Raw genomic sequence first — 54,404 nt, 5'->3', positions numbered from 1 at the left:
ATGTTGCACGCGGGCTACAAGGACCAGGCGATCGCCCGGCAACTGGGCACGAGCGCGCGCACCGTGACCCGCCGGATCGCCACGATCGCGTCCCGCCTCGGCCTCGAGACCCGCTTCCAGGTGGGCGCCGAGGCCGCCAGGCAAGGCTGGATCTGAACCCGGCGACCGACCGCGAGTCCAGTGCCCGTCGTGCCTCATCGACTCGCTTTGTCAGTTCCTCGCGCTCGTGCCGATACGCGAAAGGAGGCCTCCTTCAACACCGACAACCGCAGACGCCAGGACGCCGGACCGGATGATCGCGGCGCCCCGGGCGGCTGTGGACAAGAGGCTCGGTTCTCGAGTCGAGCTACCCAACAAGGACTCCGAACGCCCTGTCTTCCCAGTCTGATCCAAGCCCGTCCGGCCGTGGCGCGATTCGCCAGGTGGCGATATCAGACACGAGTCTGATCTATACATCTCCCGGCCACAAGCCTTAACTCTGATCGTCCACGCCGACCTGCCGCGATCCCACAACCCCCACGATCGGTCCGCGGCGTCGGCCATCCGATCACGGCGCCGATCCGTCACTTCAGCCATGAATCGCTTGCGGGCCTGCCCGGCCCTACGGAAGAGTCAGGGAATTCCTTGAGATCATCACCGAGACGCTGGAGCGTGTTCGCCGTCGCCGGCGCCGCCCTCCTGTCGTTGGCACAGCCCGCCGCCTCGTCCGCCGCCCACGCCGCCGCCACCGACTCCGTCGCTCCCGCCGCGCAGCGCAATGTGCCTCCGGGCGTCCACTCGGTCACCCTGATCACGGGAGACGTGGTGGTCACACGGCGGTCCGGCGCTGCCGGCGGCACCGTCGATGTGCGTGGTGCCGCCGGGACACAAGCCCAGGCACGCATCATGGAGTCGAACGGCGACCTGTACGTGTATCCCGAATCCGTTCTCCCCTACGTGGCGGCGGGCGTGCTGGACAAGCGCCTGTTCGACATCAGCCGACTCGTCGCGGACGGCTACGACGACGCACATCGCGACCAGTTGCCACTGATCGTCTCGTACGACAGCAAGGCCGCCTCAGGGCTGCGCTCGACAACCCCCAAGGGCGCCACCCGTGTCAGGGCCCTCGGCAGCGTCCAAGGTGCCGCTATGTCCGAGGACCGGGATCGGTCGGCCGACTTCTGGCGGGCTGTCACCTCCGCTCCGCCGTCCGGTTCGAGGTCCACGGCAGCGGCGTCCGCGTCCGGCAAACCGGCCTTCGGCAGTGGTATCGCCCGCATCTGGCTCGACGGGGTCGTGAAGGCGGATCTCGCCGAGTCCACCTCCCAGATCGGCGCGCCGCAGGCGTGGGAGGCCGGTGACACCGGCAAGGGCGTGGACGTCGCCGTCCTGGACACCGGCGTCGACGCCGAACACCCTGACCTGGCCGGCCGTATAGCGGCCGCGCAGAGCTTCGTCCCGGACGAGGACGTGACGGACCGCCATGGGCACGGCACCCACGTCGCGTCCACCATCGCCGGCACAGGGGCCGCATCGGACGGCAAGGAGAAGGGCGTCGCGCCCGGTGCGGATCTGCACATCGGCAAAGTGCTCTCCGACGAGGGCTCCGGCCAGGAATCCTGGGTGCTGGCCGGCATGGAGTGGGCCGCGGTGGACCAGCACGCGGACATCGTCAACATGAGCCTGGGCTCCTCTGCCCCGTCCGACGGCACCGATCCTCTCAGCGCGGCGGTCGACCGCCTGAGCGCCGAGACCGGGGCCCTGTTCGTGGTCGCCGCGGGCAACACGGGCTCGGACTACAGCATCGGCGGCCCGGGCGCGGCTGACGCCGCCTTGACCGTGGGGGCCGTCGACTCCTCGGACGACGTCGCCTGGTTCTCCAGCCAGGGCCCGCGCGTCGGCGACGGTGGGCTCAAGCCGGAGATCACCGCCCCCGGCGTCGACGTGCTGGCGGCACGCTCTCAGTACTCGCCGTCCGGCGAGGGCAGCTACCTGACGTTCAGTGGGACTTCCCAGGCCACCCCGCATGTCGCGGGTGCAGCGGCCCTGCTGGCGGCGGCGCACCCCGGGCTGACCGGCTCCCAGTTGAAGGACCTCCTGGTGAGCAGTTCGAAGCGGACGCCCAAGTACAACGCCTTCCAGGCGGGCAGCGGCCGGGTGGACGTCCCGTCGGCGCTGAGCGCCGACGTCTTCGCCTCCGCGACCGCGTTCGCCGGCCAGGTGACGACGGGCCCGTCGGACGCGGTGAGGCGTCCGGTCACGTACACCAACATGGGTGGCTCGCCGGTCACCCTCGACCTGTCCGTGCAGGCCCCGAACGCCCCTGCGGGTATGTTCCAGTTGTCCGCCCCCCAGGTCGTCGTGCCGGCCCACGGTACCGCCGAGGTCACGATCATCATCGACGGCTCCGAAGCGACGGGGAACGGCCGCTGGTCCGGACAGGTCGTCGCGGCCGACACGGCGGGGAAGGCCGTCACCCACACGGCCGTGTCGCTGGGCGACATCGCCCACAAGCTGACCCTGGTCCTCAAGGACGCACACGGCAAGCCGATGTCGGGAGTCGTCGAGTTGCTGCGGTCCGGTGAGTTCGGGCCCGAGTTCTGGCTCGTCGACGAGACCGGCACGGCGCAGATGTTCCTCCCCAACGACGTCTACTCGGTGCTGGAGTTCAAGGACGTACAGGGTGTCCACGGCCCTCACTCGATGGGGATGGCGTTGCTCGGTGACCCCGAGGTCGTGATGGACCGCGACACCACGGTCACCTTGGACGCCTCGAAGATCGAGCGGGTGGACATGACCACGCCGCAGCGGACCGAGGCGACCTACCAGCGCCTTGAGTACAACCGCTCGATGGGCGGCGGCACCTGGCGCGACTACATGGAGACCCAGACCAGCTACGACAGCCTGTGGGCCCAGCCCACCACGCACAAGGTGACCCACGGCGACTTCTACCTCGGCGCCCGCTGGCGCAAGGAGCAGCCGGCACTCGCCATCGCCACCAGGACCACCGAATTCACCGACGCCCTCCGGCAACAGGACGTCACCCCGCTGGCCCAGGGTCACTACAAGCTCCCGCTCGTGGCCGCCGGCGACGGCACGAGCGCGGACTACGCCGGCGTGGACGCGCGGGGCAAGGCGGTGGTCGTCCGCCGCAACGACACGATCAGCGACGCCGACCAGGCCGCCGCGGCGATCGAGGCGGGCGCCAGACTCCTCTTGGTCGTGAACAACGAACCCGGGCGCCGGTTCCGGAGCTACAGCCCGGAACCGTGGAAGGAGACCCCCGCCCGGATCGACGTCGCGTTGTTGAGCACGGACGAGGGGGAGAAGCTCTTCGGCCAGGCCTCCGAGCGCGGGGCAGCGCTCTTGGCGGACTCGCAGCCGGTCAGCCCTTACGTCTACGACCTGATGTGGACGTGGCACAACCAGATCCCGGACCACATGGTCGTCCAGGGCGGCCCGGAGAACCTCGCGCGGGTGAACGTCGACTTCGACAGCCCCGATACGACCCGGCGCGGCGGTGAGTTCCGCTTCGACTGGCCGGTCTACTCCAACTGGGGCATCGGCATGACGATGAGTGAGCCGGTGAACTCGCAGCGGGTCGACTGGGTCTCCACCGGGCCCGGATACTCCTGGGGCCAGGAGGCATACGTCGAAGGTCTCCTCTACGAGATCGAGCCCCGCACCACCTACCGGGCGGGCACCACGCAGACACAGCAATGGTTCACGCCCATCGAGCGCCCGTACCTGAACAACAACTACAAGCCGCCCACCCGCACGGGGAGTCGGCTGACCTTGGACGTCCCCGGCTGGGGCGGCTCGGACCACGTCGGCATGTCCATGGACTACCAGCGCATGCCGCACACCCTCACGCTCTACCAGGGTGACACCCAGCTCGCCCAGAACTCGGGAAACACCATGGTGCAGGCTGACGCACCCGGCGCCGGCAAGCTGCCCTACCGTCTCGTCCTGGACGCCAGCCGGGACAGCACGGTGAGCCCGTACTCCTCCACCACGCACACCGAGTGGGACTTCACCTCCCAGGCTCCGGTGGGGGACGAGCAGTCGGTCCTGCCACTCATGCAGATCGACTACGGAGTCGACACCGACGCGGCGGGCAAGGCCGCGAGGAACACGACATTGGCGGCGTCCGTCGCCCACCTCGCCCACGCCACGGGCGCCGGCACCCTGTCGGCGGTCACCTTGGAGGTGTCCTACGACGACGGACGCACATGGCGGAAGATCACCAGCGGAAAGGACGGCCGGTTCGGGCTGTCCGCCCCGAAGCAGGCACAGTTCGTCTCGCTGCGGGCCCGCGCCCACGACAGTGCCGGCAACGCGGTCACCCAGACCGTGATCCGGGCCTTCGGTCTCCGCTGACCTTGTGGGCGCACCGCCGGAGCGCGGTGTGCCCACACGTCGCCCGCCGGCACCAGAAGCCGCCCCGGCAGGCGACGATCCGGAACGCCGGGCCCACGGGCCCGGCGTTCCGGCGATATCCGCCGCTCGTCACCGCTCTGGTCCGGAACCTGATCGCGCGATCCCCGGTGCCGCCGCGTCGAGCTCGGCCAGGAGGACAAAGCGTGCGGTGGGATACGCCCCGAGCCGATCGCCTGCCGGCGTGCTGGGGCCTTCAGTGCCTCGGCTCACCCGATTCCGCTGAATGGCCGGGTTAACGTATGGGCCTGAGCGAGGGGAATACGGGGATGGACACGGAGCGGATGGGTCAAGAACTTACGGACAAGTCGGGTGCTGAGCGGGCGGAGTCGGAGTTCGTCACCGACCCGGCGGAGCCACGGTTGCCGCAGGAGCCAGGGCTGCCGGAGGCCGGCGGTGAGGCCGCCCCGGGGATGGGCCCCGGCGGGCGGGTCCGCGGCAACGCTACGCCTCGTCGTGCCTGGCTTCGCCGGGTCCGTCGGATCGCCCTCGGTCTGCTCCTCGTCCTCCTCCTGCCCACCCTCGCCGCCGCCGTTGCCCTGCGGGTGAACTACGCCGGCGACCCCGCGCAGGGGACGTACACCCGGAATCGGGACGCCCTGTGGCTCGGGCACGCCTGGGTGGACGGTCGCAAGCGCGGCACGGACCTCGATGCGCTCGTGCGCCGTGTGCGTGGCACCGGCATCCACGACTTGTACGTGCACGCGGGCCCGCTGGAACACAACGGGACGCTGCCCACGTCGGCTTATCCGAAGGCGACTTGGCTGATCGATGCCCTGCACCGGGCGCTGCCCGGCGTACGCGTCCAGGCCTGGCTCGGCGACAAGCTCGCGAGCGAGGGGCCGGTCGGCCTCCGGCTGGAGAGGCCGGCGACACGGGCCGCCGTGGTGCGTTCCGCCCGTCAGGTCCTGGCGGCCGGCTTCGACGGCGCCCACTTCGACCTGGAGCCCCTTCACTCGGGCGACCGCCACTACCTTGCCCTCCTCGACGCCCTGCACCACGTCACGCAGGCCCACCACGCCCCGCTCTCGGTGGCCGCCCACCAGATCGACCCCCTGCCCGCGCTCCACTCCGTGGCGGGCGGCCTCACCGGACACCCCAAGTGGTGGTCTCAGAGCTACTTCGGACAGGTCGCGCGCCGGGTCGACCAGATCGCGGTGATGTCGTACGACACGGCGCTGCCACTGCAGAGCCTGTACGGCGGCTATGTCGCCCAGCAGACCTCCCTCGCCCTGGAGGTCACCCCGCCCTCGACGGACCTGCTGATGGGCCTGCCCTTCTACCACGAGGACGACATGGGACATCACGCGTCCGCCGAGACGGTCACCGCCGCCGTGCGCGGCGCCCGCCTCGGTCTGTCCCGCACGGACTCGGGCCGCACCCGCTTCGGCGTCGCCCTGTACGTGGACTTCGCCGCGACGGAGGCGGACTGGGCGGCGTACCGCAAGGGCTGGGTCCGCCGCACCCATGAGAGCCGAAGGGGCGCCGGGTCCCTGACTGAGAGCCAACCCGACTCGGCGGGCCTCGCGTCCCTCGTTGTTCTGTGTAGCCCGGTTGTCAGTGCCCGGTGGAAGACTGCTCGACATGATCGAACCGAACCCGAAAGCTGACCTTCTCCGATACCTGCAAGAAGGGCGTGATGCCCTCTTGTGGAAGCTCGATGGGCTCTCGGAATATGACATCCGTCGCCCTCTGACCCCCACGGGCACGAACCTGTTGGGGCTGGTGAAACATGTCGCCGGCGTGGAGCTGGGTTACTTCGGCGACACGTTTGGGCGGCCGTTCTTCGACGAGGAGCCGCCGCCCTGGTGGTACACGGAGGACGCAGAACCCAACGCGGACATGTGGGCCACGGCGGACGAGTCACGCGAAGACATCGTTGAGCTGTATCGCCAGGCGTGGGATCACTCCGACAGCACGATCGCGACGCTCACGCTTGACGCGATCGGCCACGTCCCGTGGTGGCCGGAGGAACGTCGAGAGGTGACCCTGCACCACATTCTGGTGCGCGTGATCACCGATACCCAGCGGCACGCCGGCCACGCCGACATCGTGCGAGAGCTCATCGACGGAACCGTCGGGTATCTGCAGGGCAAGGAGAACTTGGCACCAGGTGATCAGGCATGGTGGGAGGGCCAACGGAGCCGACTGGAACGCGTGGCGCGGGAAGCCGACGGCTGATCCCGTGCTGCCGGCCGGCCCCGCCGGCTCCGGGGCGGCCACGCGGTGCCCTTCAGCCCCCAGCGAGCTGATGAAGGGCGCGGTGTCGGGCGTCACCATGCGCCTCAGCACGAACCCCACAGCCCGGTGGCGTCTGACTGACGCCCTGTCGCTCCAGCCTCGTCCCGGTCGGCTTCCGCAACTCACTGCCGGATACCGACGACCTGAGCATCCCGCCACGCGCCGGCACGGGCGCGGGGATCAGAGCAGGCCGCGCTTGACCGCGCGGACACCGGCCTGGAACCGGCCGGTGGCGCCGAGTTCGTCGAGCAGCGCGCCGATCCGACGGCGGACCGTTCGTGCGCTGACACCGAAGTGGCGCGCGATCGACTCGTCCTTCATCCCCGCGGTGAGCAAGTCGAGAAGCTCGGTCGTGCCGACGTCGCGCCCCCGCGTGGCGCCGTGGCCGCCCGGCCCGAACCGGATCGGGCTGGCGTGCGACCACAGTTGCTCGAACATCGCCTGCAGGCCGTCGGTCAGCGCTGAACGCGCCGCCACGATCGAGAGGGTCTCCGGCGCGGTCTCCTCGCCGGTGAGGAGTACCACGGCGGTCTCCCGGTCGACCACCAGCAGCTTCATGGGGACCTTCGGCAGTACCCGGGCGTCCTCGCCGGATTCGACCATCCACTGGATGCGGGCGACGAGCGCCGGTTCGTCGAGGACCTGACTGGCGTACAGCGAGCGGAACCGGACGCCTCGGCGCAGCAGACCGAGTTCGGCGTCGCCGACGTGTGCGCTGCTCGGTGCGACATACGGCGGGCTGTCGATGCCGACCACCTCCTTCCTCGCCGAGCCGAGCAGGTCGTGGATGCGCCTCGCGGTCGCCGTGGGTCCCTCGACCACCTCGAACAGCCGTCGCGGTTCGGCGCGCATCAGCCCTGCGGCGAACACCCGTGACAGCGCGTACGACGCCGCCTCCAGCCGGTCCAGGGCATGTCGCCGTTCCCGCACCAATGCGGCGACGCCGACGAGTGGGTCCACTGCCTGGTAACGGTCGCCGGTCCCGGTGTCGCGGCGTACCAGGCCCAAGGAGACCAGACGTTCCAGCGCGGCACGTACCTGCGCGGCCGAACACCCCAGCGCGTCGCCGTGTGACTCGGCGTCGGCCCTGGGGTCGAACAGGAGTCGCCGGTAGACCTGTTGGTCCAGATCGGACAGACCGACCAGGTCCCACGCTCCCCGCTCATCGGTATCCGTCACGGCCGTGATCATAGGCCCTTGCGTCCGGAACAGGCACCTGGCCGAATCGGGCACCATGGCGCGCCATCTCGCTGCTACCGTTTCGCCGCCGGTGGGCCAGGTGCACGGAAACCACGGGAACCATGTGAAATCCCCTCACGAGGCGTGACTACCGCGACGCTCGGTGCCGGCCCGATTGGGGAGGAGCAATCATGTCGCGTCGCCTGCTACGCCTGCTCACGCCAGCTGTCATAGTTGTCAGCACACTGGTTGCCCAGTGTCTTCCCGGTGCCGTGGACGTGGCCCACGCGGCGGCCCCGGTGACCACGGCATCCACAGGTTCCGCCACCACCGCAACCGGCTCCCGTGCGTCCGCCGGTCAGTGGAAGACGGAGCGAATATGCACCGAACCGGTACGGGTGGGGTACGCCCAGTGCCAGTCGATCCGCCGCACCCCGCCGACGGCGTCCAGGCAGGCCGACCCCGCCGAGACGGTCTACGGGTACGGGCCGGCCGACATCTCCTCGGCGTACAACCTGCCTTCAGGGGGAGGTGACGGCGCCACCGTCGCGATCGTGGACGCCTTCGACGACCCGACGGCCGAGTCCGACCTGGCAACCTACCGGGAACACTGGGGACTGCCCCCGTGCACCACTGACAACGGCTGCTTCACCAAGATCGACCAGCGTGGCGGCCACGACTACCCCGTACCGGACGAGTCATGGGCCGGGGAGATCTCGCTCGACCTCGACGCCGTCTCGGCGGCGTGCCCACGCTGCCACATCCTGCTGGTCGAGGCCGACAGCAACTCCGCGGAAGACCTGGGCCAGGCTGTCGACCAAGCCGTCGCCAGTGGCGCGCAGGTGGTGTCGAACTCCTACGGCGGGCCCGAGGACCCCGGCGTGATCTCCGCCGGCGAGAAGCACTACCAGCACCCGGGGGTGGCGATCGTCGCGTCCTCGGGTGACAACGGGTACGGGGTGTCGTATCCCGCATCGTCGCCCTACGTGACATCCGTCGGCGGCACCTCGCTCACCCGCGACGCCTCCACCAGTCGCGGCTGGACCGAGACGGTATGGAACAACTACTCCGGCGCACCCGGCAGCGGATGTTCCGCGGTGGAACCGAAGCCGTACTTCCAGAACGACCCCGGATGCCACGGTCGCACCGTCGCCGATGTGTCCGCCCTGGCCGACCCGTTCACCGGTCTGGCCGTCTACCAGACCTTCGGCGGCTTCGGCTGGTCGCAGTACGGCGGCACGAGCCTGGCCGCCCCGATCATCGCCGGCGTCTACGCCCTCGCCGGCCGGCCGGCGGCCGGCGACTCACCGAACTGGTATCCCTACGCCGCGCCGACCGGCAGCCTCAACGACGTCACAGCGGGCGACAACGGCTCCTGCGACCAGGCCGCGAAGTACCTGTGCACCGCCGGTGAGGGCTACGACGGGCCGACGGGACTCGGCACACCCAACGGTGTCTCCGCGTTCGGCCAACCCGGTCCCCACGGCCATCTCGCCGGCACGGTGACCGACAAGACCAGCCACGCGCCACTCAAGAACGCCAGCGTCACGGTGAGCGGCGGGGGTCACGACGTCACCGCCACCACCGACGCCGACGGCAGGTTCGACATCACCCGGCCCGTCGGCACGTACACCGTAGCGGTCACCGCGTTCGGCTACGTCGCCGCCAAGCGCACCGTCGAGGTCACCGACGGGCAGACGTCCACGGAGAGTTTCCCCCTCGACGCGCGGCCACTCGTCACGGTGTCCGGCACGGTGAACGACGGGTCCGGGCACGGCTGGCCGCTCTACGCGACGGTGACCGTACCCGGCACGCCACTGCCGGCCGTCCACACCGATCCGTTCACCGGGCGCTACCGCATGCGGGTGCCCGTGCAATCGGACCTGACCCTGCACGTGCAAGCCGAGTCACCGGGGTACCGCACCGCCGACGCGGCGGTCAGCGTCGACGCCACCGCCGTCGATCAGGACATCGCCGTGCCCGTCGATGAGGAGATCTGTACCGCCGCCGGCTATCGGCACCACTACACCGGCATGCCGGCCCAAGGGTTCGAGTCCACGGAAACTCCGGCCGGCTGGCGGGTCGACAACGCCACCGAGAACGGCGGGTGGGAGTTCGACCGGGGCACCGTGATTCCGCGCGACAACGAGACGACCGGCAGCGGCAACTTCGCCCTCATCGACACCTTCTTGCAGGACCACAAGGACTCCTCCCTCACCACACCGCCGATCGACCTCACCGGCGTCGACCATCCCGTCGTCGGGTTCCACACCCGATTCGTCGGCTACGTGCCGACCCAGGCGGCCGACGTGGACGTGTCCGTCGACGGCGGCGCCACCTGGTCGACGATCTGGGAGGAGCACGGACTGGCCATCATCAACGGGCCCCTTGTCCTGCCGATTCCGCAGGCAGCCGGCCGCAGCGGGGTACTGGTGCGGTTCCACTACGACGGGCAGTACGGCCGCTACTGGGAACTCGACGACGTGTACGTCGGCACCCGCACCTGTGACCCGGTGGCGGGCGGGATCGTCGCCGGGCGGGTCCTCGACGCGAACACCGGCGACGGTGTCGACGGTGCCACCGTGACGGCGGTGGCCCACCCGGACCCGCGGGCCACGTCGGTGGCCACGCCCGAGGACGACGCCCTCGGTGACGGCTACTTCGCGCTGTTCGCGCAGGGCGACGGCCGCCAGCAGTTCACCGCGTCCGCGCGCAACCGGGTCAGCCTGACCCGTCCGGTGACCGTCTCGGCCGACGCGGTCACCCGGGCGGACTTCCGGTTGGCCACCGCGGCGCTGACCGTCAAACCGGCGACCGTGACGCGTAGCGTGCAGCTCGGCAAGAGTGGGAAGGCGGCGTTCACCGTCACCAACTCGGGCTCGGCGCCGGCGCATGTCTCACTCGTCGAGCAGCCCGGCGGCTTCACCCAGCCCCGCGGACAGGCCGCATCCGCGCCGATTCCGGTGCGGCGTGTCCCCGGCGTCGCCTCGGACGGCGCCCGCGGCTCCGGTCACCGGCAGGCCGGCGCGTCGCCGATGGTCACCACCCGGACGGCCATGACCGCCTCGACGGCTTCCGACGGGCCGGTGTGGACACCGCTGGCCGACTACCCGGGCGGCCCGCTCATGGACAATGCGGTGGCCCGAAGCGATGACGGGAAGATCTACGTCGTCGGTGGCACACCCGACGGGCACGGGCCCACCGCGAGGGGGTACGTCTACGACCCGGTCAGGCTGCTGTGGTCGGCCTTGCCGGACCTGCCGGTGCCGGTGCAGCAACCGTCTGCGGCGTTCGTCTCCGGCCGGCTCGTCGTCGCCGGCGGCTGGGGACCTCAGGACGCGGTCACCGACGTACAGATCTACGACCCGGCGACCCATGAGTGGTCGCGCGGCGCGCCGCTGCCCGAGCCGCGTGGCGCCGCAGGCAGCGCCGTACTCGGCGGACGGCTGTACGTGGTGGGTGGCTGCGACATCGGCGACTGTGCACCCGCCGCCAACACCGTCTTCGCATACGACCCGGTGCGCGACCAGTGGAGCCGCGCGGCGGACTACCCGGCAGGCCGGGCGTTCATGTCCTGCGGCGGACTGGCCGGGCGGGTCGTCTGCGCCGGAGGACTGGACACCGCCAGTGGCGACGGATCGGCGGCCACCTACTCCTACGACCCGCGCACGGACGCGTGGACCCACGTCGCCGACCTGCCGACCGGCTGGTGGGGCGCGGCGACGACGGTCGCCAACGGGCAACTGCTGATGAGCGGAGGTGTCGCGGGCGGCACGGGCCCGACCTCGTCCGTCACCAACGAGGGGCACGCCTACGATCCGGTGGCCGGCGAATGGCGTGCTCTGCCCAATGCACCCGCGCCGTTCTACCGTGGCGCCGCCGCGTGCGGCGTGTACCGGATCGGCGGCGCGGCCGATTACTTCAACGGCACGCCGACCGCTCAGGAACTGCCGGGGTACGACATCTGCGGGCCGGTCGGCGACGTGCCGTGGCTGTCCGAAAGCGACAGTTCCTTCACGCTGCAGCCGGGGAAGAGCAAAACCGTGACGCTCACCCTGAACGCCGGCGACGCGTCGGCCGTGGACCAGCCGGGGAACTACACTGCCGCGCTGGCAGTCCGGCTCGACGGCCCCGTCCAGCCGGCACCGGTGCAGATCACGATGCGTGTCGAGCCATCGGGGAAGTGGAGCCGACTGAGCGGCACGGTGAGGGGGGCCGGATGCACCGGCACTGTCACTTCGCCAACGCGCGCCACTGTCACGGTTCGGACCCAACACTCCACCGTCACTCTGTGGACCGACGACGCCGGTAACTGGTCGTTGTGGGCCCCGCGGGACGACCGCGCCACGCTGGTCTACTCGAAGGACGGATACACCGGTCTGACGAGGACGGTCACGGTACGGCCGGGAAGCACGGACGCCACCGACGTCACCCTCAGACCAACTCGCTGCTGAACTCGAGGGGATCGGGCCGGCCAACGCTCCTGCGCTGGCCGGCCCGCGCTCGTGAGGCTCGTGAAGTCGATTCCGCCGACGCTGTCCGCGAGACACTGCGGGTGCCGAGTACTACGTCCGTGCAGATGAGCAACTCGGCCCCGCGAACGCCCACTGGTCCGGCGTGATCGCTGTTCATGCTCGTTCGCTCCGCCTACCTCTCGGTCTCCCACGCCTGCGCAGTCCTGCGCCTGCTGCCGAAGAGTGATCGTGAAGAAGGACGCCGAGATCCTCGCCCTGACCACCAACTGGCCGTCATGCAACGACAGCTCGGAAACCAGCGCCTGAAATCCCGGACCGATGACCGGGGATCGACTCCGCTGCGCTGTCGGGACTGCACCATGCAACCCCGGTCACACTTCGACTGCTCGTCGGTCCATCGACCGCACTGAGCCCGGAACCAAGCCGCTCCCTTACATCCACTCCCCCAGCCGATCAACGAATCGCAACAGATCAGACACCTTGACATCCACCGACAAGACCTACGCTGCCAAACCCCCCACAAGCAGCACCAACATGCAACCGGAGCTGCACGGATGACGTATCGGCACCCGTAGTGGTCACCTTGCACGTCGGTTCCCTCAAGTTGCCTGGCATTGCTGAGGCTTGGCGCACCCTGCACCAGCGACTTCAGGTCGACCCGCCACTTTTTCCATTGACGTTGCGCGATCACTTTCTCGCGTCAACCACCTGAGAGGCCGTCTTGCCACAAAGACCCACCAAAAGAAGGTTGTTCATCGCGTCGGGCATGGTGTCGGCGGTGCTCCTGGCGATACCGGGAACGCTCGCCGGTGCCGCGACGCAGACCGGCGGCGTCGGTGCCGCCGGCCACTCCACCGCCGCCCGGCCGACATCCCGGACCGTCACGTTGATCACCGGTGACAAGGTCACCGTGACCACCGCCGCCGACGGCAAGGTCACCCGCTCCCTGGAGAACCCCCAGGGCCGGCCCACCGGATACGTGACCAGCACGGTCGGCAGCGACACGTACGTCTACCCCACCTCCGTCCTGCCGTACGTGGCCTCAGGACGACTGGACCAGGGCATGTTCGACATCACCCGACTGCTGGCCGACGACTACGACGACGCACACACCGACAAGTTGCCGCTGATCGTCACCTACACCGACGCGGCGGCCCGCTCCCGTACCTCCATGGCGCTGCCGAAGGGGGCGACCAAGACCCTCACCCTGAGCAGCATCCAAGGTGCGGCCGTGTCGGAGAAGCGCTCGGACGCCGCCGCCTTCTGGTCCTCCCTCACTACGGACAGCGCACCCTCCGCCGGGCGGGCTGCCGCCGTGGCCGAGCCACGGCTGGGCGCCGGAATCGCCAAGATCTGGCTGGACGGCAAGGCGAAGGCCGACCTGGCCGACAGCACCGCACAGATCGGCGCTCCCGAGGTGTGGGGCGGTGGTGACACCGGTCAGGGCGTGGACGTGGCCGTGCTGGACACCGGGATCGACACCCAGCACCCCGATCTCGCCGGCCAGGTCAGCGCCACCTCGAGCTTCGTGCCCGGTGAGGACATCGAGGACCACCACGGACACGGCACTCATGTCGCCTCCACCATCGCGGGAACGGGCGCCGCCTCGGACGGCAAGGAGAAGGGCGTCGCTCCCGGCGCGCGCCTGCACGTGGGCAAGGTCCTCGACAACCAGGGGGAGGGCCAGGAGTCCTGGATCCTGGCCGGCATGGAGTGGGCCGCCCGCGACCAGCACGCCAAGATCATCAGTATGAGCCTCGGCTCCGGTCCCAGCGACGGCAGCGACCCGCTGAGCCAGGCGGTCGAATCGCTCAGCCGCGAGACCGGCGCACTGTTCACCATCGCCGCGGGCAACAGCGGACCTGACACAGTGTCAGCGTCGCCGACGCCGCGCTGTCCGTGGGCGCGGTGGACGGCTCCGATGATCTCGCCTGGTTCTCCAGCACCGGACCGCGCATGGGTGACGGCGGCCTCAAACCGGAACTGACCGCTCCCGGTGTCGACGTACTGGCGGCCCGCTCGCAGTACGCATCCGAAGGCAGCGGCTACTACCAGACGATGAGCGGGACCTCGATGGCCACCCCGCATGTCGCAGGGGCGGCCGCGCTGCTCGCCGGGACACACCCCGACTGGACCGGGCAGCAGCTCAAGGACGCTCTGATCAGCACCACGGCCCGGACCCCGCGGTACACCCCCTATGCGGCCGGCAGCGGTCGTCTGGACATCGCGGCCGCGGTGCGGAACACCGTGTTCGCCACCGGCAGCGTCTACGGGGGCTACCGGAGCTTTTCGGCACCGGCCGGTGAGAAGTCCCAGAAGACGGTGACCTACACCAACACCGGCAGCAGCCCGGTCACCCTCCACCTGTCCGTCCAGCCCAGCGCGGGTACGTCCCCCGACGTGTTCTCGCTGTCCGCGCCGAGCGTCACCGTCCCCGCCAACGGCACCGCAGACGTGACCCTGACCACCAGTTTCGACGCCGTGCAGACCGGCACATCGGTGTCGGGACAGATCCTCGCCACGGACGACGCCGGGACCACGGTGGCCCACACCATCATCGGCGCCTACAAGGACTATGAGCACTACGACCTGAAGGTCACGGCCAGGGACCGCAGCGGCAGGCCGCTGGCCGGCAGCGAGGTTCAGGTGACGGACGGCAAGTCCTGGAACACGATGGTCATCGGCGCCGACGGCACCGGCACGCTCACCCTGACGCCCGGCAACTACACGGTATAGCTGGGCGCCACTGTGGAGGGCACCCACGGGGCGCACTCCAAGGGCTTCGCCCTGCTCACCGCACCCGAGGTCGTCGTCAACAAGGACGTCACCGTGGACCTGGACGCCGCCAAGGTCAAGCAGGTCAAGGTCATCACCCCGCAGGAGACCACACCGCTGCTCAGCCGCGTCGACGTCGCCCGTACCTGGGACGCCGCGCACTTCGTCAACGGGTCCTGGATGCCGCCGGACTCGTACGACAGCATCTGGGCCCTCCCCGCCGACAAGCCGGTCACGACCGGAAGCTTCGAGTTCGGGACCAGCTGGCGCCTGGCGCAACCCGTTCTCACCGTCGCCTCCAACACCCGCACCTTCGACGACCTCCTGGTCCAGCGCGGACGCACCCCCATCAGCGAGGGCAGTCACGGCTACCAGGCCGTCTACGCCGGCAAGGGCGGCACCGACGCCTACACCGGGCTCGACGCGAAGGGCAAAGCCGTCGTCGTGCGCCGCAGCGACACCGTCGGCATCCAGCAGCAGGCTGACGCGGCAGCCGCCGCAGGTGCGACCCTGCTGCTCGTCGTCAACGACGGCACGGGACGTCTGCAGCCCTGGGAACAGGACATCTTCAGCCCGGTCGCTCCGCCCCCGCCGGGGGTGACCGTGGCCACGATCACCTCGGACGAGGGCGAGGAACTCATCGGCCAGATCCAGCAGCGCGAGACCTGGCTGCACGTGAAGTCCCACCCCACCACCGCCTACCTGTACGACATCGTCCACCACAGCCCGACGATCCCGCAGGACCTCACCTACCGGCCGCAGCCCGATGACCTGGCCCGCGTCGATGTCTCCTTCCGCAACAACGCGCCCGGAAACGGCCGTGAGAACCGCAGCGACGTGTGGCAGGGCCGAGCGGTCGCCATCCCGCTGAGCACTCCCGTCCAAGGCGACCGCACCGACTGGGTGTCCGCCGACACCGACTGGTCCGAAGGAGCCGGCATCGCCGGCCAGCTGCAAATCGTCAACGACCATCGCAAGCACTACGCGGCAGGCACCAGGTCCACCTTGGAGTACTACGGACCCATCCAGCGCCCGCGCATGGGTGACACCTACCGGACGACGCGCTTCGCGGACATGCTGCAGGTGAAGGTACCCGGCTGGACCGACTCCGGCGCCGGGCACATCGGAGTCGCCTCCGGCGACAACGCGGCCGAGCTCTGGCTCTACCAGGGGGACACCCTGCTCGCGCACGACGCCTACCACAGCCTGTTCGTGTCAGACCTGTCACCCGAGAACCTGCCGTACCGACTGGTGTCGGAGAACTCCCGGGGCACCCAGTACTCGACCTCCACCCGCACCGAGTGGACCTTCACCTCCGGCCAACCCGCTGCCGGCACCTGGGGTCTTCCGCCGCTGGTGCAGCTCGACTACGCGGTGGGCGGCATGGACGACACGGGCAAGGCCCGGCGCAGGACCGATCTCCTCGTCACCCCCACCCACCTCTCCGGAGGGCCGGGTTCCGAGACGATCACGGAGGTAAGCGTGGACGTGTCGTACGACGACGGTGCCACCTGGCACCACGCTGCCCTGCAGCACACCGCGGAGGGCTGGCGCGCCCGACTGGACGCCCCGGCCGACGCCCGGTTCGTCACCCTGCGCACCAGCGCCCGGGACACCCAGGGCAACAGCATCACGCAGGACATCACCCGGGCCTTCGGCCTGAAGTGACCACCCACCAGCCCGCCTCACGCTGAACAGCACCGGGGGCAGGGTCGCCGTATGCGGCCCTGCCCCCGTGCCCGAAGGCGGCGCCCGATCCCCCCGACCGCCGCCCACGCAAAACGCTCGGCTGGGAAACCCCAGCCGAGCGCCTGCATAAACGGCTCTCGGCCTGATCAACACCACCACGTGGTGCAACAACCGCCGGAAACTGCCCATGCGCCTTCCGGCCCCTTTTGACCCGCACGGCTCATCTGCACGGGCTCAGCCACGCGCCGCCTCCCACAGCGTGATGGCCAGTGCCGCACAGGACGTCACGGCGGCCAGCGACGGGAGCGGCCAGCGGGTGCGTTCCAGAGCGTCGAGTCGGTCCTCGTGGTCGCCGAGGGTCTTGTCGGTCTGGTCGGCACGCTGCAGGAGCAGTGCCAGGTCGCCGCGGGTGGTGGCGAACCCGACGTCGACGGAGCGGCGGAGGCGCTCCAGTTCCAGGGCGACGCCCTCGGCTTCCGGCGCGGTCACGGTCCGCCCTCCTTCCGTAGCCAGTGCGGCAGCAGCCGCTCCACCGCAGGTACGGCCATCAGCCGGCTGAGCACGGTGGCCGCCGCTACGACCCCGGCGAGGGCGGGGACGTCGCTCAGCGAAGGATCTTCGGCCAGCAGCGGGATGATGGCGACCAGGGTCTGCAGTGCGGTCCGCAGGGCCCTGCGTGTGGCGTCGTACACGGCGGCCCCCTCAGGTGCGCGGGACGCGCAGCTTGTCCCAGCTGACGCGTCCCGGGATGCCGTCAGCCGCCGCACCCGCGTAACCGAGCTTGCGCTGCCAGGCAGCGTATGAGCGGACGTCGGCCTCGCCCCACACCGGTCCCGGCCCGACCACGTACCGTCCGCAGCCTTCGGCGACCAGCCGCTCGCCGATGGCTGTGATCAGCGGGCTGCGCCGGCCCGGTGCGAAGTAGGCGGCGCCCGGGAAGGGTTCGTACGCCACCGGGGTGGGGGCGGGCACCGGCTTCAGGCCCAGCCGGGCGGCGATCCGGGTGCGCATCCCCGGCATGGAGAACGACGGGTCGATCTTGCGGCGGGTCCACTCCTTGTGGCCGATCACGCTTGCCGCCGACCAGCCGTGGGCACGGCAGATCGCGGCCGACACCCGCTCCGCGGCGTCGAGTTGGGCCGCCGGGTAGGGGTCACGGCCATTGCCGAGGTTCTCGATCTCGAAGCCGTAGAAGCGGGCGTTGCCGTCCACGGCGTCGGGCCCCGGCGGCGGCAGGGCCCGCTCGGCCGTCACCGCGTCGAGCACGGCGACGGAGCCGGACCCCGCGTGGTTCGTACGGCCGTATCCGACCAGGTGGACCGTGCCGTCCTTCGCGATGAGGCCGATGCACAGCGGGCCCGGCAGCGACGCCATGCCGTCGCGGCAGACGCGGAGGCTGTCCGAGCCGGCGGTGTGATGGAGTATCACACCGTGCACGGATCCCCAGGGGCCCTTGTGATTGCGGTTGTGTGTACGCCAATTGGGGTGTTCCTGGATGTGGACGCCCTCGCCGCGGAGAGCGGCGGCGAAGGCGTCGGCGGTCAGGGGTGCGGCCATGGGGCCTCCTCGGGTGCGGGGCTTCGTCACGGAATCGGGTCGATACGGATGAACCGGCTGTCGAAGTTCGCGGTGTTGGTGGTGACCCCCGACCGGTAGGCGGGCGTAGCAGTGTGGGTCGTGCCCGCCGCAAGACCCGTGACCAGGAACTGCGTCGACACGGAAGCCTTGGAGGTGCTGTTGACCAGCGCGGACCGGTTGTCGTCGGCGGCGAGGACGATCGTGCCCGCCGAGTTGCGCACGTTCGCCGACATGAACGACGAGTAGTTCGCCGTCGACGACCAGAGATAGCCTCCGACGGTGATGAGGACCTGGCCCGAGGCCGGGGCGGTGAACGACGCGTTCATGGGGTCGCCGACCGCGTTGTTCAGGGTCTCCACGTAGGTCGCGGATGTCGTGTCCCCGGCGTCGACGTTGATCTTGTAGACCGGGCTCGGCGCGGCCGGTACCCAGGCCGTGCCCGTGTAGTACATGAGCCGGCCGGGCGTGCCGATCCAGGCGAGCATCCCGGCGACCGGCGCGGTCACCTTGGCGTCGCGGGCCGCCGCGTCCGCGAACCGCAGGACGGCACGCGCGTCCATGGCGTCGGCGAGCGCCTTCAGGTGGGCGGGGAGGTCGGCCGGATCGGACGCCTGCGGGTAGGGCAGATTGCTGATCGGCGTGTACTGGATGGCCATGCGGACTCCTCCTGACGAGGACGGGTTGAGCGGGATACCGGGGAAGGGGCGTGCGGCCCGGTCCGGGGTGGGCTGCGTGGCAGGGCTACGAGACCGGCTGCGTGGCGGGTTACGACGCCCGCTACGCGGCGGGGTCGACCGTGACGGTCAGCAGGATCTCGCCCGGCGGCGGACCGGTGTCGGACGGGCCGGGTTCGAGCGCGATGGCCTCGGCGAACTCACGGAGCTGCTCCTCGGTCGGCAGCACGGGTTGCGGTGCGGACTCGGTCATGGGGGGCCTTTCTCCTGGGCGGGGGGTGCGGTCCCGGGGCGCGAGCCGGGCCACGCGGACCAGGGCTCGCACGCCGGGGTCGGCCGCGCGAACCGGGGCCCGCGCGCGGCGGCTCGCGGCGCGGGCAAGGGCAAGGGCAAGGGCAACCGCTACACGTCGCCCCACGTCGGCTTCGCCGCGAGCAGGTCGGCGAGCGTCGGATAGGCGGCGGCCACCGCGGCGTACGTCGCCGAGGTGTCGGGCACGGGCGGCAGCGCCGGGACGTCCGGGGTGAGGTCCGCGTCGGCGGGCACCCCGTTCGCCGAGACACCGCGCAGGCTCAGGCTCTGCTGGACCCCGCCGTCGGCGGCCCGGGTGGTGGTAATGCCGACCACCCAGGCGAGGGTGTCGAGCACGGCGCCGGTGGTGTCCTGGACGCGCACCACGTCGCCGAGCTGGATCCGCGGGTCGTACAGCACCTGCACATCGCCGAGCACCGGCACCGGGAGCTCACCGGCGGCGCGCATCGCGTCCGCCAACTGCCGTGCCGCGCCCAGGTCCTGGACCCAGTCGGAGGAGTCGCCGTAGAACTCCTGGCGGCCGTAGAACCGTTCGCTGTCGCTGCCGGAGACGTACGACACCGCCTGCCGCTCCACGGGATCGCGGTCCGGTTTGATCGGGACGATCCGGACGGACGGCTCACCGGTCTTGGTGACCGTGTAGAGGTCCTGCGACGTGCGGTTGGTGAGCCGCAGCACGATGGTGCCGTCCTCACGCCGTATCTGCGCCTCGACCGCGCCCTTGACGGCCGGCGCGCCCGCCGCGTGCTGGGCGGCGACCCGGAAGGACGAGCCGGGGGTCTCCACCGAGTCGTCGTCGGTGTCCGGCGGACCGATGTCGAGTTCGTCCTCGCCGAAGGTGTACGAGATGGTCAGCGAACCTGTGCGGGGGATCATTCGTACCGCCGTGTCCACCACGACGTCGCCGCTCACCGTCCGTACCGCGCTCCAATCCTTGGCGGGCTGGACGCAGAAGTTGCGGCAGGCGTCGATCTCCTCGGTGACGGTGAGCGCGGCGATGTCGCGGATCGATGTCAGGGTGAGATCGGCGGTGGTGGGCACGGTCGCGAACCGCGTGAAGTTGCGCCATTTGAACCGGCCGCGCTCGTCGATCTCCGCGGTGGACAGGCTGGCCTTCGCGATCTGGCCGATCGCGTCCCACTGCGATCCCGACACCTTGGGGATCGTGCGCAGCGGCATGATCGCCTCGTCGAGTTCCGCGGTCTTGGTCCAGGTGCCGGCCTGGCTGAACTCCGCTGCGGTCGGCGCCGCGGTGAGCCCGCTGGTGACCTGAACTCCCTCGGTCGCCATGGTGGTGACCAGGCGGATCTTGCGCAGTTCGGAGACAGGCTGAGGCCCATTGGTCGCGGTGAAGGTGCCGCCGACGCCCGTCCAGGTGGCCCCGTCGGGCCCGGTGAGCATGGGAACGAAGGCCGGCAGCGCCTGTCCGTTCGTGGCCGTGAAGACATCCACGTACGCGCCGATGTGCCAGACTCCGCGCTGGGTCTTCATGGCCGTGGCGTTCCCCGACCAGGTCAGGCCGCTGCCCGGCACCGCGGGGTCGGTGCTGAGCGACCACACGGTGACGGTCCCCTTGGAGAAGTTGATGTCCAGGGAGAGCGTGCCGGTGTAGTTGCCAGTGCGGTTCAGCTCCAGTTCGAGCCGTACGCTGTCGCCGATGCCGATGGCCGTGTTGACCCATGCCTCAATGAGCATCCGGCTGCCGGGCACGGTGACCCGGCTGCGCGGGAACCAGGAGACGGTCACCCCGCTGTCGCCGGGCGGCAGACCGCGGGGCACCAGCGCCATCTCGTGCGGGGCACCGGTACGCGACCAGGTGTAGTGCCTCGGGTCGGGCAGATCCTCCGGCGTGCCGTACGAGGTGGCGAAGCCGCCGTGCAAGGTGGCGTGGATGAGGCTCAGCGGCTGGCCCGCGACGAACTTCGGGGCGCGGGCGGGCGGGCTGGTCAGCAGGCCTGCCTGGCGCAGCAGTTCGTCCACGCACCAGGTCGCCGTGGCGACGGGGCGTCCCCAGTACAGCCCGGTGTAGGGGCGCGGCAGTTCGGCGGGGGCCCTCAGCCGTTCGGCCCCGTCGAGGGCGGTGAGCTGTACTGCGTCGGTGCCGGACGCGGCGCTGCGGTTGCGGAGGGTGCCGCGGAAGGCGGGGAGCGTGGCGGTCCCGACGCCCGCCTCGTGGACCACGGACTGGCCGGGGCGCGCGATGTCGCCGGTGGCGCGGTCGGCCCACGGTGAGTACGACTCGGGCGCGGTCTTGTACAACGTGGAGTCGGTCCTGTCGACCGTCCCACCCACCTGGAGTTGCAATTGGGCGGCGGAGCTGCCGGAGAACGCCCGCATGGCGGCGGGCAGATCGGTGGCGTAGCTGCGCTCCAGCGTCCAGGACTGCACCTGCGCGGAGACGTCCTGCCCGCCGAGCCGGGTGGTGTGCGTGACGGTCCGCTCGCCTGCCGCGAGCGCCGCCTCGGTGGTGTCGTCAGCCTGTTGCACCGGCCACCTCCACCAGATCGATCCCGACGTTGCGGTACGGGAGGGGGCGGCCCGGGGTGTCGGTGTAGCCGGTGATCGACATGAGCGGCAGCCCGTCGCCGGGGACGTTGTCGGCCGCGGTGTCACCACCGAAGGTGAGGCAGGCGCCGGCGAGGGAGTACGTGCCGGCCACGCCCGGCTTGGCGGTCGGAGTGAGGTACGCGGCGCCGGCCGGGACGGTGCCGGCCACGAAGGGGCCCGTAGTGGAGACGCCGGACAGGTAGGTGCCGTCCGCCCTCTTGAAGTCGATGCCCAAAGAACAGGTGCCGAGGGCGGCGAAGGCGGTGGGGAGGCGGAAGGAGACCCGCAGGCCGGGCGCGGCCGGGAAGTTGCCGTTCCACGGCAGACAGCGCCAGGCGACCTGACCGGTGGCGTCGACGGCGGTGAAGCCGAAGACGCCGGGCGAGGTCTCCACGACCGAGCCGCCGGCCCCCACCTTGAACCAGCCCGGAAGCCCGGCGGCGCCAGCCGGGCCCTTGCCCGTGGCCTGGGCGGGCCCGAGCACATTGACGGCCGCTGGGTCGATCAGCACGATCGGCCCGGATCCGTCGATACGCCGGGCGAGCCGGTCAAGGACCTGGGCGTCCTCGGGCGGCAGCATGTCCCAGCTCAGCTTGATCCGTCGTACCGGGGTGGGATAGCGGGTGAGCGTGACCTGACCCGAGAGCGCCTTGAACTCCGTGACGCCGAGGTCGGCTGCACGCTCGAACGACTTGGCGGCCTGGTCGATCTCGTACAGGCTGCCCGGGGGGCCGATCCACAGATTGCCCATGGGTGGACTCACCTCTCTCTGCCCGATTCGGGCCTTGAACACGCTTGAACGCGGGCATGAAAAGGGCCGCCGACCGGATCGGCCGTCGGCCTGCTGTCGGGGGTGTGACGTGGGCGCCACCGCTGCCGCGGCGCGGCTTGGGGGTGCCGCGGCGTCCGGCGGACGCGGGGTGCCGCTCGTGGCGCCACGTGAGCCGCCGCCACGCGCGCGGGGTGCCGCCGGTGCCGCGAGTGGAGCGCGAGGGTGCGCGCCCCGGCGGTGGTACGGAGGTGTGCCGTACTACCGCCGGGCGAGCTGCCTCTGCCCGAGGAAGACGGCGCGGGCGATGGTCTGTGAGTCGACCTGGACGACCACGGGCCGGTCGGCGAGCCGTTCCACGGCCGCGGCGAGCCGGCGCAGTCCCCCGCCGGAGCCGATCATGCTGTCGAGCCGCGACAGCGGGATGACCGCCTCGGGCTCCCCGCCTTCACCCACGATGGCGAGGCTGCCACCGGCGCGGGCGGGGACGATGCCGCCCTGGGCGAGGGTGGGGATGTTGGGGATCTGGGGGATGTGGATCGAGAACGACTTGCCGCCGATGACCGGCACCCAGCTCGGGATCGAGACATGGATCCGGTTCAGCGCCGAGATCATGAAGTTGATGCCGCTGATGTAGGCGCGCGGCAGTGCGGTGAAGGCGTTGATGATCCCCTTCAGCACGGACTTGATGGGCCCGGCGTGGTTCCTGACGACGCCGAGGATGGCGTTGAAGGCCCATTTCACGCCCTTGGCGACGAGGGCCGTGACCTTGTCCATGTTGATGAACTGGGAGATGAGCGGCGCGAGGATGGCCATGACGAGCCCGAACGGGTTCGCCGCCATGGCGAGGTTGAGCCCCTTCTGTGCCAGCGAAGCCCCCTTGAGCCCCTTGCCGAGGCTCCCCATGGACCTCCCGCCCGTGCTGGCCTGCTTGCCGGCCTTTCCGACGGACTTCTCGACGGCGTCGGACTGCCGCTTGACGTCGCGCAGGGCACCCTGGGCCTTGTTGGACGAACCCTTGAGCTTGTCGAGGGAGGTCTTGAACTTGTCAGTACTGCCTCGGGACTTGCCAAGAGCGGTGTCGGCCGTGCCGAGGCCGGTACGCAACTTGCCGACCGCGGTGTCGGCCTGACCGGTCCGGCTTCTGATGGTGTTCAGTGCGCTCCCGGTGGAACCGGCGGCCGAACGAAGGCGACCGAGCGCGGTGGTGGCACGAGAGAGGGAGACGACCAGTGACACAGTGTCCTCCGATCAGATCTGTGGCTGCCGTTGATCAGGAACCGCCTGACGCGCCGGCAACGGCCTGGGACAGCGCGGTAAAACGCTGGGTGAGCGTGTGGGTGGACTGGGCGAGTTGATCGATGTTCCGGTGACTTCGTGCAACCCGGTCCAGGCGCTCGCCGGCCGAGGCCAACTGCCTCATTTCACGGGAGGACGGAAGCTCACGAGCCCTCGTACTGTAGGTGTGCACCTCTTCGTTCAGCTTGCGTATCGCCTCCTTGACCTCGTTGACCTGCGTGACCGAGGGGAGGGGGTGGGGCTGTTGGGGCTGTTCGGGAGCAGCTAGGGTGATTCGGCCGTTTTCAGTTGTCGTCAATTCCCGGCCACTGAAAGCGGCCCGGGAGAGCGCCTGGACGGCCTTCTGGAGGTCGAAGATCTTCACGCCGATGCTTGAAAGCGTGGCCTTCACGGCTACAAGGATCAGGACTGTTGTGGCGATCCCGCCGCCGGCCTTCAACACTCCAAGGATTTCTTTCAGGACCGGGAGTTCGGCGAGTGCACCCTTCAAATCTGTGGGCTTGTCCTTGGGGCCTTCCTCGATCGCCTTCTTCAGGGAGGCTACTTTCTTGTCGAGTTCGGTGGCCGTGACCGCCTGTGAACTGCCGCTCTTGGGGAGCGCGTCGACCGCGTACTCTACGGATGCCAATTTACCATAAACATCATCTATTGTATACTTTGTCACTAGTTAATTCATCTCCTCGGGCAGGCGTCTTGACCATGCGGAGTTCGTGGCGCCATCATTGACGGAGCATTTTCCATATGACGTTACGGTTCGTCGGGTGGGGGATTTGTGATCGATGCGAGGGAAGTAAGCGACGCGCTAGTGCTGGCCAGAGCCGCGGGAACAATTCTGGCGGGAATTGGAGGAGTCAGTTTTATTTTCTTCATCCTCGGTCTGGGTCTGGCACGACGCGACGAAGCGGAAGGAAAAGCTGAAACCGCCAAAACGGTGAGGAGAAATGCCTTCATCGCTGGGGCTCTGGCGGTCCTGCTCATCGGCGGCGACTTCGCCATCTGGGCCTTGTAGAGGGGTACGTGGCTGGTGAGGGCCTGAGGTTAGGCATCGGACCTCGGGGGCCGACGCGGTCTCAGGCGAAGAAGCGCTGGAGTTCCTCCGGAGACGGCAACGAGTCCCCCGGTGTGTTCTCGGAGTGTCCCTTCGGGGGATGTGGTTGCCCCGGGCGATGGACGGGCTCCGGGTAGTCGAGAGGTTCGCTGTCCTCGTCACGGTTGACTGTCGCGAACATCCAGTTGGCTTCCTGGAGTTGGTCCACCACGTGGGCCAGCAGATAGTCCGTCACCGACCAGTCGGCGGCCTCACCGTGCAACTCCCGACCCAGGGCGCTGTCCCGGGGAAGATGCTTGACGAGCACCGCGAGCCGGCGGGAGGACAGCCGGCCGCGGTACCAGTCGAGCAGGTCGGTGCCGTAGTGACGGAGCAGATCCGCCTCGATGGCCTCGGCGTGCTCATCGACGAGCGCGTCGAGGCTCAGCCTTCCCCCAGGCCCAGCCCCGTCTCCTTGCCGTAGGCCTCCAGGATCGCGGCAATGTCCTGCATCGTGACCTCGTGCTGCTCGAACCGCGCGAACTGCCGCTCGCCGAGCAGGAGCCGGAGGAGCCCGTCCACATCGTTGTCGTCGAGGTCGCGCAGCTTGCGCGCGGTGGCGCGGCTCAGCTCGGTGGGCAGTTCGAACGAGTCGTCGTCGAGGTCGAAGGTCCAGGCACGGCCGAGCGCTTCGAGGCGCTGGGCGCGGGCGGCATTGACGTTGAATCCGGCCATGCGGGGCTCCAGGTGAGTCGTCTCTGTGACAGAAGGAGGGGGTGCCCGGCGTGCGGGGAGGGCACGCCGGGCACGCCAACGGGGCCGGCAGGACACCAAAAGCGCCTGCCGGCGCCCGGGAAGGCCTGGCAGGACCGCGATGAGCGCCTGCCGGGCCCGGCAGTGGTGACTAGGCCAGAGCCGCCGGGTCGTTCACCAGCCACGTGGCGAGCGGGTTGGTCGGGGTGTCACCGGACAGCGCAGTGAAGGTGATGCCGAGCTTGACGGCGCCGGTGCGGGTCAGCGACAGCTCCTCCACCTCGGACACGGCGCCGTTCGGGATGACGAGGCGGTACCGCAGGTCCTTGGTGCCGTTGTTGTCCGCGAAGTCGATGGCCAGGGCGCGCTGGTCCTGTCCGCCGGGGGCACCGGTGATGTCGATCTTCTGGGCCGTCGTCTCCGCGGTGGAGCCGGCGGTCACGATCGAGGTCGACGCCAGGCCCAGGTAGAACGGGAACGTGTCCTTGTTCATCTGGAGCAGCTGGAACTTCACGGTCAGATCGCGGTCGGAGAGCATGAAGCGCGCCGGCGCCATGGACTGCCAGGTGTCGACCGGGTCGTTCTTGTCCTTCTTGTTGAACTTGACGCCGTCGGAAGACGTGAAGCCGAGGTTCACCCAGGGGGTGGCCAGCGCGGTGGTCTCCTTCGGCGCCGCCGTTCCGGCCGGGGCCACCCAGACGTTGCCGGTGCCGGCGATGCGGACCTCGCTGTTCTTGAAGCCTGCCATGTGTACTCCTCAGTGAGAATCGTGTGAGAGGGGATAGGTACGGCTGGTGGTGCGGAGCCGGGCCCCGGTGACCGACGAGAGCCCCTGCGGGCTCGGCGCCCGGTGTTCACGCAGGCCGGATCGACACCCGGATCGTGGCCAGGTAGCGGTTGCCGGCCGGCCGGTTGTAGTCCGGCAGCCAGCGCGGGCCGTCGGCCTCGTCGATGTCCGTGACGATGGCGGTGCCGTATGTCGTGCCGACCAGCTCCAGGACGCAGGCGCGGGCCGCGAGCGCGATGCCGTGCGCGGTCGTCTTGTCCGGCCCGTACACCTCAAGGTCGATCAGCGGCTTGTCGAGGTGGAGGTCGTCGATCCATACCCCGCCGGAGCGGGAGACGAGGACAACCTGCTGGGTGCCGTCGAATCCGACGGGCGTTCGGTTGTCGACGGTCACCCCGGTCATTTCGGGCCGGTTCTTGAGGAAATCGACGACAAGCCGCTCGGCGTCGGGAAAGGTCAGGATGGCCACATGGACGCTCCCTTCGGAGGGGTGGACTGAGAGCCGGAACTGAGAGGCGCACGCGGCGCGCGAACGCCCGGAACAGGCGTGTCGGTGTCCGCGCATACGCGCGCAGAGGCGTGGACACGGGCATGCCCGGCCGCGACTGCGACGCGGAAGTCCGGGCAACACAAAGCGGCAGGTCCGCCGCCCTGGAGGTGGGCGCAGCTCTGCCGCTGCATCAAGTGTGATCGGTGTCCCCGGTTCCCGCAACCGAGCTCCGCGAGGGGAAGTCGAGTAGCGGGCACAGCAATGCCTCAGGCCCCGTCGGGTACGACGGGGCCTGAGGCATCGGTGCGTATTCGGGCAGCCGGCTCAGCGGCCGGTGCCGCGCCCATGAGCCAGCCGCTCGGCGGCGAACACGTCCTCCAGCCGGTAGAGCAGCCGTCTGCCCTGCCGGGACGCGGCACTCAGATGTCCGAGCTGGACCCACTTGCGGATGGTGGCCGGGGCGACGCCGGCCTCGGCGGCAGCAAGTTCGCCGGTGATGAGCGGGGCGCCGGAGTTCGTGGCTCCGTTCATGACGCGTCCTCCAGGATGTGCCGGCAGACGGGATTGACGCACATCACGACCGCCCGCTCCGGCAGCGCCCGCAGCGACACGGAATCACACACGGGGCAGCGCCCCGCGATCCGCACGAGTTGCTCGGGCTCTCCGAGGGCCCGCGCGCACCGGTCGGCCATCCTGCGGGCCTCGTCGCTCACGTGGACGGCCAGATCGGGGAGTGCGGCGATCCGGTCGAGCAACTCCGCGATACGACGCAGCCGTACGGGAACAGAAGCAGGCCGTACCCGCCGCAGCCCGAGCCGTTCGCGTACGGCCTCCTCCAGTTCGACGACCCCGTCCGTGATGTCGCGCAGGGTGTCGGAGACAAAGAGGCGCACCGGCGCGGCCGGGGCGGTGGGTGCGCCGCCGCGGCCACCCCGCGGCGCATGTGCGTGCGAGGGCGCCAACTCCGCCAGCAGCTCGGGAAACCGGAGAGCGAGAGCCTGGAGCCAGACGCCCGCGTCTGCGCCGGCAAGGATGACGGCGGTGTCTGTGCTCATCGTTCCGTCCTCTTGACCTCACGCCCGTTTCGCCACAAACGCCCGCCACTCACCCCATCGAACCAAGTGTGCGCGGGATCTACCACGGCCTCGCACTCCTCCCGTACCGGACAACGATTGCAGGCGCGCAACACAATCTCAGCTTCGGAGAGGTCCCTGGTGAACACATAGCGTTGCGGAAGGTCCGCACAGGCGGCGGCCCTGCGCCAGTCGAGCTGATCGCCGGATCGGACAAAAGCCCAGTTCAAACGAATAGTGACAGCAGTGGCAAGGCTTGACACAAACAACACCTCCCCAGATAAGGGAATGTTCGTTCGACATATGCGAGCGGATTTCAGCGTCGCATGGTGCGAGCGCGAGCGCAAGCGAGTGAGGTCCAGCAGACGGGTCGTCAACAGCCTTCATCTGTAGGGTCGCTGACCCGGACACCGGGAGCTGCGTGCGGGCGCGCACGCGTGCAACTGCACCGGCGATCTGGTGGACGACCTCCGATTAAGGCCGCCCCGGAGGGGAAAAGGGCTGCTGGGAACCGATGGGTGATCAGTCCCGAGTCGGCGGCGCGACACATGGGGGTGTCACCAGAAGCGTGGGAAGGGTCCGTCAAGGTCACAGCGGGGAGCCCTGAAGTGGGGCTTGAAGGGGTGGGTATGGGGCACGAGAGGAGTGACTCGGAGGTGCCCGCTTCTACGCGCGCCGACTCCGAGGCCACGGAGGGCGAGGCGGACGAGGGCAGACTCTCCCATCTGCTGGGGGGTCTGCTGATCGAACTGGGCCGGAAGGTCCAGCGGGCGGGAATCGAGGGGGTGCGAATCCTCTCGGCCGAGGAAGTCGACGCCATCCGTCTCAACTGGTTCCGCATGGGGTGGGAGGAACGCGCACGGGCCGACGATCCGGCAGCGGTTCACCGGGCGGCTGGGACGGCGACGGCCCGGGAGCAGCCGCATCCGGTCAGCCACCCGGCCGATACCGACACCCGGTACGCCGTCACACCGATGCGATTGGTGCCCTTCCTCCAGCACACCCGGGACCCGGTACCGGAGCCCCGGGCGCCGGGGAAGAGCGCCGCTCGGCCGCAGCCGGCCGTCAGGGCGCGCGAGGGGGGCGAGCATGACCGGATGCCGCACTGGCCGCATCCCTGACACCCGGGCGTGACCGGCATCTGATTGCGGACCCGCAACCGCGGGCAGCGGGCGCGACTCGCCGGGCCGGATCCCTGAATGACCTGATGAAGAGAGGGGTGGACGTTCTCGTGCGTTTCGAACACGTGCAACTCTCCGGCAAACATGCGAACTTCAGTTCGAATATGACAGACTCGACGCACCGGTGTCCCACGCCGCGTGCGCGTGGGCAAGTGACTACACCCTGAATGCGAGGTGCGCGGTGGCGTCCCAGCGGGTCCGCCCAACAGCCCCTGCAGGAATATGTCTTGACAGGATTCACACCATTACGTGCGCGCACGCACCCCTTAGGTGCGTGCGCGATCGGTACGCTTTCTCCGCGACGAGGGGAGAGCGAGGACATGACTTCGAGCTCGTGGGCGAGGGCCCGCAACGATCATCGGCACTCCGAGGAGGACGCCGCGCGCCCCCGGCCCGGGGGGACGCGCACCGACGGACTCGAGGACTTCGCCGCATGGGTCGAGAACCTGATGCGGGAACGCGGCTACGTCATCGACGGCCCACGCGGCGGCGGCAAGTCGAAACTGGCTGACGACGCCGGGGTGCACCGGGCCGCGGTGACCCGGCTGCTGCAGCGTCAGAGCATGCCCGATCTGGAGACCATGAGACGCCTCGCGACGGTGCTCGGCGTACCGCTGCGGGACATGCTGATCCGCTCCGGACGCCTGTCCGAGGAGGACCTGCCGCTGGATCAGGACCGGAGCGAGGACGGACAACTCCAGCGGCTGTCCCCCGAGGAGGCGGCACGGAGAATGGGCGTACCTGCTGAACTACGGGACCTGTTCGTGAGGGTGGTCACGCAGTTCCTGCCGGACGGCTCTTAGGTGGAGGAGCCCACGAGCGAGTGGGAGCGTGAAGGAGTGCGCACATGGAGAGCAAGGGGGGCGACCGGAGCGATGACACCGATGGGACAGGCGCCGCCGGCGGGGACGCGGAGGCGGAGGCGGAGGCGGACCGGCTTACCCGGCTGCTCGGCGGTCTGCTGATCGAACTGGGCGAGAAGGTGCGGGAGGCAGGCCTGGAAGGCGTACGCATTCTCACGGACGAAGAAGTGCAGCGTGTCAACGTGTCCTGGTACCGCACGGGTTGGGAGGAGCACTCCCGAGCGGTTCACCCGTCCCAGGAGCCCACCGGCCCGCACGCACCCGGCCACCCCGCCGACCTCGATCCGTCGGCGGCCGGCCGCCTGCTCTCCTTCCCGGAATCCCCCGGGTACCCGGCCGCCTCCCATCCACTGCCCATCGTGGGCGCGGGCGAGGCGCAGATACGCGAACTGATGCCGCACCGACGGCGGTCGACGGACGGCGGACAGGGCCGTGAACGCAGCCGCGTGCGGGCTCGGGGGCGTCAGCCGGAGGGGCATGAGTCGGCGGAGGCGAGGGACGCGGATGAGTGACGGACAGGCCGCTGCGGCATGACGTGCAGCGACGACTTTTCGAACGGCGCAGGTCCGCACTGGTCCAGCGCGGCGAACCGTACCGGTATGCCCGCCTGCCCGGCGCGTCGTGATCTGCCCGATCCCCATGCGTCAGGGATGCTGGAGAGACCATGCAGTCGCTGCTCCTCGCGGTCAGCGTGCTCGCGGCTGCGAGCACGCTGACCACTGTGCTGTCCGACGACTGGTACGTCCCGGCGTGCGTCACCGCGGCCGCGCTGCTCGTGACGATCGCCCGCCGGGCCGGTCTGAGCTGGGAGGAGCTGGGCCTCGGTCGCGCATCGGCGCAGCGTGGGCTGGACTGGGGACTCGTCCTGGGCGGGGCCGTCCTCGCCGTCTACCTCCTCGCATGGCATCTGCCGCTCACCCACGAGGCCTTCAAGGACAAGCGCGCTGCCGGACATTCTTCCGCGGAGCAGTTGTTCCGGGTCCTGGTGCGCGTGCCGTTCGGCACGGTGCTGCTGGAGGAGGTGGGCTTCCGTGGCGTCCTGTGGGCCCTGATCACCCGGCTTCGTGGCCCCGTATGGGCCACGGCGGTCTCGTCCACTCTGTTCGGTCTCTGGCATGTGGCCCCGTCGCGAGGACTCACCAAGGCCAACACCGCGGCCGAAGCCGTCTTCGGTGCCGGGAAACCCGGCGTCATCCTGTCCGTCGCGTCCGCCGTCGTCGGCACGGGCATCGCCGGCGTGCTCTTGTGCGAACTGCGCCGCCGGTCCGGCAGCCTGATCCCGCCCATGGCCGTGCACTGCGCCCTCAACAGCTTCGGCTACGCCTTGAGCTGGGCGGCTACCCACGGGGAGTGACGGACGCGCCGCCACCTCGGCTGCGCCGGCGGCCATGTCCTGTTCGGCCGGCACAGGCCCCGGCCGGTTCCAGCGCCAGGCGAAGTCCACAGTCGGCCGACGCTGGAATTGATCTCCTCGTCCTGAATCCCCTCCGGGGCCAGAGGGGAAGGGGTGGCGGATCATCCGGGCCACGTCAGGTGATCCCTTCGTATCCGGTAAGACCGGAAGTCGCGATTCGCGATCAAGTCCCTGACCTGGCGATTTCTCACGGCGGGCGGGATGTGGAGGGAGGCCGCGGAGGCACACTGTCGACAAATTTGCGACTTGGCGTGATCCTGAGATCTCAAATCCACGCCACGAGCCGACAGCCGGCTCTCATCGAAGTGGGAGAAACCACTGTGCTTCCATGGAGCTGCGACACCTTCGTGGCCATGGCCGACAGCGTGCCCGGAGGACACGTCCTGCTGGCCAAGAACAGCGACCGCCCCGTGTCCGACACACAACCACTGCGCTTCCTGCCGCGCCGCACCGCGCAGGCGGGTGCCACCCTGCGGCTGGCCCACGTCGAGATTGACGACGTCGAGGAGTCCTACGCGCACCTGGGTGGTTCGCCCTACTGGTGCTGGGGACACGAAGAGGGCCTGAACGAATGGGGTGTGGCCATCGGCAATGAGGCCCTGTTCACCAGGGACTGGGCGGCCACGGTGTCCGCGGTCAAGGGCGGCGCCGACCGGGACGGCGGCATCCTCGGCATGGAGCTGCTGCGCCTGGGTCTGGAGCGGGGTCGCACGGCCCGGCAGGCGCTCGACGTCATCTGCTCACTGGTGGAGCGGTACGGGCAGTGGGGCTCCGGTGTCGTGGGGCAGCCACCGGTCACGGGTGGCTATGACAACTCCTTCCTCATCGCCGACGCCCGGGAAGCGTGGGTGCTGGAGACCAGCGGTCACCGCTGGGCCGCCAAACGGGTCACCACGGGGACGTGCGCCATCTCCAACCAGCCGACCATCCGCACCCAGTGGGACCGCGCCAGCGGCGACCTGGTGGAACACGCGGTGGAGTCCGGCTGGTGGGAGTCCGCGCCGGGGCGATCGTTCGACTTCGCGCGCGCCTATGTCGACCCTGGTACGCCGCTGCAGTTGTCACACATCCGGCTCCAGCGCTCACGCCAACTGCTCGGCGAGGCGGTGGGTGCCGGTGGGGTGGGGCTCGGGCAGGCTCAGCGGGTGCTGCGCGACCACTACGAGGACACCTTTCTGGGCGGCCCGTACTTCAACGCGGCGATGCCCGACTTCCTGAGCCTGTGCATGCACTCCCACCCGTCGGACTTCACCTGGGGCAACACTGCCGGCTCGACGGTGTTCGTGCTGCCGAAGAGCGGGGAGGGGCTGGCCCACCTGTGGTGGACGCCGGTGACGCCGTGCACCGGTGTGTACGTGCCGGTGTTCGTGGACGCCGGGAGGGTACCCGGAATCTTTTCTGCGGCGGGGACGGCCGGTGTCCGGGAGTGTCCTCCCGAGCATGCGCCGGTGGACATGTATGACGAAGGGGCCTACTGGTGGCGGTTCCGTCGGCTGCTCGACCTGGTCAAGGGTGGTGAGCAGGCGTGGAGCTTCAACGAGAACCAGCCCGTGGTGCGGCGGGCGTTCGACGCCCTGGAACGGAAGTGGGCAGCCGAACTCCCGCAGGTGGAGAAGGACGCACTCATGTTGCGCGAGCAAAGCAATCACAAGGCGATGGCGGACTTCCTGGCCGACTACACCGAGTCCTGCGCGCAGCAGGCGCTGGAGGTCCTCGACCACCTCGTCGCGCGGCTGTCCGGCTGAGAGGCGTCTTTTCACCAGCGAAGAAACCTTGACAAGCCGATGCGAGGTACGCATGCTACCGACTTAAAGGTCGGATCTGAGATCTCAAGCACCACGTGAAGGCGCCATGGACCGTCCGGAAACCGTTCACATTCGCAGCAATGGGCAGGTCACCCTTCCCATGGCAGTGCGCCGTGCGGCCGAACTGCATGAGGGTGACGTGATCGAGGTCGTCCTCCAGGGTGACGGAACGATTCTGCTGCGCCCGGTCGCGGTCCTCGACCGCTTGCAGGCGGACCTGGTCTACCGGGTCGGGGACCGGTCCGAGCCGGAGCTCACCGAGGACGACATAAGGGAACGGGCCCGCGGGCTGGTCCGACGCCGCAGGCTTCCGGTCACCACGGGGCGCGCGCTCGACGCACTGGTGGAGCGCTACCAGCGCGGTGATCTGACCCAGCGGGCGTTCATCGGCGAGTCACTGATGCTGGGCCTGTCCTCGGCGTCGATCACGGCGCTGCTGGCCGGCGCCGAGCCCGCCCCCGCCGACGACGCGCCTCCCGGGCCCCCCGTGGCCGAGGATGCGCCGCAAGCGGCTGTACGGATCACCCAGGCGTTCCACTCGCTGCTGTATCTGCCGCTGTACATCGCCCATGACGTCGGGTTCTTCGCGGACGAAGGAGTACGAGTCGAGATCACCACCGCCGGCGGCGGCACCGAGGCCTGGTCCGCGGTGGAGGCGGGCGTCGCCGACTATTCCATCCACGACCCGGTGTTCACCGCCCGCGCCTTCGAACAAGGGATCGGGGACGCGGTCGTGGTCGGCAGCATCTGCAACGGGCAGGCCATCCTGGCGCTGGCCGCGGACCCGGAGGTGGAGGCAACCGACGACCCACGTGTTTTCAGCACGCGCACCGTCGCCGGGCGCACCGTCGCCACCCAGCCCCAGCCCGACTCGCAGTGGGCCCTGCTGCGCTACCTTCAGTTCCTTTACCAGGCGGGCCCCGAGTCTGCCTACCGCGGCCTCCAGGTGCCGATCGGCACCGAACCGGCTCGCGTTCTGGCCGGGCAGGCCGACATCTGCCTCGCCTTTCCGCCGCAGGCGGACGTGGCCATGTCGCAGGGCCTACGCGAGGTCTTCGACTTCTCCACCCATTTCGGCCCGTATCTGCTGTCGGCTCTGGCCACCCGGCGAGGCACCGTGCAGGAAAAGCCCGCACAGCACAAAGCGGTGATCAGCGCGCTCGAAAAGGCCTGCCAATACGCCCATGCTTTCCCGGACGAAGCGGTCCGGGTGGCTCGGCTGGAATTCCCCGGTGTCGACTCGAAGGCGATCGAGAGCGCCACACGGCGCTGTCTGCGGCGCAACTTCCTGCCGCCCCACATCGCGGTGGACCACGAGGCCTGGAAGGAGAACGGCGTTCTCAACAGGTTCGTCGGCACCATTCAGCAGTACCACTCGTCGGCCGAACTGGTCGACAACGAGATGAGTCTTCACGTCTATCGCACGCTCGGCAATCTCCACCTCGCGTGGGACGGTCCCCGCCCCATCGGGAAACCGGTCGCAGTGGCCGGAGCGTAACCAGACGGACGTGAGGTCGGGCCAGCACCGCACGCCGGATGTCCCTGCGGTCACTCGTGCCCGAGGCGCACCATGAGCGTACCTGAAAAATTCAGAGGACCGACGACATCGATCGACGACCAGATCGAAAGCTTCGCAATCAACCGCGTCCCCGCGAACCTGCGGTGGCCCATACCCGCCATCAGCCTCGTGCTTCTCGGCAACGCCACCGCGATGTTCTTCTTCTCCTTCGGTGCCCAGCAGGCATTCCTCGTGGGATGGCCCGAAATGCTCGGCCCGATCGCGTACTTCTTCATCGGCTCCGTGTTGATCGGCATGCTCACGATGCGCATGGCGAGCCGGGAAGGCCTGTCGCAGAACCTGCTCAGCCGGGGTCTCGGCTTCGGCAGTCGGGGCGCCGCGGTCACCTCGTTCATCTACGCCGTCAACTACGTCTTCTACTTCCTCTTCGAAGGAACGATCGTCTCCCACGCGATCGCGGAGTATTTCAAGGTCGACATCAACTCCATCGCCGGCATCGGCATCTTCGCCGTGGTGGGCCTGGTCACCCTGCTGCTGGTCCGACGCGGCATGCACGCCATGTCGTTCCTCCAGTCCTGGGGCTTCCCGGTGTTCCTGATCCTGCTCGGCTGGGGCCTGTACAAGATGTTCACGGAGCACACCCCGGTCGGCGTGGACGGCTGGCACGCCACCGGCGCCACGGGCAGCGTGGCGATATGGAGCGCGTTCAGCCTCGCCAACGGTCAGATGATCTTCCAGGGCCTGATGGCGACCGACTACGGGCGTTTCGCCTCCCGCAACGTCCGCTACCGCGGCACCGCCGGCATCATGCTCGGTGAGCTCATCCCGATGTTCGTCGTGATCTTCCTGGGCGCCTTCATCGGCATCACGCTGCTGACCGAACTGCACGGGCCGAACGCGCAGTCCAACGCCCAGGACCCGGGCTTCATGTTCGTGTCCCTCATGGGCGGTGTGAGTGTCGTCTTCGCCGTCATCACCCAGATTCGTATCAACGTCATGAACCTGTACGGCGGTTCCATCGCGCTCTCGTCCGGATTCGACGTCGCCGCCAACTTCCGCCCCGGCCGCCAGTACTGGACGTACCTGGTGTGGATTCTGGGCGTGGTCTTCTACGCGTTCAACGTCATCAACCACCTGGGAACATTCCTGGCGATCACGGGTGTCCTCACCAACACCTGGGTGCTGATCATCCTCGCGGACTCCTTCGTGTGCCGCCGCTGGATGAAGCTCGGCCGGTCGGAGAACATCGAGTTCGAGCCGCACGAGGTGCGGTCCTGGAACCCCTGCGGTCTGACCTCGCTCGGACTGGCGGTGGCGGTCGGCGCGCTGGGCATCGGCGGCGTGTACCCGGTGTACTACGCCTCGTTCATCTCGATGCTGCTCGGTCCCATCCTGCACGTCGCGTTCACCGCGGGGACCAAGGGCCGCTACTACAGGCCCGTCCAGGCGGACGAGGCCGCGTCACATTCGCAGAGCGCCCTCACGTAGATGCCGAACACCCGGGCCACGGCGATTCCCGCAGAAACCGGCCCACACGGCAGGGACGGGCCGGCAACCGCCCCCCGCGCAGTGCTGCTGAGGGCAGCCGGTGCGGCAACGCCGCCGAGAACGCACGATCGCTCACGCAGAACCGCGCTCTGGCATTGCCGAGTTGGCGCTCCAGAACCGTGATCCGACGGGGCAGAGCGAGGATCTCCGTGTCCTTGGCCTGGTCGCTCGTCCGCAGCAGGCGCAGCATGGCGAACGCGGTCGTTGCGGTCGGGTGAGCCAGGCGCGGCAGCACGACCCGACCTGTGCCGCTCGGTGTTCCTCGCCGCCCAAGCCGAGGGCATCATCAGTGCCAACGACATCATGATCTCTCGTGACGTTCCCGATTGCTCGCGCCCCGGGCGAGCCTGAGCGGCCGACGCCGCCGCCCCCGGCAGGACAAGTACCGCCCTGTGATTGTCGGGGTACTGACAACCGAATAGCAGTTCGTCTATCGTCACACTGCCAATGGAGCAAATGCCGATAGGGGGGATGATGCGGAAGAAATACTTCCGGAGAAGCTTACGAGCGGCAGCGGTTCTCGTGTCGTTCGCGCTTCCCATGGGGCTGGTGAGCCTGCCGTCCACCAGCGTGGCCGCCGAGCAGGTGAAGCTTCCGCCGGATCGGTGCGCGGGGATGACCCCGCCGAGCGAGGACGAGAACCACGCCTCCATACGCCTCGACCAGCCGCAGCAGGGTGAGGAGCTGGCGGTCGACGAGCAGGGGAAGATCGACCTCGCCGGCGTCCTGCACAAGCACGCACGCATGATCGACGTCTCGGTCGGCGATCTGGTGACGACCGACTTCACCCTCGGCCCACCACCGGACGGCGTCTCGGGGTGGGCCTCGTCATGGAAGACGCGGGTCCGTCCGCCAGAGCTCGGCGTGAACCTGGTGTGCTCCCGCGCCGAGCGCGAGCCCAAACGGAACGCTCGGATCCTGCGCTCCGTCACCGTGGTCGACAACATCCCGCCCAGTAACGCCACCGGCCTGACCGTCGGCGACATCACGGCGACCACCGCCAGGGCGAGTTGGAGCGCGGCCACCGACAACTACGGCCTGGCCGGATACGAGATCAGGGTCGACGGCGGGACGCCGATACGGACCAACGTCGGCACCCGCTCGTACGCCATGACCGATCTGTCGCCGGACGCGGAACACACCGTCTCCATGGTCGCCGTCGACCTGGCCGGCAACAAGTCGCCGGCTCCCGCCACGGCAACCTTCAGGACCGAGAAACTGCCGCCGGAGCCCGACCCCGACGCGGAGCTGAAGTTCGCCCCGGAGGAGGGCGGCGCCATGGCCTCATGGCAGCCCGACCTCAACGGTGACGTCACCTATCGCGCATTCCTGGACGGCCGGCTGTACGACGAATTCCCGCTGAAGGAGTACTGCCGGGATGCCGACGGCAACCCGGCGGACCCGTGCACGGCGGAGAGCGTCATCACGTATCCGATCGAGCCCCTCGACGCGCTCACGTCGCACACGTTCCGGATCGAGGCGACGCGCGAGGACGGCACCAAGTGGCGGGACTTCTCGGGCGAGTTCACCACGTCGGCCGCCGCCCCACCGGTGCCCGAAGAGGTCACCCAGCAGGTGTCCAGCGAGGGCCTGCAGTGCGCCGCGCAGGGCGGGGACTTCTACATCGCCGAGAGCGTGCGGAGCAGTGTCACGTTGCCGGCGGGTACCACGCAGGTCTTCCCGGGTTGCTACAACGCCGCGGACGCCAGCTGCGTCGAGAAGTACCTGCCACCGGACGGGAACAAAAAGCTCGACTGCTCGGACGACGTCACCAAGCTCCTCGAATCCGTGGCACCGCCCGGCCGCGGACCGTCGATCTCCTCGCTGAGCGGCTCCACCGGCGGGATGCAGGCCCTGTTCGACCCGGGCAACCTGGTCCAACCGATCACCTGGTGCGCACAGAACACGCCCACCTGCACCTTGCTGCTGGCACCACCGGCGGTGGCCGCCGAGACCGCGGCGGCCTCGTCCATCGCCGCCGCCGTCGCCGGCTGGGTCCTCGTCACGATCGTGGGGATCGGCATCGGTATCGTGCTGGGGGTGCTCCTCGCCGTCCTCTTCCCCAGCCCGATAGCCATCGGGGGTCTGCTCGAGTACCCGATCCATCACTACGACAACTTCGACACCTACGACGACTGGTACCGGGACGAGGGCCGCTGGACCCACAGCCTCAAGGTCTACGCCCAGACGGTCAAGACGACGAAGGAAGCGGCAAGCCGGTACAACCTTCCCTTCGCCTGGACCGACACCGAGGACTCGGCCCTCAGGCGCGCCATCGACCAGGCGTGCGCGGCCCAGGGGCAGACCGGCAGAAGCTACTCGCCTTGCGGTGACGACCTGGCGGTCTATGTCCCGGGCGGCAAGAACTACAAGTTCCGGCCCATGCAGGAGACTGGGACCCATATCGTGGAGGCCATGGGCAACGGAAGCTACCCGCAGCCCCCGCAGCGGTCCCTGTGGTTCGGCCCGGGGCGCAGCGTCGGCGGCCAGGCCGCGAGGAACGCGGGCTACCAGCGCAACTGGTTCTACACCGACCCGAAGTTCGCGGGGAACGCCTGCCTGCCGCGGGTGATCGGAAGCGGAAAGACCTGCGACGAGTTCCCGTTCTGGTCGACGGACCAGGCGGTCGACCTGTCCGGCCTGACCGCGTCCCTGAAGCTGGTGCCCACCACGGAGTCACTGCCGCAGGCCCAGGACATCTCCTCGTTCCACAGCAAGTGCAAGGTGCAGGACAAGGAGAGGTTCATCGTGCTGCCGATCAAGCCGTGGGTCGACGCCGGGGCACCGAGCTTCGGCTTCCGGGTCAACGGCGGCGGGGCCAGCCTCTGCATGGAGCCCACGCTGTAATGCTCGACGACATGTCCGTGCTGCGTGACGCGGCACAGGAGTACCGGGCGGCGGCGACGGCCGCGGGCCTCACCTGGCCCCAGGCCGCCGCCCCGCCCGGGGCTTCGACTCCGCTTGTGCCTCCGCCGGACCTGGTCCACCGGCTCTTCGACGTGGACCACGTCGCCGAGCAGGTGACCTGGCTCCATTCCCAGGGATGGGGCTCGCGACGGCTGCTGCCCAACGGCGGCTGGCTGCTCCCCTGGCCCACCGCCACCGACGCGGGCGAGGCGCTCGACAACCTGTCCCTCTCGGTCGGCACCCCGTTCCCCTGGCGGCATCAGCTGCCGCTGTTCCACTTTGAGTTCCTCATCTACACGTTGGTGCTGGCGGGCGAGCACGAGGGCGAGATCTGGCGCTACGAGATCGCCCCGGACGCCTGGGACGCGGTCCGGGCAGCCACCAGCCTGGCCGCACTGTTCACCGAATGGACGAAGGGATTCGCCGCCGGCGTGGTCCACTACGACCACCCCAACGGCTGCCTCCTCGTCGGCGAACGTGACCGCGGGGACGTGGAGGCGCTCATGGTGCGAACTGCCGCCCTCGACCCCCTCGCCTTCCCGGTGTCCATGCCGGACCATCCGCTGCTGAGGGAGCGCCAGGCCGAGTGCGGGGTCGACATGAGCTGCCTCGACCGGGGCCCCGAGATCATGGAGGAGCTGATGGAGCAGGCCGACACCATCCGCGCCCAACTCGGGGTGTGAGGACCGCCCGGGGGCCGGTCGGCGGCGGACGCCACGGAGGAGGCCCGCACGGCGAGGGCGGCCGCCAGGAGCTTGGTCATGGACCCCGAAGACGCGAGCTGCCGGGGACGATCGCCTCGGCGGCATCCTCCACGAGTACGAACATGCTGCGTGACCCGGGCAGATGAGGTTTTCGGCAGAGGCAACGCTGCCGCGCGGGGTGAGCGCTGCCGCTCTGCCTGCGGTCGTCGCTGGCGCATCTGTGCCATGCCCAATAGCGACACCTTTCAGGTATGGCTGACCGGAAGCAAACACCGCATGATCAGCGGATATTACCCCCGCAAACACGGCGGTGAATTCACATTGCCTCATATATCCTCTCGCAGAGGACAGCTGACGGCGCTTGGCATCACGGCGGCCATGTTGTCCCTTTCGGTCACGACATCCGCGGACGCGCAGGCCGCACGACAGGTGGAGAGCTCGGCGTCGGCCGGTGCGTCCGGGCCAGCCGCGGCAGCGGCCCAGCAGTCCCGCCCGCGTACCGTCACCCTGATCACCGGTGACAAGGTTGTGGTCACGCCCGCCGGAGGCGCCGGCACCGTGACAGTGAGAGGTCCGCACGGTGAGCCCATCGCCGCGCACACCGACAAGGTCGGCAAGGACCTGTATGTGTACCCCGATTCGGCCGCGCCGTACGTCTCCGCCGGACTCCTCGACAAGGAACTCTTCAACGTCACCGGGTTGGTGGCCGACGGCTACGACGACGCCCGGGTGAGCCATCTGCCGCTCATCGTCACCTACACCCGCGGTGCTACCGCCCGCACACAGGCCGCACCACGCGGTGCGACCCGGGTCCGTACCCTTTCCAGCATCAACGGTGCAGCCCTCACCGAGGAGCACGGCAAGGCAGCCGAGTTCTGGTCGGCGATCACCTCCAAGGTGAGCGCGTCCGCGGTGGCCCGCAGCAACACCCTCCTCGCCTCGCCCGCCCCCAAGCCCACCCTGGCCGGCGGTATCTCCAAGGTCTGGCTGGACGGCAAGGCCAAAGCGACCCTCGCCGACTCGACCGCGCAGATCGGCGCACCCGAGGTGTGGAAGGGCGGCAATACCGGTCAGGGTGTGGACGTCGCCGTGCTGGACACCGGCGTCGACGACGGTCACCCCGACCTGGTGGGCCAGGTCGCCGAGGCGACCAGCTTCGTACCCGACCTGGACCCCGGCGACGGTGGCGGTCCTCAGGGACAGGCGACCGCCGAGACGGACACCGTGGACCGCCACGGCCACGGCACCCATGTGGCCTCGACCATCGCCGGTACCGGTGCTGCCTCCGGCGGCAAGGAAAAGGGCGTCGCTCCCGGCGTCCGGCTGCATGTGGGCAAGGTCCTCAACGACTCCGGTCAGGGGCAGGAATCCTGGATCCTGGCCGGTATGGAGTGGGCCGCCCGGACGGCGCACGCCAAGGTCATCAGCATGAGCCTGGGCGGTAGCCCCACCGACGGGTCCGACCCACTCAGCCAGGCCGTCAACCAGCTCAGCGCCGAGACCGGCGCGCTGTTCACCATCGCCGCGGGCAACTCGGGTCCGAACGCGAAGACGGTCGCCGCGCCCGGCGCAGCGGACGCGGCACTGACCGTCGGTGCCGTCGACGGCAACGACCAACTGGCGATTTCTCGAGCCGCGGCCCGCGCTGGTCGGACAGTGCGGTCAAGCCGGAGATCACCGGCCCCGGCGTCGACATCCTCGCCGCCCGCTCGCGGTACGCCGGCGGCACGGGCGACTACACCACGATGAGCGGCACCTCGATGGCCACTCCGCATGTCGCCGGAGCCGCCGCGCTGCTTGCCGCGGAGCACCCTGACTGGACCGGCCGGCAGATCAAGGACGCCCTGGTCAGCACCTCCAAGCCGACCCCGGACTACACCTCCTTCCAGGCGGGTGCCGGCCGCGTGGACATCGCCGCCGCCACCAAGTCCACCCTGTACGCCACCGGTACGGTCTCCCTGGGCGAGCACACCTGGCCCGCCGACCCCGGCGCGACGGTCGACAAGACGGTGACGTACACCAACGTCGGCGACGCCCCGGTGGCGTTGGACCTCGCGGTCTCGGCTCCGAAGGCCCCGGCCGGCCTGTTCACCCTGTCGCAGGACAAGGTCACCGTCCCGGCGCACGGAACCAGCACGGTCACCGTGACCGCGAACGTCGACAAGGCCGCCCGGGGGACGACCTACGACGCACGCATCGACGCCTCGGCGGCAGGCGTCCGCCTCGCCCACACCGCCATCGGCTTCGCCACCGCCAACCAGACGTTCAAGCTGACGGTCGTGTCCAAGGACCGGTCGGACGCGCTCTACACGGGTCCCGGAACGCTCATGGGAGCGTCCGACGAAACCTCCGACCCCTTTGTGAACAACTGGAACATCAGCTTCGACTTCGACTCGCCCGGCGTTCTGACGCTCCAACTCCCGGCCGGAACCTGGTCGCTGGGTCAGTGGATGCAGGTCGAGGGCAGTCATGGTCCGCAGTCCCGCGGACGCGCCCTGGTCGCGGTGCCGCAGTTCGACCTGAACCGTGACACCACCATCGTGCTCAGCGCTGCCAAGGCGCGCCAGATGAAGCTGCTGACGCCTCGGGAGTCCAGGAGCAGCGCGCTTCGGGTCGACTACACGCGTGCCTTCACGGACGCCGGCAACCAGGTGATGTCCTTCCTCGTGCCACGCACGGAGGACAGCCTCTGGGCGGTGCCGACCGGGAAGGTGACCGAGGGAACCTTCGACGTGCGCACCCGGTGGCGCAACGAGCAGCCCGCACTGAAGATCTCCATGGGCGGCACGGCGTTCGACGACATGCTGGTACGGCGCGGGACGAAGCCCCTGTCGAAGGGATCGCACCGACTGAAGCCCGTGTACGTGGGCCAGGGTGCCGCGGCGGACTACCAGGGACGTGACGTCCGCGGCAAGGCCGTCGTGGTCGACCGCAACGACACGGTGGGGCTGTCCGAGCAGGCGGCCACCGCAGCGTCGGCCGGAGCCGCGCTGTTGCTCGTCGTCAACGACGGCCCCGGGCCCGTGGAGCCGCTGGCCTTCGACAGCATCGCGCCGATAAACATCGCGACACTGGGCCAGGAGGATGGCCGCCGCCTGATCTCACAGGCCACCGAGTCCGGCACCGCACTGGACGTGTACTCCAACCCGACCACCGAGTACCTGTACGACGTGGTACGGAAGTACCACAACCAGATCCCGACGGATCTCGCGTACCGACCGGACACCGGCGACCTGGCCCGGGTCGACATGTCCTTCCGCAACTACCGTCCCGCCCAGGCGACGGACTTCCGCTACGACGTGTATCCGGAGTCCGATTGGTGGGCCATCGGATGGCCGGAGATTCCGGGGCAGGGCCAGGGCAATCGCACCGACTACGTGTCCCCCGACGTGCAGTTCCGGGAGAGCGCGATGGTGACCGGTGAGACCCGGGTCATCGCCGCGGACAAGCACTACAGTGCGGGGAGCCGCACGGCGGCGAACTGGTTCTCGCCTATCCAGAGGCCGCGTGTCTCGTACGGCAACACGATGCTGTCCCGCCAAGACGACGCCCTCTTCGCGTTCGTCGCCGGATGGGGCGACGCGGGCGCCGACCGCATGGGCTACGCCTCCGATCCCGGCGTCCAGGCGAAAACGTCGATCTACCAGGGCGACACCCTGCTCGCCCAGTCGCCCGACTACTACGCCTCCGCGACCGGGCTGAAGCCCGAGCGGCTTCCGTACCGGATCGTCTCGGAGTTCTCCCGGGGCACGTGGGCGAGCCCCTACTCCACCCGCACCCGAACAGTGTGGGACTTCACGTCCGCGGCCGGTCAGCAGTATCAGAACCTGCCTCTGCCGCTGGTGCAGCTCGACTACGACGTCAACACGGACTTCTCGGGCAAGGCGAGCCGCGACGCGGCGTTCACCATCAAGCCGGCCAAGCCTTCCGGTCAGTGGCCGAAGGCCTACGCGGAGCTGCCCCCGGCCGCCTTCCAGGACGGGACCCTGCAGCTGTCCTACGACGACGGCGCCACCTGGCATCCGGCGCACCTGACCCGGACACCCGACGGCCGCGGCTGGCGCACCGAGCTGAACGCCCCCGAGGGCGCCCGCTTCGTCACCCTGCGGGCAGGCGCCCGTGACTCCGACGGCAACGCCGTGGAGCAGACCATCGTCCGAGCCTTCGGACTGAAGTGACGTCTGCGCACCACCGCTGAGAAAGGAGCGCAGCCGCCGGGGGCGGGGCCACGACACGGTCCCGCCCCCGGGGCCTGTGCGACTACGTCTGTGGGCTGCGCGGCCCGCCGTCTCGGCGACCCTCGAGCGGGACAGTCGCGAGAGCCCGGCCGAGGAGCCGGCCTGGCTGCCGCCGAGAACGCCCGGCTGTTTCACCAGGGAGGTGAAGTGAGGCCCCACCGCTGGGACTTCATCTCCGACAGCCGCGCCGACTCCGGCGTCAAGCGGTTGTGCCGGGTGCTGGGCCCGTCCCGCTCCGGCCGACATGAAATCCGGTGTCCACTCCCGGGGATGAACCTCACCGGGCACGCTCCGCCTGCATAGAGGTGTCCGAGCATCAACCCGCCCGCCGGCCGACCGGCTCCTGCTTCGTGCCCTGCCCGGCGGACGCTTTCCGCTCCCGCACCTGAGCGTGGGCCATCAGACCGAACAGAATGGCCAGCAGCACCGCGGACGAACCCACCGTGCCGAGGTCCAGGCCGCCCTTGGCGACGGGCTTGGTCAGGAAGTCGCCCGCTGTGGCACCCAGCGGGCGGGTGAGTACGAAGGCAATCCAGAACAACAGTACGTTCGGCACAGCCGGCACCTTCATCAGTGCCACCAGCACGGCCAGGCCCCCGGTCACCAGGAGCGCGCCGCCCCCGTAGCCGAGGCCGGAGCTGTCGGACAGAAAGTCTCCCATCGACGTGCCGAGCGTGTTGGACACGAGGATTGCCGACCAGAACAGCACCTCTCCCCGGAAAGTAACGATGTCGCGGATTTGGAAGGTCATGCCGCTCAACTTCCAGACCAGGAAGATCACCAGCAGGATCCAGACGAGGATTGCGGCTCCCGCCGGATAGCCCAATCCAAGGCCCTGCGGACCCCAGCCCAGCGAACTTGCCCCGCTGGAAAGGTACTGGGCACTCGCGTCCCGGTTCATGAAATCGGACATCGTGGTGCCGGCCATGCTGGTCGACAGGATCACGGTCCAGTAGAAGAACGGGTGGTAACGGTGCGACCGCAACTGAACCACCAGCGTCACCACGAAGGCCAGGAATAGCGCGATCGTGGTGAGGAAGTAGCCGATCTGCAGCGTCTGCGCGAAGAGGTCTCCGCCCGTCTCGCCCAACGTCGTCGCGGCGATCTTCATGACCCAGAAGGCCAGAGTGACCTCGGGCAGTTTCTTCATCGCCGGCTTTCTCGCTCCAGCTGTCGTCGCGCCCGCCGCACTGCGGTCGGTGAGGATGCTCGGCCGCTCCACCATCGACTGCTCCTGTCTGGTCGTACGGCAGGGTGCCGGCTCCCCGCGGAAAGGAGTTGACACCCCCTGTAAACATCCAACCACAAAGAGTGATCAAACCGACTGATGACGACCGGCGCATCGCTGTACGGGAAGCCCGGCGCTGGACAGGGCCGCCACCTGCGCTTCGAATGCCGCGCGCGCCTTCGCTCCGACCTGCTCCAGGTAGGGCCCGTCGGGCACGCCGAGCACTGGGGGCTTCCGCTCGGTGTCCCGCACTGGCTGCCAGCCGTCGCACAGCACGGCTGCTGCCACCGCCGCTGCCGAGAGCGTCGCGGCGAAGACCCCGATGGTGTCGAGGGTCGGCGCATTGGCGATCACGCCGTCGATCGGAATCCGACGGGCAGTCGGCTTGAACCCCACGACACTCGGCGCCAAGGCGCTGCTCATCGCCTCATAGCCCTGCACGGCACGACCACCCTCGTCATCCGACGTGATGTCTCCGTAGCTGTCGATCCCGATGACCAGCGGGTGCCACCCGTACGTTTCCACAGCGCAGCCCTGAGTAATTGACGCGTCAAGCATATGCCATATACTTGACGCGTCAATCAGCGAGTGAACATGGGAACCATGGACACAACAACGCCGAGCATCGGACCCGCACAGCGGCGCCTCACGGCCAGGCAGCTCACGATGTGGCGCTCCCTCATGGACACAATGGAGGAGCTGAGCCGGCGGCTGACCGCGCAACTCCAACAGGTCGGCCTGTCCAGAGGCGACTATCTGGTGATGCTCACGCTCAGTGAGGCTGCAAGGCACCACCTGCGCTCTTCCGAGCTCGCCGACGCCATCGGCTGGCAGCGCAGCCGACTGTCGCACCACCTTGGCCGCATGGAGCGTCGACGACTCGTCCGCCGCGAGGAGTGTCCCACGGACAGCCGGGGCACGGTCGTCGCGATCACCGATGAAGGACTGCGGTCCTTCCGACTGGCCTCAGCACCACACCTGCGGGCCGTCAAGCACTACTTCGCGGACGCGCTCACCGAGCAACAGCTCGAAGAGCTCGAAAGCATCCTCGACGCCGTGCGCGCCCGCCTCGCCGATCCAGACTAGTAGACGAGCTTGCCGGCGGAGGTGTCCATGGCATCAGTTGTCCCGAGGATGGCCACATCGTGACCCGAAGTGCGAGTTCGCCACCATCCCCTCGCCAGCGATCGGACGCCGTTGCGTACCCGGCCACCCCCAACTGCGACTGACCAAGACCGGCGTCCGCCCGGGCGCGGATCGCCACGATTCCGGCGTCCCCGGGCGCGACCAACCGCCGGGGCTGGACCTCCCAGGCAGGACGGGTCTCCCAGGGATGCCGGCGGCCCTCACCAGTCAGGGCAGCCCGGCGGCTCCGCAAGACTGACGGCGGCGCATGGCGCCAACGCCGCCGGACGTCTGAGCCGGCCCCGTTCGGCGTCGCGTACGACGTATGCGGCGCGATCACGAGAGCCGTCTTGTACGTGCCGGGCTGCGTGATGTCCGGAGCATTCGCGTCGACGGTCACGGTGACCGCGGCACTGGCACCCGGTGCGATCGTGAGCGTCTTCCACTAACCCTTGGGAGTGATCATGTAGTTGGACGGTGCCAGGGTGCGCAGGACGTCGAACTCGTTGCCCTCGGGGTCGGTCATGACCACCCAGCTCCGGCCAGGGCCCTGGCCCACGTCCACCTTGGCGGCGCCGAGGCCAAGCAGCCTGGCCACCTCGTCGTCAGTACTGCCGTCGATCGGGCTGACGTCCAGGTGGAGCCGGTTCTTCACCGTCTTGTCCTCGGGCACCCGGATAAACAGCAGGGTGGGCGGCATCTGGCGGGCCCGGACCTCCTCGACGGTAGGCTCCCAGGAGCCGATCTCGACCTTGCCCTCGCTCCGGTCGATCACCTTGAAGCCCAGGACCGCGCACCAGAAGGCCGCGAGCCGCTCCGGATCGTGGCAGTCGACAACCAACTCGGTGAACCTACTCGTCATGACTCCCCCAGACAGTCGCGGACGGGGCAGCCTATGGGGTCGCCCCACCCGTCCGTCAAGTCCGGGATCGCACCTCGCGGTCGGCCGGATGGCCGACGAGATCCCGCACGGCAAGTACTGGAAGGCGGCCGCCTGCCCACCGGTCCAGATGAAGCCGCGGTTCTGGTGGCCGAGAGCGTCGTTCACCGTAACCCACGCCGGGTGCGGCCTTCTGCAGGCCGCACCCGGCGCATTGACGCCACGTATCTCCTGGCCGGGCTCCTGTGCTGCGGCGTCTGCAACCGGCGCATGGAGTCCCACTGGACCCACCACCGTCCCGGCTACCGCTGCCGCCTGGGCCACGCCAGCGCCACCCACCCCGAACCCGGCCCCACCCCCAACACCTGCCTGCCCGAGGACCATGTTCTGCCGCGCCGGCCCGCCCTACTGCTCCGCCTCACCGGCACGCACGGAGACACGCCGACGGCTCTGATCGCCGTTGCGGCACCGCCCTGGTGACGCTCTTGCACCGACGCCGGTTGCCGTACTTCACCGGCGGACAGACCGCTGCGTTCCGGTCCGGAACTTCCACACGGGCACGGTCGGTGTTACCCGGCCGCGTCAGATCACGTCGGCAGGGTCCACCGTTGATTCGCGGTGCCGGTGCAGGACCAGATCTGCAGCCGGGTCCCGTTGGCGGAACTCTGCCCGGTGGCGTCCAGGCACTTGCCGGACGCCGGGTTCACCAGCGCGCCGTTCGTCTGGGGCTGCCACTGCTGGGCACCGGTGCCGTTGCACGAGTACAACTGGATCTTGGTGCCGTTGGCCGTTCCGGCGGCGGTGACGTCCATGCACTTGCCGAGGGCCCGCAGGGATCCGTCACTGGAGACGGTCCACTGCTGGGCCGCGGTGCCGTTGCAGTCCCAGAGCTGGATGGCGGTGCCGTCGGCGCTGTTGACACCGGCGACATCAACGCACTTGCCGCCGATACCGGTGATCGGGCCAGTCGGGGGCGGTGGTGGCGGTGTGCCGGAGGCCACGTAGGGGTTGTCGGCGTTGGTCAGGGTCTCCCAGGCGACGAAGAGGTCGTTGGTGCCTTGCGGGCGGTGCGACTCCGTGTACGACTGGGTGTTGGCCATCGCATAGCCGTACCGGTTGTGCATGGCGTTGAAGCCGGGCTCGGTGATCGGGCCCAGACCGCGGTTGACCCCGTTGGTGGCCGGGGTCGGGCAGAGCCAGGACGGGACCGCGGCACCGTTCTCGTACGTGCTCTGGAAGCCCAGCGCCTGCCGCAGCCGCTCACCGACCTGCGGGTACAGGTCCTGGCCCTGGATCAGCGCCGTCTCGGCGACATGCGAGATCGCGGAGATTCCGTACCCGGTGTGGGTGAAGTCGCGGCAGGTCTCCTGGGTGAGGCCGGTGACGAAGGTCGACTGGCCCTGCCAGTAGTTGATGATCTCCTGCGAGGTGTCCAGGCCGCTGCCGGGCACCGTCTTTGGGAGGGAACCGTCCGAGGACAGGTAGATATAGGCCGGGACCCGGTTCAGGTAACGGCCGATGGCCTTGTCGTAGCTGACAGGGTCCTCGATGAAGATGGAGATGCCGACGGCCGCCTCCATCATCGACAGTTCCCAGTTGCCGTTGCTGTTGGATCCGTTGATGACCTCGGGGAGGTAGACGTTGCGCAGCATCGTGGTGAAACGGCTGACGTCCGAGGAGGACCAGCCGGTGTAGGTGTAGCGGATGATCTCGGCGGCCCGGGGCCACACCGAACCCGCCCAGCCGGTCTGCAGCGGGGCGTTGCTGTTCGTGTGGTCGGTGATCACTGCCGACCACGCGTTCATCAGCTCGATGGCCTTGTCGGCGTACCGGCTGTCGCGGGTGATGTACCAGATCAGCGCGTCGGTGTAGGCCGCGATGGCGTCCTGCCGCTCGTCGGTACAGCCGTAGTTGGGGTTGGAGTAGGAGCCGCATTCGACGACCGACCGCGGCTTGGGGACCCGCGACAGGGAGGCATAGGAGCTGGACGTCATCTGCTGGTAGGCCGATGCCCATGGCTGGGCGCCGGCCAGGACCTGGGTGCGCACGTAGTCCAGCTGGGATCTGCTCACCATCACGCCGGGGTGGGTGAAGGTGGTGGGAGCGGCGGCGACCGCCGCCTCGGTGGTGGGAGCGGCGGCGACCGCCACCTTGGTGGTGGCGGTGCCCTGCGCGGCGGCCGGCCCGGCGAGGGTGCCGGAGAGCAGGGCCGCCGCGGCCACGAGTGTTCCGGGAAGCACGGTCGCGGCGCGGATCCGCCGCAGGAGCTGACGCAGTTGCATGGCAGGTTTCGCCCTTCGGACTGGTCTTGCCGGTGCGGAACGGGTTAGGCGGGGAGATTCCACTTCTGGTTGGCGTTGCCGCTGCAGGACCATATCTGGGACTGGGTACCGGGCGTGGTGGACCAGTCGGTGTCGTCGAGGCACTTGCCCGACTGCGGGTTGAGCAGCGAGCCGTTGGCCTGCGGGACCCATACCTGAGCGCCGGTGCCGTTGCAGTCGTACAGCTGCACCTTGATGCCGTTGGCGGTGCCGCCACCCGGGACGTCCAGGCACTTCCCGAGCACCTGGAGGGTGTGGTCGGCGTCGTTGACCGTCCAGTTCTGCGCGTTCGTGCCGTTGCAGGTGTAGACCTGGATCGGGTTGCCGTTGGCCGTGGAGGCGGCCCTGTCGTCGAGGCAGAGGCCCGCATAGCCGGTGATCCGACCGGTGTGGGTGGTGCCACCGCCGCCATCGTCGCTGATGCCGTTGAAGATGCCGGCGAACTGGTAGGGGCTCTGCGGGGTGCCGCTGCAGCTGTCGGACAGCGTGCCGTTGGTCGCACAGGCCTTGTCACGGCCCAGGGCCCAGTAACCGATCTGCTGGATTCCCTTGGACTTGGCGAAGTTGGTGAGCGTGGTGGCGTTGCCCGTCGTGAAGATCTCGTTGCGCGAGTCGTTCACGCCGATCATGGGGGTGTTGCCCTCCATGGCCCACAACTCGTCGGAGGTCTTCGTGGTCCAGATGTTCGCCAACTGGGTGTGGAGTGCGTTGGCGGCGCTGACGGCGGCCGCACCCATGTCGGAGACGTTCTGGTAGTAGTCCATGGTCATGATGTTGACCAGGTTGACGTTCACGTTGCGGGACTTGGCGTTGTTGACCAGGCTCAGCCCGTCCCCGTCGAGACCGTCGGGGTTCGTCGGCAGCGTGTAGTCGATGTCCAGCTTCCGGCCGGCGGCCGCGGCAGCCGCCTGGAGGTTCGCGAGGGCCTGGTTGCGGCGGTCGTTGGCGGCGGTGTCCTTGAGCGGCGCTCCCTCGATGTCGAAGTCGAGCCGGGTGAGGTTGAGCGCGTCGATGACCCGCTGGTACTGGGCCTGCAGCGCCGACACACTGCCGCAGGCCTGGGCGAGCTCGGTGCCGGCGGCGCCGCCGAAGGAAGCGATGACGTCGCCGCCGGAGGCCCGCAGGTTGTTGATCGCGGTGCTCCAGCCGGCGTCGTTGATCGACACGTTGCCGTTGAAGGTGGCGTTACAGGTGCCGTCGCTGAGGACGAACGCGAGGTGGAAGTGCTTGACGCCGGTGGCAGCCTGGGCGTTCGCCATCGCGGACGGGGAGTTCCAGGTCTCCACCCAGGGCGCGACGTACTGAGCGGGGAAGCCGGGACCGGGGTTGGCTGCTGCCTGGGCGTCAGGGGCGGCACTGAGCAGGGACACCGACGCCAGGAAACCGACGAGGGGGGACAGATGTCTGATACGCATGGGCCATCCAACTGGGAATGGTGCGAGACCGGTTGAGGGGGAAGAAGGGCGGCCGAGCAGCGCGAAGTCAACTACCGAAGAAAGCAACACGCAAGAGAACCGACAGGAAAGGTTCCTGTCGTCATTGGCCTCGACTTCTTGACACGACCACGCGATCCCGCCGGCGATGTAGCTTCACGAGGTTGTGACACAGAAGCCGTTCTGACTCCTTGACGCCTTGCTGCATACGGGAGTTGAATGCGCGGCGGCCGAGCAGCGCAAAGGGAACCAGCGGTTTGGCACCATCGCCGCTGGTTCCCGCCCCCATTCACGGTTCCGCAGCCACGACAGTCCGGGCAGCACATTCGCCGGGAACCGATGGAGCAGGGCCGCCGGAATGGCCCGGTACTGGGGCACCGACGCATCCGCGGCGAACGACTCGTCGCGGGATGAAGGTACTGCCTCCGCCGTCTGGGAGATCCTCCAGCAGGCTGGGATCGGCCTGGCGCCCTGGCGCACGTGCATCACCCGGCCGGCTTCACGGCAGGTCCGCCCGGCTCACATCAGCCACGACGCGTACCCTCGCCCGAATGTGGCCGGCCGAGACCACCCCCCAGCACTGGCAGGTTCGCCAGTGGTGCCATGACGTGCGCGAAGAGCGGTAGGCGTGCACCGACAGAGACCCGGCCCCGCAGCACCCCGGGCACACGAGGCCCGGCCGGGCCCGATGGGCCCGGCCGGTAGTGATGCGGCTGCCCGAGCGGGAGCACCGGATCCGCGGGCCCCCACCCGCGTTCACGACTCCGGCAGCCGGGAGCCGCAGCAGTGGTTCAAGAAGGCAGTGTCCACTGCTGGTTGACGGTGCCGGCGCAGCTCCAGATCTGCAGCCGAGTCCCGTTGGCCGAACTGGGTCCGGTCGCGTCCAGGCACTTTCCGGAGTGCGGGTTGACCAGCCCGCTGCCGGACTTCTGCCACACCTGCGCGCCGGTGCCGTTGCAGTCGTAGAGCTGGACCTTGGTGCCGTTGGCGGTGCCGGCGCCGGTGACGTCCATGCACTTGCCGAGCCCTCGCAGGGTCCCGTCGCTGCCCACCGTCCAGTTCTGGGCGTTGGTGCCGTTGCAGTCGTACAGCTGGACCGCGGTGCCGTTGGCGGTGCCGGCGCCGGCGATGTCCACGCACTTGCCGACGTACCCGGACCGGATCGGCCCGGTGGCGTCCCCAGGGGGAGGCGTGCCGGTGTCGCCGACCCAGTTCGTTGCCGCGGCCGTGCCCACCGCGTCGATGCTGGTGTTGCTCTCCACCGGGTTGGGCACCTGACCGGGGAAGACGATGAAGGTCACCGGGCCGTCGGTGCCCCCGGTGGCCGGGTTCGGGTCGATGCCGAGCGCGGAGGCCAGCGCGTACGAACCCTCGCCGATGATGTTGTCCGGGCCCTCGTCGGCGAACGTGGCGTAGGCGACCTTGCCGTTGTAGACCACGGCCGCCACGCTGCCCGGGGAGATGCCCGCGGACTGGTAGTTGAACCGGCTGCTGGGCAGGGGAATCACGTAGTAGCGCGTCGTCTCGGAGCTGAACGGCTGCCCGTTGGAGGTCTCGAAGGATGTCTGCGGCTGGTACCAGGGGTCGGTCGAGGCGTTGCAATGGGTGGTGCTGACACCGTCGCAGTCGATGTCCATGTCCGCTGTCCAGGTGTACGCGGAACCGTTCTTGCAGATCTGCACGGTGGACGCGCCGCCGTCGTCGGTGGCGTACTTGCCGTTGGACGCGGGTGTGCAGTTCTGTGCCTTGGAGAGCAGCTGGGCCGCGCTCGGGCCCGCGGCTGCCGCCGTCGTGACGGCTCCGGCAGCGTTGGGCGCGGTCGCACCGATGCCGACGGCCGCGGCGCATGTGGCCGCGGCGATGCCCAGAGCCGCGAAGCGCAGGCGAAAGCGAATACGGGGCACGGTTCACCTCTTCTGGATCGTCCGAAGACAGTGGGTGTGGGGGCGGCCACCAAACCGATAGGAAACCTTACTGACACATACCTGTCAACAATGGCGCCGTGTGGAATACCGCGACTCCGGTGGCGGCGGAGAACGAGGCACCACGAGGGCGGCGATCCCTCCTTGGCCCATAACGACGTGCCGTTGCGCTCGCACGGCAACCTGTCGATGAACCGGGCACTGATGGCCGCCGGTCTGGTCGACCGCGTCCAGGTGACGCTCCTCCCTGTGATCATCGGTCAGACCGGGCTGGAGCCGATCTTCCAAGGTGCGGCCGACTTCGACCTCGATCTGATCGAGGGCCGGACGCTCGACGGCCACGTCCAAGAGCTCATCCACCAGCCCACCCTGCGTTTCTGAATTCATCCATGCGCCCCACACGTCAAACAGCCGAACCTGACCGGAAGGTCCCACAGACCGACATGCCGACCGGTCAACCGGGTAATCGTAGAAGTTGACCAGCTTGGAGAGCTGAACTTTGGGCGGGTAGTGCACGAGCAGTTGGACGTGGTCGTGTTCCCCGTTGAGCTGTTTCAGCTCGGCCTCGAAGTCGGTGCAGACCTCCCGCATGATCTCTTCGGTGCGGGTCAGCATGGCGTCGGTGAACGCCTTCCGCCTGCATTTGGTGACGAAAACCAAGTGAACGTGCAGGGTGTAGACAACATGGCGACCGGTTCTGACATCGGGATCAGGGTTCCAGCGCGGTGACATGAACCAACGCTAGGCTTTCGATTGTGAGTCAAGACACCCTGGCAAAGCGGCAGTTCGGGCACCGTGCCCGGCTTGCGCTGTCTCCTGCCGGGGTTCGCGCGGCGGATGATCAGGCGCACGCGGCCCGCACGATGTGGAACCTGCTGCACGCGTGGTGGCGGATGATGCCGAAGGAAATGCGGACTCTCGCGAACGCGGACGCCGCGATCCGCCAGGCCCGCGAGGACATCGACTTCCTCGCCGTCCTGCCCGCGCAGGCCGCGCAAGCGGTGCTCAAGACGTACTTCCGGGCGTGGAAGAACTGCTGGGAGGGCCGCGCCGACGCCCCGAACTTCAAGGGCCGCCTCCGCACGGTGATGTCCGTGGACATTCCGCAGGGCCGGGACCTGAACATCACCCGCGTGCACCGCCGGTGGGGCATGGTCAACATTCCCAAGGTGGGCCGGGTCCGGTTCCGCTGGACCAAGGCGCTGCCCGTGGGCAAGCACACCACCACAAAG

The 54,404-nt window shown here is 69.0% G+C and carries 44 protein-coding genes and 5 pseudogenes; 23 read left to right on the top strand and 26 right to left on the bottom strand.

Going from position 1 to position 54,404, the window contains the following annotated elements; genetic code table 11:
- Nucleotides 1-624: 624 nt before the first annotated feature.
- From VXC91_RS13570 to VXC91_RS13560, 3 genes are all read left to right on the top strand, one after another.
- Nucleotides 625-4,359: a S8 family serine peptidase gene (locus VXC91_RS13570; RefSeq protein WP_329507404.1), complete on the top strand. Its 3,735-nt coding sequence runs from the start codon at nucleotides 625-627 to the stop codon at nucleotides 4,357-4,359.
- A gap of 470 nt (nucleotides 4,360-4,829) precedes the next feature.
- Nucleotides 4,830-6,026: a glycoside hydrolase family 18 protein gene (locus tag VXC91_RS13565; protein WP_329507411.1), complete on the top strand. Its 1,197-nt coding sequence runs from the start codon at nucleotides 4,830-4,832 to the stop codon at nucleotides 6,024-6,026.
- On the top strand, nucleotides 6,001-6,597 hold the full coding sequence (locus VXC91_RS13560; protein ID WP_329507403.1) for a DinB family protein: 597 nt from the start codon (nucleotides 6,001-6,003) through the stop codon (nucleotides 6,595-6,597). Before VXC91_RS13565 ends, VXC91_RS13560 begins: the two co-directional genes overlap by 26 nt.
- Before the next feature lie 240 nt (nucleotides 6,598-6,837).
- On the opposite strand, the gene VXC91_RS13555 is transcribed toward VXC91_RS13560, so the two are convergent.
- Nucleotides 6,838-7,836: a helix-turn-helix domain-containing protein gene (locus VXC91_RS13555; RefSeq protein ID WP_329507402.1), complete on the bottom strand. Its 999-nt coding sequence runs from the start codon at nucleotides 7,834-7,836 to the stop codon at nucleotides 6,838-6,840.
- 191 nt (nucleotides 7,837-8,027) lie between these two features.
- Between VXC91_RS13555 and VXC91_RS13550 the strand changes: the two genes are divergently transcribed.
- The 4 genes from VXC91_RS13550 to VXC91_RS13535 all read left to right on the top strand — a co-directional run bounded on the left by VXC91_RS13550 (nucleotide 8,028) and on the right by VXC91_RS13535 (nucleotide 16,754).
- Nucleotides 8,028-12,290 carry a carboxypeptidase regulatory-like domain-containing protein gene (locus tag VXC91_RS13550; RefSeq protein ID WP_329507401.1) on the top strand — a complete coding sequence of 1,421 codons (4,263 nt, stop codon included), beginning with the start codon at nucleotides 8,028-8,030 and terminating at the stop codon, nucleotides 12,288-12,290.
- A 769-nt stretch (nucleotides 12,291-13,059) separates the two neighbouring features.
- Complete coding sequence (locus VXC91_RS13545) at nucleotides 13,060-14,298, top strand: S8 family serine peptidase (protein WP_329507400.1); 1,239 nt, start codon at nucleotides 13,060-13,062, stop codon at nucleotides 14,296-14,298.
- A complete protein-coding gene (locus VXC91_RS13540) occupies nucleotides 14,211-15,047 on the top strand; it encodes a S8 family serine peptidase (protein ID WP_329507399.1) in 837 nt (278 codons plus the stop codon). Before VXC91_RS13545 ends, VXC91_RS13540 begins: the two co-directional genes overlap by 88 nt.
- A gap of 12 nt (nucleotides 15,048-15,059) precedes the next feature.
- A complete protein-coding gene (locus tag VXC91_RS13535) occupies nucleotides 15,060-16,754 on the top strand; it encodes a PA domain-containing protein (RefSeq protein ID WP_329507398.1) in 1,695 nt (564 codons plus the stop codon).
- A 255-nt stretch (nucleotides 16,755-17,009) separates the two neighbouring features.
- Here VXC91_RS13535 and VXC91_RS13530 read toward each other — a convergent pair whose 3' ends face one another.
- The 9 genes from VXC91_RS13530 to VXC91_RS13490 form a co-directional block, all read right to left on the bottom strand.
- Complete coding sequence (locus VXC91_RS13530; RefSeq protein WP_329507397.1) at nucleotides 17,010-17,264, bottom strand: hypothetical protein; 255 nt, start codon at nucleotides 17,262-17,264, stop codon at nucleotides 17,010-17,012.
- Nucleotides 17,261-17,467: a hypothetical protein gene (locus tag VXC91_RS13525; RefSeq protein WP_329507396.1), complete on the bottom strand. Its 207-nt coding sequence runs from the start codon at nucleotides 17,465-17,467 to the stop codon at nucleotides 17,261-17,263. Before VXC91_RS13525 ends, VXC91_RS13530 begins: the two co-directional genes overlap by 4 nt.
- Nucleotides 17,468-17,477: 10 nt before the next feature.
- Nucleotides 17,478-18,332, bottom strand: a complete 855-nt coding sequence (locus VXC91_RS13520) for a peptidoglycan-binding protein (protein WP_329507395.1) — start codon at nucleotides 18,330-18,332, stop codon at nucleotides 17,478-17,480.
- 26 nt (nucleotides 18,333-18,358) lie between these two features.
- On the bottom strand, nucleotides 18,359-19,009 hold the full coding sequence (locus tag VXC91_RS13515) for a hypothetical protein (RefSeq protein WP_329507394.1): 651 nt from the start codon (nucleotides 19,007-19,009) through the stop codon (nucleotides 18,359-18,361).
- Between the two features lie 121 nt (nucleotides 19,010-19,130).
- Nucleotides 19,131-19,280, bottom strand: a complete 150-nt coding sequence (locus tag VXC91_RS13510; RefSeq protein WP_329507393.1) for a hypothetical protein — start codon at nucleotides 19,278-19,280, stop codon at nucleotides 19,131-19,133.
- Between the two features lie 149 nt (nucleotides 19,281-19,429).
- Nucleotides 19,430-21,826 carry a hypothetical protein gene (locus VXC91_RS13505; RefSeq protein WP_329507392.1) on the bottom strand — a complete coding sequence of 799 codons (2,397 nt, stop codon included), beginning with the start codon at nucleotides 21,824-21,826 and terminating at the stop codon, nucleotides 19,430-19,432.
- A complete protein-coding gene (locus VXC91_RS13500; protein ID WP_329507391.1) occupies nucleotides 21,813-22,637 on the bottom strand; it encodes a hypothetical protein in 825 nt (274 codons plus the stop codon). Before VXC91_RS13500 ends, VXC91_RS13505 begins: the two co-directional genes overlap by 14 nt.
- 279 nt (nucleotides 22,638-22,916) lie before the next feature.
- On the bottom strand, nucleotides 22,917-23,894 hold the full coding sequence (locus VXC91_RS13495; protein ID WP_329507390.1) for a hypothetical protein: 978 nt from the start codon (nucleotides 23,892-23,894) through the stop codon (nucleotides 22,917-22,919).
- A gap of 34 nt (nucleotides 23,895-23,928) precedes the next feature.
- A complete protein-coding gene (locus tag VXC91_RS13490; RefSeq protein ID WP_329507389.1) occupies nucleotides 23,929-24,618 on the bottom strand; it encodes a hypothetical protein in 690 nt (229 codons plus the stop codon).
- A gap of 108 nt (nucleotides 24,619-24,726) precedes the next feature.
- Between VXC91_RS13490 and VXC91_RS13485 the strand changes: the two genes are divergently transcribed.
- Nucleotides 24,727-24,963, top strand: a complete 237-nt coding sequence (locus VXC91_RS13485; RefSeq protein ID WP_329507388.1) for a hypothetical protein — start codon at nucleotides 24,727-24,729, stop codon at nucleotides 24,961-24,963.
- Nucleotides 24,964-25,024: 61 nt separating this feature from the next.
- Here the strand turns inward: VXC91_RS13485 and VXC91_RS13480 are convergent, their stop codons facing one another.
- The 7 genes from VXC91_RS13480 to VXC91_RS13450 form a co-directional block, all read right to left on the bottom strand.
- The gene (locus tag VXC91_RS13480; RefSeq protein WP_408057379.1) at nucleotides 25,025-25,309 is read right to left on the bottom strand and encodes a hypothetical protein; all 285 of its coding nucleotides are present in this window, start codon (nucleotides 25,307-25,309) and stop codon (nucleotides 25,025-25,027) included.
- Nucleotides 25,310-25,425: 116 nt separating this feature from the next.
- Nucleotides 25,426-25,716: a hypothetical protein gene (locus VXC91_RS13475; protein ID WP_329507387.1), complete on the bottom strand. Its 291-nt coding sequence runs from the start codon at nucleotides 25,714-25,716 to the stop codon at nucleotides 25,426-25,428.
- A 169-nt stretch (nucleotides 25,717-25,885) separates the two neighbouring features.
- Nucleotides 25,886-26,482, bottom strand: a complete 597-nt coding sequence (locus tag VXC91_RS13470; protein WP_329507386.1) for a phage tail tube protein — start codon at nucleotides 26,480-26,482, stop codon at nucleotides 25,886-25,888.
- A gap of 106 nt (nucleotides 26,483-26,588) precedes the next feature.
- Nucleotides 26,589-26,924, bottom strand: a complete 336-nt coding sequence (locus tag VXC91_RS13465) for a hypothetical protein (RefSeq protein ID WP_329507409.1) — start codon at nucleotides 26,922-26,924, stop codon at nucleotides 26,589-26,591.
- A 411-nt stretch (nucleotides 26,925-27,335) separates the two neighbouring features.
- Nucleotides 27,336-27,542: a hypothetical protein gene (locus tag VXC91_RS13460; protein WP_329507385.1), complete on the bottom strand. Its 207-nt coding sequence runs from the start codon at nucleotides 27,540-27,542 to the stop codon at nucleotides 27,336-27,338.
- Nucleotides 27,539-28,066 carry a hypothetical protein gene (locus tag VXC91_RS13455; RefSeq protein ID WP_329507384.1) on the bottom strand — a complete coding sequence of 176 codons (528 nt, stop codon included), beginning with the start codon at nucleotides 28,064-28,066 and terminating at the stop codon, nucleotides 27,539-27,541. Before VXC91_RS13455 ends, VXC91_RS13460 begins: the two co-directional genes overlap by 4 nt.
- The gene (locus tag VXC91_RS13450) at nucleotides 28,063-28,347 is read right to left on the bottom strand and encodes a WhiB family transcriptional regulator (RefSeq protein WP_329507408.1); all 285 of its coding nucleotides are present in this window, start codon (nucleotides 28,345-28,347) and stop codon (nucleotides 28,063-28,065) included. Before VXC91_RS13450 ends, VXC91_RS13455 begins: the two co-directional genes overlap by 4 nt.
- Before the next feature lie 393 nt (nucleotides 28,348-28,740).
- Between VXC91_RS13450 and VXC91_RS13445 the strand changes: the two genes are divergently transcribed.
- The 7 genes from VXC91_RS13445 to VXC91_RS13415 all read left to right on the top strand — a co-directional run bounded on the left by VXC91_RS13445 (nucleotide 28,741) and on the right by VXC91_RS13415 (nucleotide 36,354).
- Entirely contained in the window at nucleotides 28,741-29,205 is a 465-nt protein-coding gene (locus VXC91_RS13445; protein ID WP_329507383.1) for a hypothetical protein, read from the top strand.
- 509 nt (nucleotides 29,206-29,714) lie between these two features.
- Nucleotides 29,715-30,068 (top strand): helix-turn-helix domain-containing protein, encoded by a 354-nt coding sequence (locus VXC91_RS13440; RefSeq protein WP_329507407.1) that lies wholly within the window; start codon nucleotides 29,715-29,717, stop codon nucleotides 30,066-30,068.
- A gap of 44 nt (nucleotides 30,069-30,112) precedes the next feature.
- Nucleotides 30,113-30,640: a hypothetical protein gene (locus VXC91_RS13435; protein ID WP_329507382.1), complete on the top strand. Its 528-nt coding sequence runs from the start codon at nucleotides 30,113-30,115 to the stop codon at nucleotides 30,638-30,640.
- 152 nt (nucleotides 30,641-30,792) lie between these two features.
- Nucleotides 30,793-31,482, top strand: a complete 690-nt coding sequence (locus VXC91_RS13430; protein WP_329507381.1) for a CPBP family intramembrane glutamic endopeptidase — start codon at nucleotides 30,793-30,795, stop codon at nucleotides 31,480-31,482.
- Between the two features lie 413 nt (nucleotides 31,483-31,895).
- A complete protein-coding gene (locus VXC91_RS13425; protein WP_329507380.1) occupies nucleotides 31,896-33,287 on the top strand; it encodes a C69 family dipeptidase in 1,392 nt (463 codons plus the stop codon).
- A 106-nt stretch (nucleotides 33,288-33,393) separates the two neighbouring features.
- Nucleotides 33,394-34,845, top strand: coding sequence for an ABC transporter substrate-binding protein (locus VXC91_RS13420; protein ID WP_329507379.1), 1,452 nt, complete (start codon nucleotides 33,394-33,396; stop codon nucleotides 34,843-34,845).
- Nucleotides 34,846-34,917: 72 nt separating this feature from the next.
- Entirely contained in the window at nucleotides 34,918-36,354 is a 1,437-nt protein-coding gene (locus VXC91_RS13415) for a purine-cytosine permease family protein (RefSeq protein WP_329507378.1), read from the top strand.
- Here the strand turns inward: VXC91_RS13415 and VXC91_RS13410 are convergent.
- Nucleotides 36,347-36,649 (bottom strand): hypothetical protein, encoded by a 303-nt coding sequence (locus VXC91_RS13410; protein ID WP_329507377.1) that lies wholly within the window; start codon nucleotides 36,647-36,649, stop codon nucleotides 36,347-36,349. The genes VXC91_RS13415 and VXC91_RS13410 overlap by 8 nt on opposite strands.
- A 314-nt stretch (nucleotides 36,650-36,963) precedes the next feature.
- Between VXC91_RS13410 and VXC91_RS13405 the strand changes: the two genes are divergently transcribed.
- From VXC91_RS13405 to VXC91_RS13390, 4 genes and pseudogenes are all read left to right on the top strand, one after another.
- Complete coding sequence (locus tag VXC91_RS13405) at nucleotides 36,964-39,261, top strand: NucA/NucB deoxyribonuclease domain-containing protein (RefSeq protein WP_329507376.1); 2,298 nt, start codon at nucleotides 36,964-36,966, stop codon at nucleotides 39,259-39,261.
- An 11-nt stretch (nucleotides 39,262-39,272) separates the two neighbouring features.
- Nucleotides 39,273-40,004, top strand: a complete 732-nt coding sequence (locus tag VXC91_RS13400; RefSeq protein WP_329507375.1) for a hypothetical protein — start codon at nucleotides 39,273-39,275, stop codon at nucleotides 40,002-40,004.
- A 78-nt stretch (nucleotides 40,005-40,082) separates the two neighbouring features.
- Nucleotides 40,083-41,866, top strand: a pseudogene (locus VXC91_RS13395) (S8 family serine peptidase); the annotation flags it as partial.
- A gap of 486 nt (nucleotides 41,867-42,352) precedes the next feature.
- Nucleotides 42,353-44,203: a PA domain-containing protein gene (locus tag VXC91_RS13390; protein WP_329507406.1), complete on the top strand. Its 1,851-nt coding sequence runs from the start codon at nucleotides 42,353-42,355 to the stop codon at nucleotides 44,201-44,203.
- A 376-nt stretch (nucleotides 44,204-44,579) separates the two neighbouring features.
- On the opposite strand, the gene VXC91_RS13385 is transcribed toward VXC91_RS13390, so the two are convergent.
- Nucleotides 44,580-45,488, bottom strand: a complete 909-nt coding sequence (locus VXC91_RS13385; RefSeq protein ID WP_329507374.1) for a COG4705 family protein — start codon at nucleotides 45,486-45,488, stop codon at nucleotides 44,580-44,582.
- 90 nt (nucleotides 45,489-45,578) lie between these two features.
- Nucleotides 45,579-46,016, bottom strand: coding sequence for an amidase family protein (locus VXC91_RS13380; RefSeq protein WP_329507373.1), 438 nt, complete (start codon nucleotides 46,014-46,016; stop codon nucleotides 45,579-45,581).
- A 78-nt stretch (nucleotides 46,017-46,094) separates the two neighbouring features.
- Between VXC91_RS13380 and VXC91_RS13375 the strand changes: the two genes are divergently transcribed.
- The gene (locus tag VXC91_RS13375) at nucleotides 46,095-46,577 is read left to right on the top strand and encodes a MarR family winged helix-turn-helix transcriptional regulator (RefSeq protein ID WP_329507372.1); all 483 of its coding nucleotides are present in this window, start codon (nucleotides 46,095-46,097) and stop codon (nucleotides 46,575-46,577) included.
- A 484-nt stretch (nucleotides 46,578-47,061) separates the two neighbouring features.
- On the opposite strand, the gene VXC91_RS13370 is transcribed toward VXC91_RS13375, so the two are convergent.
- A complete protein-coding gene (locus tag VXC91_RS13370) occupies nucleotides 47,062-47,478 on the bottom strand; it encodes a VOC family protein (protein WP_329507371.1) in 417 nt (138 codons plus the stop codon).
- A gap of 201 nt (nucleotides 47,479-47,679) precedes the next feature.
- On the opposite strand from VXC91_RS13370, the gene VXC91_RS13365 reads away from it, so the two are divergent.
- Nucleotides 47,680-47,976, top strand: coding sequence for a zinc ribbon domain-containing protein (locus VXC91_RS13365; protein WP_329507370.1), 297 nt, complete (start codon nucleotides 47,680-47,682; stop codon nucleotides 47,974-47,976).
- Nucleotides 47,977-48,083: 107 nt separating this feature from the next.
- Here VXC91_RS13365 and VXC91_RS13360 read toward each other — a convergent pair whose 3' ends face one another.
- The 4 genes and pseudogenes from VXC91_RS13360 to VXC91_RS13345 all read right to left on the bottom strand — a co-directional run bounded on the left by VXC91_RS13360 (nucleotide 48,084) and on the right by VXC91_RS13345 (nucleotide 53,154).
- A complete protein-coding gene (locus VXC91_RS13360; protein WP_329507405.1) occupies nucleotides 48,084-48,497 on the bottom strand; it encodes a ricin-type beta-trefoil lectin domain protein in 414 nt (137 codons plus the stop codon).
- Nucleotides 48,498-48,500: 3 nt separating this feature from the next.
- Nucleotides 48,501-49,778 (bottom strand): annotated as a pseudogene (locus tag VXC91_RS13355) (alginate lyase family protein); the annotation flags it as partial.
- A gap of 44 nt (nucleotides 49,779-49,822) precedes the next feature.
- The gene (locus tag VXC91_RS13350) at nucleotides 49,823-51,232 is read right to left on the bottom strand and encodes a ricin-type beta-trefoil lectin domain protein (protein ID WP_329507369.1); all 1,410 of its coding nucleotides are present in this window, start codon (nucleotides 51,230-51,232) and stop codon (nucleotides 49,823-49,825) included.
- A gap of 809 nt (nucleotides 51,233-52,041) precedes the next feature.
- Entirely contained in the window at nucleotides 52,042-53,154 is a 1,113-nt protein-coding gene (locus VXC91_RS13345) for a ricin-type beta-trefoil lectin domain protein (protein WP_329507368.1), read from the bottom strand.
- Nucleotides 53,155-53,325: 171 nt separating this feature from the next.
- On the opposite strand from VXC91_RS13345, the pseudogene VXC91_RS13340 reads away from it, so the two are divergent.
- A pseudogene (locus VXC91_RS13340) lies at nucleotides 53,326-53,553 on the top strand (dihydrofolate reductase family protein); the annotation flags it as partial.
- Nucleotides 53,554-53,646: 93 nt separating this feature from the next.
- On the opposite strand, the pseudogene tnpA reads toward VXC91_RS13340, so the two are convergent.
- Nucleotides 53,647-53,904, bottom strand: a pseudogene (tnpA, locus tag VXC91_RS13335) (IS200/IS605 family transposase); the annotation flags it as partial.
- A 23-nt stretch (nucleotides 53,905-53,927) separates the two neighbouring features.
- Here tnpA and VXC91_RS13330 point away from each other — a divergent pair.
- Nucleotides 53,928-54,404: pseudogene (locus VXC91_RS13330) on the top strand (RNA-guided endonuclease TnpB family protein); the annotation flags it as partial.

This window comes from Streptomyces chiangmaiensis (genome assembly GCF_036281785.1).
In the GTDB taxonomy this organism is placed as follows: domain Bacteria; phylum Actinomycetota; class Actinomycetes; order Streptomycetales; family Streptomycetaceae; genus Streptomyces; species Streptomyces chiangmaiensis.
Note: the sequence above shows the minus strand (reverse complement) of the source record. Positions and strands in the feature narration are given on the sequence as shown.

What these genes read in the sequence shown, in the direction of transcription:
- VXC91_RS13565 (WP_329507411.1), top strand. Translation starts at nt 4,830, where the DNA reads ATGGGCCCCGGCGGGCGGGTCCGCGGCAACGCTACGCCTCGTCGTGCC.
- VXC91_RS13560 (WP_329507403.1), top strand. Translation starts at nt 6,001, where the DNA reads ATGATCGAACCGAACCCGAAAGCTGACCTTCTCCGATACCTGCAAGAA.
- VXC91_RS13550 (WP_329507401.1), top strand. Translation starts at nt 8,028, where the DNA reads ATGTCGCGTCGCCTGCTACGCCTGCTCACGCCAGCTGTCATAGTTGTC.
- VXC91_RS13520 (WP_329507395.1), bottom strand. Translation starts at nt 18,332, where the DNA reads ATGGCCGCACCCCTGACCGCCGACGCCTTCGCCGCCGCTCTCCGCGGC.
- VXC91_RS13515 (WP_329507394.1), bottom strand. Translation starts at nt 19,009, where the DNA reads ATGGCCATCCAGTACACGCCGATCAGCAATCTGCCCTACCCGCAGGCG.
- VXC91_RS13510 (WP_329507393.1), bottom strand. Translation starts at nt 19,280, where the DNA reads ATGACCGAGTCCGCACCGCAACCCGTGCTGCCGACCGAGGAGCAGCTC.
- VXC91_RS13500 (WP_329507391.1), bottom strand. Translation starts at nt 22,637, where the DNA reads ATGGGCAATCTGTGGATCGGCCCCCCGGGCAGCCTGTACGAGATCGAC.
- VXC91_RS13475 (WP_329507387.1), bottom strand. Translation starts at nt 25,716, where the DNA reads ATGGCCGGATTCAACGTCAATGCCGCCCGCGCCCAGCGCCTCGAAGCG.
- VXC91_RS13470 (WP_329507386.1), bottom strand. Translation starts at nt 26,482, where the DNA reads ATGGCAGGCTTCAAGAACAGCGAGGTCCGCATCGCCGGCACCGGCAAC.
- VXC91_RS13465 (WP_329507409.1), bottom strand. Translation starts at nt 26,924, where the DNA reads ATGACCGGGGTGACCGTCGACAACCGAACGCCCGTCGGATTCGACGGC.
- VXC91_RS13460 (WP_329507385.1), bottom strand. Translation starts at nt 27,542, where the DNA reads ATGAACGGAGCCACGAACTCCGGCGCCCCGCTCATCACCGGCGAACTT.
- VXC91_RS13455 (WP_329507384.1), bottom strand. Translation starts at nt 28,066, where the DNA reads ATGAGCACAGACACCGCCGTCATCCTTGCCGGCGCAGACGCGGGCGTC.
- VXC91_RS13440 (WP_329507407.1), top strand. Translation starts at nt 29,715, where the DNA reads ATGCGGGAACGCGGCTACGTCATCGACGGCCCACGCGGCGGCGGCAAG.
- VXC91_RS13435 (WP_329507382.1), top strand. Translation starts at nt 30,113, where the DNA reads ATGGAGAGCAAGGGGGGCGACCGGAGCGATGACACCGATGGGACAGGC.
- VXC91_RS13430 (WP_329507381.1), top strand. Translation starts at nt 30,793, where the DNA reads ATGCAGTCGCTGCTCCTCGCGGTCAGCGTGCTCGCGGCTGCGAGCACG.
- VXC91_RS13425 (WP_329507380.1), top strand. Translation starts at nt 31,896, where the DNA reads ATGGCCGACAGCGTGCCCGGAGGACACGTCCTGCTGGCCAAGAACAGC.
- VXC91_RS13420 (WP_329507379.1), top strand. Translation starts at nt 33,394, where the DNA reads ATGGACCGTCCGGAAACCGTTCACATTCGCAGCAATGGGCAGGTCACC.
- VXC91_RS13415 (WP_329507378.1), top strand. Translation starts at nt 34,918, where the DNA reads ATGAGCGTACCTGAAAAATTCAGAGGACCGACGACATCGATCGACGAC.
- VXC91_RS13400 (WP_329507375.1), top strand. Translation starts at nt 39,273, where the DNA reads ATGTCCGTGCTGCGTGACGCGGCACAGGAGTACCGGGCGGCGGCGACG.
- VXC91_RS13390 (WP_329507406.1), top strand. Translation starts at nt 42,353, where the DNA reads ATGGGAGCGTCCGACGAAACCTCCGACCCCTTTGTGAACAACTGGAAC.
- VXC91_RS13385 (WP_329507374.1), bottom strand. Translation starts at nt 45,488, where the DNA reads ATGGTGGAGCGGCCGAGCATCCTCACCGACCGCAGTGCGGCGGGCGCG.
- VXC91_RS13375 (WP_329507372.1), top strand. Translation starts at nt 46,095, where the DNA reads ATGGACACAACAACGCCGAGCATCGGACCCGCACAGCGGCGCCTCACG.
- VXC91_RS13370 (WP_329507371.1), bottom strand. Translation starts at nt 47,478, where the DNA reads ATGACGAGTAGGTTCACCGAGTTGGTTGTCGACTGCCACGATCCGGAG.
- VXC91_RS13350 (WP_329507369.1), bottom strand. Translation starts at nt 51,232, where the DNA reads ATGCGTATCAGACATCTGTCCCCCCTCGTCGGTTTCCTGGCGTCGGTG.